The sequence below is a fragment of the Halopseudomonas sp. genome (genome assembly GCF_036961105.1).
GTDB lineage: Bacteria > Pseudomonadota > Gammaproteobacteria > Pseudomonadales > Pseudomonadaceae > Halopseudomonas.
In genome coordinates this window covers 1-52450 of sequence record NZ_JBALWW010000025.1, presented here as the reverse complement: position 1 = coordinate 52450, position 52450 = coordinate 1, and the positions used below count along the sequence as shown (strand labels likewise).

Genomic DNA, 52450 nt, shown 5'->3' with positions numbered 1-52450 from the left:
GCGCCTGTCCACTCGGTAACTGTCCCATCATGCTGTTTGATCCCTCGCCGGCCAATGAAGATATTTTGCCGCAGGCCAGTAAAGGGAGCTACTTTTTCAACAGAATCGGCCGATAGCCGTCAGTTGCGACGGCCAAGTGTTGGCCAGAACTAGGTGCCCCGTGGCGTCTAGGAAGCTGGAAGCTATTCAGTCAGCTTTTCCCTAGTAAGGTTGAGACGGGCTTCTCGCATTCTAAGCCGCGCTCGCGGAGGGCTTGCAGATACGGCTTGCGGGCAACCCCTCCGTCTCGCGTAAAAGTAGACATCGCTCTGATGAGCGTCTCGTCGCTCCATTTCCTGTAGGTTTCAAGCAAAACCTTTTCCGTATCCATGCCAATCCTTAGCTGGTTTCTCCGTATCAGGTTATACCAATCCGGGCCGCCCATCACTGCCGGATATGCATTTACGTTCCGACACGTGAGGCAGTTAACAGCGCCCAACTTAGGGTTTGGCCGGTAGCCGCCGTTGGTAAGAGGCTACTTTCGGCCAAAGGCGGACATTTACTGCCTAAAAAATTTAGCCGACCATCGTTTGCCTGCAACGAATCGGTCACGTAGTGACAGTCTGACGTAAGCGGGAGAGCGTCGATAAATCCGGCTGTAATTTAGGACACCGCCCCGATTGTTTGCTCTCCTTACCAGCCATCCCACAAAGCCCTTGGCAATTCGTCGCAAAAAAAAGCATTATGCTAACAACTGTTCACACCCAGTCCTCGCTTTGGTGGCATGGATGCCTTTCTTTTCTCATACAAGCATCCCCGCCCCCCAGCACGGTGATTTGTTGTGTGGCACCGGCCGCTGGGCGATCCAGTTATACTGGATTTAGATTGCGCTCGGCTTAAGGTCGAGCAGGAAAGATGGAAAATATGCATAATTGACGGATCTGGCGAGTAAAAACTCGTATTCTGAGCGGAGTGTTTAGCCGCGTATTAATCATGCTTTCGATATAATCACTGCTAGGCCTCAGCACACATATGGACGTATCGCAGGCTATTCGCAACACTGAGAACTCCCTTCGCGATCTTATTCACGAGGTCATGCGACTGCGGTATTCGAACGAATGGGAGTCGGAACTTGGCGTATCCGGTGACCGGCTTCAGCGCTGGGAGCAAAGGAGAGAAGTCGAGGCCAAAAGGCAGGATGGGGCTGCGGTGGAGCCACGACTCCTCTATTACGCTGACTTCCACGATCTTTGGAATATCCTCAGGAAGAACTGGGAACTGTTTACCCCTATTCTGGGAGAACGCAAACGGATCGAGGTGTGGATGGCTGAATTGGAGCGCCTTCGCGACCCTAACGCGCACAATCGAGACCTGTTGCCTTTTCAACGACAATTAGCCGAGGGTATTGCTGGCGACATTAGAGCCCGCATTGTTAGATATCGGAGCAAAATGGAAACTCCTGAGGATTATTTCCCCCGAATAGAGAGCATTCGCGACTCAGCCGGCAACGCATGGCCTGCATCACTCCGTCCCTCTACTAGGCCGCTCCTAAGAGTAGGCGATGAACTTCAACTGGTCATCACCGCTTCGGATCCGCTAGGGGGGCCACTTGAGTACGGATACAACTGGCATCCATCCGGTAATTGTGAATGGAGCGCGACGAACGCATTAGTGATTCCCATCCAAGAGAACCACATAGGCAAACTCAAGGAGCTCCACCTAAGAATACGAAGCCCGCGCCAGCATCACGCGTATCACGGCTATGACGATTTCAAGATTTTTCACTTTGACGTCTTGCCGAAGTAGAGCGCGCGGAGCCGTCCTTTCCAGTCTGTCAGCTCAACCCCTCTTCTTCTCAAGTTGCGATTGTCGCAATTACCTGTTAAATCGAACGTTTGCCTTCATAGGGAGAGGACGTGAACCCAGCAACAATCATCACTGGCGCCTTGCTGTCTCAGGTTCTGCTTGGTGTCCTCATGTTTGTGGCAGCCACTATCATGCGTGCGCATCAATCCCGAACTGCTATTTTTCGAGGAGAGCCCATCCAGTCCGAATACAGCTGGCTAATACTGACTCTGTTGCTCGTGTCCGTAGCAACGCTGGTTCTCGCACACTCCATGTCGTCTCTATGGTTGGGTCTATTCCAGAACACCGCATTTGCAGGAGTACCAGACAGAACGGCGACATTGATAGTTTTTCTCATAAATATCGCAATCACCACTGTGCTGGTAGCAAACACCGGAGGTAGTGCCAATAGCCCTTTCCAGCCGACCTTTTTTCTTATACCCACGCTAGCCATTCTACTATTCGAGTCCTCGCTTCGCGTAGTTGCGTATGCAGCCATCGTCAGTGTGTGTTTCACCTGTTTGCTCGTCCAGGGTAATCGAATTCATGAATCACACAGGCGGGGAGCCGAAAAAGCATATGGGTTTGTTTCTGTCGCATCACTTGCCATCGCAGTTCTGGTCGGCCTTCTGACGCGTATCTGCCCAGAAAGTATGTGCTGATGGTTAACAATCGCAAACACAGCGACCGCTTTTCATTGCCGCTACGCCCCCATTACAAAGCCGCGCATGCTGCGGGCGTTAAGTGTAAATCTGGCCCCGCCAAGTAGGAGTTTTCAATGCCAAACTGGGAAGGTCTAAGCTCTGATGCACAAGATGTATATATAAACCTTGGGACAAGGAACGACAAAACGATCAAGAAAATTAAAACCGCGCGGCTGATAAACGCCATAAGGGAGTCCCAGTTCGTCGGGTACGACAAAGAAACTCCGTACAACTGGTTAATATTTGAGTACGAAAGAAGAAAAACGCAGAGGAATTGGTTGCTAGGTGTAAGCGCCGCGGTCATCACTGTCGCCGGAATACTCGTGACTGCGCTGGCAGCGTAACTCACGACTGATCGCTCGGACCGACAGGCCTCGGCCCTGGTCATACAACCCCTTGATCTTGTGAACCACAACCCACTCCTTCAATGATCTGTCCCGGCCTGTGCATAAGGCGGGGGTCGCTACATGGAGCGGTGGCCGATGCCACCATGGGTGAGTCAGAAATGTTGGCCAGAGAGAGGGGGAGGTAGCTTCTTTGAAGGCAAAGCAGGAACAAATCGCGCATCTACGTATCCACCGCTAGCAATCAGGCGATGTAATACCGAAATGACGGCTCGCTCGGTATCATAGATCGCTCCAGTCGTATCACCATCCTCGAGGCTGGACCGACTGCTGTCAAAGTCCAGGTTGCCTTGACATATCGAGTCGGCAATGAGGTGCGGCGTGAAGCACATGGCGGTAGCATCACACAAAAGCTGCCATCGGATGTGGATATTCATCGTTGATGAAGGGCAGGAAACACGGTCAGCCGAAATTCCGTATGGGATAGTGCGGGGAGTCGATATGCCTCATGTGGTGGCATTCACTCTATGCGTTTCTCCACCTGATAACCTTACCAAGACGCCGCGTCCATGCCCTGAGAACTTGCGGGTTAGTGCTCTTGGCATCGGTCCTGCGTTCTGAGGAATAAGTGAGCGCTTGGCTGTAAGACGGGCTCATATTTGGAGACTCTCGCAGCCCTGCAGGGGGAGCTTAACAAGCTGATTTTTTTCGCTGTGACAGATGACTTCCCAATTTCGAAGCTTACTATCGCCTAAATAATTGATTTATAAGTAATAATTCGAAGGCTGTGTTTTTACCATTCCGTGTAGGGTTGATTTATATTATAAATAGCGCTCTGTGACATCACGTAGAGGGATCACATGATCATCAATGCGCTGGAGGAGCTGGGACCTTGCTTAAGCACTCAGCTGGCGGGTCACCTGATTGAGAAGCATGGCCTCTCTCCTAGTGCCGCTCGCCAGCGCATAAGCCGTGCTCCAACGGATGTGCGACGACTTAGCAGCTTGCCTTTCGCGCGCGGAGCGGCATTCGTTTATCTCAAACACCAGTACGCGACAAATGATTACTGGGAGAGCCTCTACGCAGCGATATTCTCTATCGAGGGCTCCTACGCGCTTGCATTGGCCGCAGTTCTCTGCCGTGAGGTAGTTCCGGTCCATCACTTTCATATCGCGTGTGGCTCGCCTATTGCCCAAAAACGACACATCGCCTCGAGTGCTGTCCTTAAGCGTCTTACGGACGCTGGCGTCTTAGAGGTAAGCGTCCAGCCCGGGATGGGGCCGTGCGTGATGACCAGGCAGATGCGCATCAATCCAGATTTGAGTACGATTTCGGCAGGTGTCCGTGCGCGCTTGGTAGCAGAGTCCGTGCTCCTCAACAGCATGAAGGAGTGGCTACGGAATCTAGCTATCGCAAGCTACAACAGCGTCACGTTCCGAGGCTCTGCTGATGAACAGTTGCCCAGAGTCGGTACATTCTATTGGGATCTCAGCGCGCCCAGCTACAGCACTGCTCTGGCTGAACGGCGCCAAGGCGACGCCAAACCTGGTTTCGTCGCGTGTGATGTTCTTCTGGTCGACAGTGTCAGCGTGAGCGCCATTAAACCCTTCCTTCACAAAATGAAAACACTTCAAGCATTGAAGAACGTTGGACGCGTTATGTTCATCATGGTCGGGCAACGTTTCGACAAAGATGCATTTGCCGAGCTTAGAACGGCGGGTGTCATTCCCGCGACACCAGAGTCTCTTTTTGGGAAAGACATAGCTGAGTCGTTTCACGATTTGATCAAGGTTCTCACCGATGCTTTACAAGGGATGCTGCACTCCGCGAAGCTCGACGATGTCATTACAAAGCTTGGGAAGCTTGAAGGGGCTCTAGGTAATATGAGAGGTGCTTTCTTCGAGCTGCTCGTTGCAGAAGTCGTTCGGAAGACTTTCCCTGGGGAGGTACAGCTCAACAAAGTCTGCGCAGGTGAAGATGGAGCAGCTGAGGTAGATGTATGGGCTGTAAAAGATGGAATAGCTGCTCGGCTTATCGAGTGCAAGGGGATGGGGCCGGGCAAACTAGTAAGTGATGATGAGATCGGCCTGTGGCTTACTACCCGTATCAAGCGGGTCAGACACCACCTGCAGCACATTAGTCAGTGGGTAAAGCCAAAGCCACAGTTTGAGCTCTGGACGAGTGGAGTTTTGTCTCCCGAGGCTCAGCATCGGATCGAAAAAACACGCGTTGCGAACAGCGCCAAGTTTGACCTGATCGTAGTTGGTCCCGAGGACATTCGTCAGGCTGCCAAATCAGTCGGCGATATTTCCTTACTAAAGACCTTAGAGCACCATTTCATCCCTGAGCAATAAAAAGCTGCTCCCAGCTTCCGAAGGAACTATTTACCCGGCCAGTAGCATCGCCGTAACAGCGTGAGGAAACGTTGGTTAGTTCTTCCTCTGTACTATTTGATATTGGATCGTCAACCGCCGTTTTGAGCTAAAAAGACGTGGTTCGTACATAACGGTGAGCAGCTCTTCGTCGCCCGCTACGAGCAAGACCTTTCAGGCCAACTCAATGTCTCCTATTGGCCGGATAGCGACAGCTTGATCTAGGCCGCCGCTGTCAGATGTGTTCGCAGCATGTGCAAGAACATGAAAATCGCTACTGTCGACGAATAGGTGGGCGAGGTGAAATTTTTGTCGAACCATCTGACGCTCTACGTTAGGAGCTGCTGAACGAAGTGTCAGGAGAAGAACTGGCATTCTAGGACGATGGGGCCCCATTTGTCAGTACGATTGAGGATTAAGGAAGATTGATGAGTGCCACCCAAAAAGAGACGCGGAAGCGATTGAAAGAAGCCATCGAAAAGTTCGACCTTTCCGCGGCGTTAGAAGCCCTAAAGGAAATGGGAACAGATGAGGTGGCTGCCGTTCTAGACGAGAAGATGGCGCAACCAGGTGCATATCAGATACGGGGCAATCGCTCCAAAAGGAACAAGTTCTACGACGCGCTTCTGGGTTCATCCGTCATGTTGGGTGAGCACGATTCGATACGTTCGTATGCCAATGAATCAACGAAAAGATCAAAAAAATAGAGGAATGCTTCGACGAGATTCGGAGTTCTTTGCCAAAATGCGACATCTCCCAATTTCCTGAAGACATTCAATTCTGGAGTCATGTCGAGCGCGCGTCGCGTGAGTTGGCTCGGCTCGATAGAGCCGTAAGTAAGGAGTGGGGAAAGCTTGAAGCGAAGCTTAAGGCGGGTATTTCGACTGAGATTCCTGAAGCATTGATGGCTCAGCTTGAACATGGCGAAATGGTGAATATCGACGCGGCTTATGGAGGCATCGTAGAGGCGCTCAGTTTGACATTAAAGATGCTCTCCTTCGAGCAAAAGCTGCTTCACGATGACAAGCTGGTGGCCCCCCCAATACCCGCGATTAACGACGACCATCTGTACAAAGCTGGCTCAATCCAGCTGTATGCGGTGTCGTGGAACGCCCTAGAGAATGCCGCAAACCGGACTCTATTTTTCGGTGGTGAAGTCGGGAGCGCGCAGGAAGCGAAAGTATCTTTTGACCGCTTCCCGGCGGCATACCATACCAAGTTCCCAGATCCCATCTTCTTCTATCGCCAGCTGACCGAGGTCGAAGCTTACGATTTCATGGCCAACCGCAGGCTGCACACCTGGGCGATGCAGAATACGATGTTGATGACGAATGGAACCGCATTACATGGAACCGTCATGAAGGAAGGCGCGGCAGTGCCTGCGTTGACCGCAGGCTTTGTCTCTGAGGAGGAAGGCATTTCGCTTGCGAAGCTATCAGAGATCCTTGCCTATGATGTTTTCGAGGACCAAGAGCGCTTCCACGGACTGACCCTGCGAGAGTGGGTGCGAGGATACTGTGCGCTAGGGCTGATCGCCGCGGCGAAGCAAGACGACTCCTGCCTGGTTACGTTCGAAAAAATTGAGATTGAGCAAGGGTTCCTCAACTACAAGCTTCCGGAAGAGTGCATCCAGACCCTTATCCATCATCTGACCTTCGGACAGGATAGTCGCGACCTGTATGACTCGCCTTTGATTCAATCGGAAGATGGCAAGTACACCGTGCTTGCCAATGTGCTTAAAACCTGCGACGTGACCAACGTGCTGTTTTCAAGGTTGAGCTCTCTCAAGACCCAGTTCGACAAGAAGGGCAAGGGGTTTGAGAGCCGCGTCGTTTCGAGCTTCGTAAAATGGGGATACCCGTGCAAATTTACGAAGTTCACGATTGATGGTGCCGAGTATGAATACGACGCCCTGGTATTGGTTGATGACACCCTGCTGCTCATCGAGTGCAAGAACAACTTGTTGTCGAGTAACAATGCAGTCCAAGCGTTTCGCTATTCTGAGTTGATTGACGAGAACGTCGAACAAATCAAGCGTCTGGTGCGCGGCCTGAGAGAGCGCCCTGACGTAGTTGAATCGCTGTTCCACAGAAAGCTCGATGACTTGACCCTGGCGCCCGTGATGCTGAACTCCATGACCTACTCCAGGGATCCTGTGGATGGCGTCTACATTTCGGATTGGTCGGCGTTGGGCAAGTTCTTCACGGAGAGCACCATCTCTAGCTTCAGTTTGCAGAATGGCAAGAAGGTAAACAAGCAGACTATTCATACGCTTTGGACAGGTAAGCGGCCTACTGCAAAAGAGTTGCTTGATTATTTAGAGATGCCCATCCAGTTGAAGTTGATGGGCAAGCACCTGCGCTTCAGGTATTTCGATCGTCCGATGTCCGAGAGCTCAATCTTCTTTGCGCCAGAGCTGGATGTCGATGAAGAAAAGATGCTTAAGGCCCGAGGGGTGCCACTTGCTAAGTAGGCTGGGAGGAAGAAAACCAAGACTTGCCGCCAAAAGCGCTGAGAGTCGTGTCGCAGAGGTTGGCATCTGTACTATGAAAACGCCTGCGGACGGTGGATAGGCTGCGCGGGGGCTGGCACCGGCGCAGTACGGCGTGCGAGTGCCTTGCTACTCGGGCAGGCCGGCAGCAGGTTTCGGACCCTCTTAGACTGCGGCCAGTGTGGTAACGGGTTACGCTCTTCCCCCTGGCCCACTAGCCCACTACACCCGTCAAGGAGCCGGACTCGGCTCACATGGGTCCTACCCCGATTGCTAGTAACGCTTTCCCCTAATAGACATCAGATTAGTCAACCGACGAGTCAATTCCGTCAAAAATTGTCAAGCTAACAATCGAATACAGGGTGTCAACCTTCACCACAAATAAATTTCGCTAGTCGTTATTCCTTGTGGCTTTAAGCTATGTCAACCGTTTATACGGTTTGACATTAATTTTAACTATTGGCCCGATGATCCGCTGCAGGCGGAACCCACGCGGCGGGCCAAGCCGCGAAAGTAGTTACGGGTTTCGGCTCCTTGCCACTGCGCTTACAATGCGCCTTTTGCGCAGCGCGCACGCAGACCGCCAGGAGCAACCGATGGACAATACCAGTCAGATTCTCGAACGCAGTGCCGAGTTGTTTGCCGGCCAGCGGCTGCTGCTGGTCAATCCCACGGCTGACAGTCTTACCCGCAGCCTGCAGGCAGACTGGACCTTGTGGAGTTGGGATTTTGCCGTGGCCCACGGCCTGACCGGGCAGGTACCTGCCGAGCGACTGGTATTTTCCCACCTGTGTCCTGAGGTCGAGGCGCTGGATGCGGCCATCGTGCTGATGCCCAAGGCCATCGAGCGCGCAGAGTATGCACTGGCGCAGGTGGCGCCCCTGCTGGCGCTGGGCAAGCCGATCTATTTGGTTGGCGAAAAGAAGGGCGGAATCACCCGCGCCGAGCGGTTGCTTGGACGCTACGGCGCAGAGCCAGAGAAGCTGGATTCCGCGCGGCATTGCCAACTCTGGCGCGTGGTCACTGATCGCACCGCGCCGCCGTTCAGGCTGGAAGACTGGCAGCAGCGCTATGAGCTGCAGTTGAGTGATCAGCAAATTCAATTGCTCAGTCTGCCTGGGGTGTTCAGCCACGGTCGTCTGGATGAGGGCAGTGAACTGCTATTGGACGAAGGCAAAGCGCTACCCAGTGGCAAGGTGCTGGATTTCGGTTGCGGTTCTGGCGTGCTGTCTATCGCGCTGGCGCGACGCAACCCGGACAGTCAGTTCGAACTGGTGGATGTGGATGCGTTGGCGCTTTACTGCGCGCAACAGTCGCTGCAACTTAATGGCGTGCAGGCGCAGGTGTATGCCTCCGATGGCTTGAGTGAAGTGCACGGGCGTTATGCAGCGGTCATCAGCAACCCACCCTTCCATACTGGTATCCGTCAGGACACCAGCATTGCCGAGCGCTTCTTCAACCAGGTAACCCGCAATCTGGCACCGCGCGGCGAGCTGCGCATCGTGGCCAACGGCTTTCTGCGTTATCCACCGCTGATCGAAGAGCACATCGGGCCCTGTCAGGTGTTGCGTGAAAATAATCGTTTCAAGGTCTATTGCGCCGTCGCACCTGGCTGATTTTCAGTTGCCTGAACGCGACGATGCTGGTAAATTTGCCGCCGTCTTAGGGGAGTAGTCTCTCCGGAAGCCTGCCTTCCATTGGCGAACGTCAACATAATTGATCCGCAGATCATGGCGTTCGCAAACCTCAGCCGCTCCGCGCGGCACGGGTTTGACGAGACCTATGACATACGAACACCAGCCGAGGGCGGGGGTGTCTGTATGTCATTGGTATGTCTGACCCGCCCTCCGTTGGAAAATCCGTGGAAGCTTTCTTTGTTTCAACCGGGATTGTTACGCTGGCTGAGATCGGCGACAAAACCCAACTGCTGGCCTTGCTGCTGGCTGCGCGTTTTCGCCGACCCTGGCCGATTATCTGGGGCATTCTCGTTGCCACCATAGTCAATCACGCCCTCGCCGGCGCGGTGGGGCAAGTGGTGGCCGATATGCTCAGCGATCGGTGGCAGCACGGCATACTGGCTGTGTCCTTTCTGGCAGTGGCAGCCTGGACCCTGGTGCCCGACAAGCTGGATGAGGATGACGCGCCTCCCGTCAGCCGTTACGGCGCATTCCTGGCCACGCTGGTGGCGTTCTTTCTGGCAGAGATGGGAGACAAGACGCAGATTGCGACCGTGGTTCTGGCGGCGCAGTTCGATGCTTATGTGTGGGTAGTATTGGGCACAACCCTGGGCATGCTGCTGGCCAACGTGCCTGTGGTCCTGCTAGGTAACGCTGCAGCCGACAAGCTACCGCTGGTCTGGATACGCCGGGTTACCGCCCTCGGGTTTCTGCTGCTGGGCTTGTACGCCGGGTGGTTGGTGTTCCAGCCGGCGTAGGAGCATTGGCTTCTGGTCAGTCCAGACCGCTGACCAGTCGGTTGCGGCCGCCTTGTTTGGCCAGGTAGAGGTTGCGATCCACGGCGTCCATGAAAGCCCGAGTTTCGTCTTTCTGACTGGGTACCAGGGTGCCCAGGCCCATGCTGATGGTCAGTATCTGGCTGACATCCGAGGCGTTGTGCGCGATCTGCTCCTTGAAGACCAGGTTGCGGCAACGTTCGGCGACCCGCTCTGCTGCCACTGCATCGGTTTCGGGCAATACCAGGACAAATTCTTCGCCGCCATAGCGCGCCAGGAAGTCTCGCGAACGTGCGGCGGCTGCGTTCAGCGCCTTGGCCACGCGTTTCAGGCAATCGTCACCCTTGAGGTGACCGTAATGATCGTTGTACTGCTTGAAGTAGTCGATATCAATCATGATGACCGATAGCGGTTGGCCGGTGCGCCTGGCATTGGTCCACTCCAACTGCAGGATGGAGTCGAACATGCGACGGTTGGCGACGCCCGTCAGGCCGTCCTTGAAAGACAGCTCCTCCAGTTCTTTCTGCAGGCTGAGCAGCTTTTCTTCCGTCTGCTTGCGTTCGCTGATGTCGAACATGAAGCCGATCAGGGCTTCCACTTCGCCGTCGTCATTGCGGACCACATGCACTACGTCGCGAATCCACACGTAGTTGCCGTCGCTGGTCAGGGCGCGGTAGTCGGCTTCGTGATCTATGCCGGATTGTGACTGCGAGACGCAGAAATTGACTACCCACTCGCGGTCTTCGGGATGCATGCGGTCAGACCAGTCGTTGACACTGATCCAGCTATCCTGAGTCCAGCCCAGCAGGGCTTCGATCTGCGGGCCGATATAAGCGAACTGCATGCTTGCCCAGTCGATTTTCCAGGGAATGGCTTTGGTGGATTCCAGTAGCGTCTTGTAGACCGCGCTGTCCTTTTCTATTTCTCGACGGATGTCTGTCATGGTCCTTCAACTCTGGGTATAGGGGGCAGAGCACAATGCACGCCGCGGTTTTTCATAGTGCAGTAGATCTGTTGCAGGAACGGGCTCACAGATCAGCCTGCATTTCCAAGTCGTGCCGACTGGCTGGTAAGTGCTTTCAGACCGTCAGCTATCACTTATGTCAGTGGGCAAGCCTCTCCACGCTGCCGCCCGCCCGAGCGTAAAGCGCCAGCAGCTCGGCGGGCTGGTCATAGACAATTCGCTCACCCGCACGCAACTCGCGGCGCATCAGACGCACCATTTGCTGCAGCACATCCTGCGCGAAGCTGACAGCAGGCTCGCCGGTTACTTCGCACAGGCGCCCGGCTATTACCGCCGGATCACTGACCACCGGGCAGATGCGATAACGGTAGCTACCGCCTATGGCTTCGGGCACCAGATCCATGAAGCGGTCGGCGCGCTGGCGGAAGAAGCTCAAAGGTAAGCGATAGGCGTTGTAACCCAGGATAGGCAGGTCGTCCGGGACTTGCTGTTCTTCATCCAGAATTTGCAGGCTGGTCGCCAGGGGTACCAACTGATCAAGCTGATAGCGCTGAGCCATGTGCGGATTACCCAGGCGCACCAGATTGGCGATCAGCTCGCCGAGGGAGGCGTGCCCTATGATGGCCGCGCGTTTGGGCAGGCCGCCCCAGGCGCCGTCCGCACCGTTGAGCAGGGCTTCGAGCACCGAGGCGTTTTCGAATCCGCCACCGGCGTGCATGTGCACCAGCAGTTTGAGCGGCGGTGGTAACACGCAGCGGATAGCCGCAACAAAGGCACCGACCTGAAAGGGCAGGTAGGTCCCGCGATCATCTTCGATACTGAGGCCTTCAATTGGCTGTTGGGCCAGCATGGCAAAAACACCGCAGGCGATATCCGGGTCTTCGGCCAGCGCATCGCAGCCGTCTACCACGTTGATCAGAATGCGCGGCGCGCCGCCGTGGTCGCCACGGATGTTCTGCTGCAGCCAGGCGATGCTGGCGGGCAGGCTGCGTACCAGCGTGGCGAGATCGTACTGACCGGCCATGCCATCCTTGCTCAGGTAGATTTCGTGCAGTGTGTTGGGTACCTGGTAGTCGCGCAGCTTGAGCATGGAAGGTGAAGGGGTGAAGTGGCCTTGTTCGTCCACCAGCCCAATGTCGGTAAAGGCGTAACAACCGGTGGTGTCGATCTGATGATCGCGCAGGTAGAGCATGAAGTCGTCATCAACCTCCAGCTCCTCCGGCATCGAATAGTCGAGCGTGCCGAGCAGAATCCGGTCAAAACCGAAGTCGCGTATCTTGGGCAGTATCGCCAGCTTGTCCGCGAGGGTCTGGCCTACGCGTGCGCCGACCGGATTCTCCCGTAACGACAGGTCGATGAAATAGGGCGCCACCGCGCGCAGCTGCTCGATCTTGTGTTGAGTGCTGGCGAGAATCTCATGAATACGCGTGCCGGTTGCCGTGTCGATGCTCATGCCTGCTCCTGTCCATGGAAGTGATGGCATTTTTATAGCACGTCCTGGCGCCAGCTTCGAGCCTGCATCAATCCGACACTCTTGCCTGCGCTCTGGTCTTATCCGGAAACGTGTCTCTGACCTTGCAGTATCCAGTGTTGCGCTTCAGCCAGTTGATCAAAGTCGAAGGCCCGGATCTCGGCGCCAACCAGATGTGAGCCCAGGCGCTGAGCGAGATTGCCAAGGCTGGAGTCGCTGGCGACGGCGACGCGCTTGACCTTGTGGTGGTGCTGTTGCACGAATGACAAATGGGAAATCAGTGCACTGAACGAGTCCCAGCCGGGAAAGGAGTGCACATGAATGAGGATGCCATTGAGACCGCCGTGCACTTCAATGAAGGGATCGGCGGCTGCGCCGACCCGACGAAAGTCCTCTTCGCTGAGCGGGCCGTGGGGTTCGAGCACAAGGATAGCGTTGTCGGAGTCTAGCCGGATATCAAGCATACTGTGGTCCTCCCGCTGCAATCAGCCTTGATGTTTTGACTGCAGCGCAGACCGGCAGTTCAGCGTATCTGGCCGCCTTCTGGCGTGCCACCGTAGGCTTCGGCGCTGAGTTGCTGTTTGATGGCTGAAGACAGGTTCATCACCCAGCGATTGTAATTGCGATGTATCTCCCCGTCCTTGTAGTCCAAATTCTCACTGCTTTTGTGATGAATGCTGAAATGCTTGGCGGAATAGGGGATCTCGACCGTGGCCTGGTGGTCGCGCAGCAAAATACTCGCCTCGATCAGGCCGGGCTCCACTAGACGAGGTTGCCAGCCGTAGCGGGTCGCGCCCAGCATGATGGCTTGCTCGACCTGCTGTTCGCTAGGTTGAAACTCACTGTTGTAAATGGCGGTGCTGGCGTCATCCACATTGTAGATCGGCTGGCTGGTGCAACCGGCGAGCAACGCCAGAGTCGCGGCAATGAGCAAAGTCTGTTTCATGGCAAATCCCTCTGGTGATTGTCCTGCATAGTGCATTAGAAGCCCTGCGCGGCCAGTTGTTCCGCGATCTGCTGCAGTATCTCCAGCCCTTGCACATCGGTTTCCAGCCAAGGCAACTGAGGTCGCGGCAGGTGCCCCAGTTCCTCTTCGATGCGCTGCAGGTAGCTGGCCTCCTGTTCGCGGCGGCGCTGCAGAAACTGGCCGTCGGCATCGCCGGGTATGACGCGGTTGACCAGCGCGGCGACCACCGGAATGTTTACCGATTGCAAGGCGCTGACAGCGCGCGCTGTTTCCAGTATAGGCAGGCGCTCGGGCGTGAGCACAAAGAGAAAGCCGCTTTGCTGATGATCCTGCAGCACACGCCTGGCCTGATGGAACAGGCGGCGCCGGTTCAGCAGGGTGTCTGCTATATCGCGGGTCTTGCGATCCAGATCACTCAGCTCGTTGGTTTGCGGGGTTTCGAAGGGGCTGTCGATGTCCCGCCCACGTTTGGGAGTCAGGTGCTGCAATACCTTGCCGAGCTCTTCGGACTTACGGTTGTGGCTGAGCAGGCCTTCAGTCCATGCCGCCATGGCCTCGGGCAAGGTCAGCAGACGCAGGGTATGGCCCGTGGGTGCGGTATCGAAAATGATCAGGTCATAGTCCGGTTGCGGCGTGCTGATCAGCCGAGCGATACGCTCCAGCAGAGCGGCTTCCTGAGTGCCGGGCGACTGCCGCGTGAGCTTCAGCTGGCGCTCCAGTTCCGGCAGCATTTCGGCGCTGGCGAAACGGCGCATCTGAGCGGTCACCCGCGCCAGATGGGCTTCGACCTCGGTATCGGGATCGATCTCCATGGCGTCCAGGTTGGGTAACAGGCGGCGTGGTTTGTCGTCGAGCTGCTTGGCGAACACGTCGCCCAGGCTGTGGGCAGGGTCGGTGGAGACGATCAGGCAACGTTTGCCGCGGCTGGCGGCGAGTACGGCGAGGGCAGCGGAGACAGTCGTCTTGCCAACCCCGCCCTTGCCACCCACCCAGATCAGGCGGCGGTCAAGCAGGTCAAAGCGTGTTGGGGTAGTGATAGCGGAGGCTCCAGATCAACAGCAACGAAAGTGGTCGAGCGGTGAGTGCTCCATGCCCATGCGTCTGTGCCAGTCATGGAAGCGCTGCAGCAGCAAAGGCTGCAGCTCCAGGGTGTAGTAGCTGGCGGGGTTGGGCACGCCCATCAGCTCCGAGAACACCAGCAGCATGAACAGATCATCCTCATCACGCCGCGCCCGGGCGATGGCGCCACGGTAGCGGGTGCTGTAGGTTTCCTCGAGAAAGAAGCGCGCCTTGCCGAGCCAGGCGCGCCATTCTCCGGATTTTTCAGGAGGCATTGCTGTCGTCGGCTGCCGCGATAGCGCGGTGGCGCTTGAGCGCGGCGGCACATTCCATGGCCACCAGGATCGCAGCAATCAATACCACGATGTCGAGGAACAGCAGGAAGTAATTTTCCTGCTGGTAGAAGGTGCGCAGCTGGGTCAGCAATGCCACCACGGTCATCACCAGCAGGAAGCACAGCGGCGCCAGGGTGTACCACATGGGCCGGCGCAGGTGCACCAGCATCACCGTGATCACCAGCAGCGTCAGGCCGGCCAGCAACTGGTTGGTGGTGCCGAACAGCGGCCAGATGATCATGCCGCCGGAGCCATCAGCGCCCGCGCCGAAAGCCAGCAACATGCAGGTACCTACCGCAAGCAGCGTGGCAACCAGTGGCTTCTGCATCCACGGCTGGTTATAGATTTCGCCGAACTCCTGGAAGATGTAGCGCTGCAGGCGCAGGCCGGTATCCATGGTGGTGCCGGCAAACAGGGCTGCCATTACGGTCAGCAGGGTAGCGGCAGTGACCTGTGGCAGGCCCAGGCCGTTGTGGATGATGTAAGCGCCGCCTTCAACAAAGGCGGTAACACCGCCCTGGCCAAAGGCCGAGTACATGGCTTTCCAGTCAGCGAGACTGGCGAAACCGGCGGTAGCCACCAGAATCGCTGCCAACGACAGGCAGCCTTCGCCAATGGCGCCAAAGTAGCCGACAAAACGGGCGTCAGTTTCCCTGTTCAACTGTTTGGAAGTGGTGCCAGAGGCGACCAGACCATGGAAGCCGGATATCGCGCCGCAGGCTATGGTGACAAATAGCAAGGGTATTATCGAGGGCGTTCCGGCTGGAACCGCATCGTTGAACATGGGCGCAACCATGGTCGGATTCAGCAACAGGATGGCGCCATACAGAATCAGCAGGCCGACGAAGAGTTGCAGGCCGTTGATGTAATCACGCGGTTGCAGCAGCATCCATACCGGCAGAATTGACGCGACGCCGGCATAGATGAACAGCAGCACGATCCAGATCGCGTTGCCGGACATCCCAGCGACTTCGGCAGGCATCTGGATGGGCATGGAAGGACCGGCCCAGATCAATGCATAGAGCGCAATCACCCCGATGACCGACACGCTGACCAGGTTGAGAATGCGGCGGTAAATCAGCTGGCCGACGATCAGGGCCACCCCGATGGCGCCCCAGACCGGCAGTACCGCAGTCGGGAAGCTCATCATCAGCTTGGCGATCACCACGGCAAAGACCGCGTTGACCATCAGCAGTACCAGGAAGATGACGATCATGAAGATGCTGCGTGCGCGCTTGCCGACCACATCGCCGGTCAGCGAGCCGACCGAGCGGGCCTTGTTGCGTACGCTGGCCCAGATGGCGCCCATGTCATGCACGCCAGCGAAGAAGATGGTGCCGCAAACGACCCACATGAATGCAGGTGCCCAACCCCAGATGACCGCGATGGCGGGCCCGACGATGGGCGCGGCGCCGGCGACCGAGGTGAAATGGTGGCCCCAGAGCACAAATTTGTTGGTAGGCACGAAATCGACGCCATCTTCGAACTCGTGTGCCGGTGTTCGATAGTCAGGGTCGAGGCGGTATATTTTCTCGGCAATGAACTTGGAGTAGATAAAGTACCCCAGAGACATCATGGCCAGACCGGCCAACAACAGAATAACAGCGCTCATGCAAGGCTCCCGGTTTTGTATTTTTGCGCGGATGCGTGAACCAGACCCCTGTGGGGTCTGGCCTAACTATAGTCGACGCGACCGCGAAGGGTAGCCGGGTTGCGCGGTAAATAGGTTGCCTATGTGACTAAAGTCTATGTTCTTTCTGCACTTGCCGAATCAGCCCGCCTGCCGGCAGTGGCCGTGGATCTTCAGTACGCGCTGCGTGGAGCCCGGGTTGGCGGCCAGTAGCCGCGCCGGACGGCTCGGCCGTTGCAGCAGATTGCCGCCGCAGTTGGGGCAGGTGAACTGCAGGTGTTGGTCTGCGCAATCGTGGCAGAAGGTGCATTCGAAACTGCAGATCAGTGCGTCTTCGGCAGCGGGCGGCAGGTCTTTGTTACAGCATTCGCAGTTGGGGCGTAATTCAAGCATCTTGGCTCCGCCAAACGAGGGATAGTGCGGCGAGTATAGCCAGCTTGCCGGCCCGCAGGTGAAAGCGAGGGGCTAGCAGTGTAGGCTGTATACATTGATAACGACTCAGAGTGAGACAGTCCATGAGTAGTCTGCATATAGATATCGTGTCCGACATCGCCTGCCCATGGTGCGCCATCGGCTATGCCCGGCTGGAACAGGCGTTGGCCAGTCTGGACGGGGAACTTCAGGCAGATATCGAGTGGCACGCCTTTGAACTGAACCCTGATCCGGACAGCAAGCCGCAACCGATATTGCAGGCGTTAAGCCGTAAATACGGTCGTAGCGAAGCCGAGATGGAAGCGGCGCAGGCCAACATGATCGAGGTCGCGACGGGGTTGGGGCTGAATTTCAGCAAGATGCAGCAGCGCTACACCGCCAATACCTTCGACGCGCACCGCCTGGTGAAATGGGCGGCGGAGCAGGGCGAGGCGACGGCTATGAAGCAGGCGCTGTTTGATGCCTATTTCGGCCACGCGGAGAACGTGGGCGAGCGTGACGTGCTCTTGCGCTGTGTGCAGAAGGTTGGTCTGGATGCAGACGCCGCTCAGCAGGTACTGGTGTCCGATGCCTATGTTGCAGAGGTACGCAGCGACGAGGCCCGTTATCAGCAGGCCGGTGTCTCTTCGGTGCCGGCGTTCATTATCAATAATCAATACCTGATTTCCGGGGCCCAGGAGCCGGCCTATCTGGTGGAAGCGCTGCGCGAGATCGCCCAGCAGGGCGCGGAAGACGCGCCGGCTTAATCTGCTGTCTTGCGTACCAGCGCCTCTGCGCCCGGCCAGCCCGGGAATTGCGGCAGGTTATCGGTTATCTGGTGCCAGCTGGCCTTGGAGTCGGTAAACAGATGGCCTTGCGGCTGCTCGGTGATCTCACCTTCAAGCCCGCCGAGCGCGATGCCCAGCACCTGCGGGTGATCCTTGTAGGTGCTGATCAGCGGCGAGCCGCAGGTACGGCAGAAGTACTTGGTGACGTTGTCGGATGAATCATAGCTGGAGAGATTGTCTGCACCGCTGAGCCAAGTGAACTGACTGCGCAGGATCGAGGTGCGGGTGCGGAAGGCCGCGCCATGCCAGCGCCGGCATTTGCTGCAATGGCAGTTGAAGATCGGGCCAAGCTTGCCGGCAATACGATATTGCACTGCTTCGCACAGGCATTTTCCGTTGAGTTCAGCCATTCGCCGTTCGCCTCCCTGTTGTTTTTTTGTTGTTGTCGCCTTAAGTCCGTCAATAACTCCGGGCCATGCTGAACAGGCGTGAAGCTAGCCAGCTTAATTGTTTTATGCGTGCTTTGGAAAACAATAGCCAGCAGGCGACTCGGGTTGAGCTGAGAAAACAGAGGTTCATCCACACCGCTGCAATGGAACCCAACGGCGCCCGCGGCTTGCCCAAGACGAGACAAGCGAACGCAATCATTAGAATCAGCGAGGCAACGAGGAACACTCAAAGGCGCCAGATATAACCCCCTTGTGACCAACTGCCCGGGCAGCTAAGGCGGTGTTTTGCTGTTGGCAGCGGCATTGCCTCGAATGACGGGAAGCCAATACAACCCGAAGGCGCAGTGGAAGACCAGAAAGACGGTTTTCCAGGCCAAGGAAATGTTTTCCATCGCATTATCCCGATCCGCTCTGACCTCCCGGGGCATTGGTGCCATTAGCACAGTCAGGCCACCGAATATCAGTCATGCTCTGAATAGCGCGGACTCGTCTTTGCAAAGCTGAATGGGGTTCATCGAAAGCGTCCTTGTGGGCAGTGATCCTGGAAAATGGGTGGCCGGCAGTCTGGTTCGCTGCCGGTCCGCCCGCTAGAACCTCAGAGATTGCTGCTGATCAGACTGCACTGCTGGACGCCTGAGCGACCTTGCTGCTCGCTCACCAGTTGCAGTTTGGAGCCGCCGGAGGCCATGCCCATTTTCACTTCCTGCCAGACGAAGTAGTTCTTGTTCTTCTCGGTGTTCAGCAGCAGCGAGGAAGCGCCGTTCTGTGAGCTGAGTGTGTGCTGGCCCGGTGGCAGCTGGAACATGAAGAACGATTTTGGTCCGGTGGTGCCGGCGCGTTGACCGTCGACCGCGACGGGCATGGAAATGGCAGCGCCAAAGGTTTCGTTGCGGTAAACGTAAACCTGTGCGTAATCGGGGTGGGTATTGAACTGCTTGGCTTCGGCGTCCATGGCGCTGGGCGCCTTGTTGACACTGGCACAACCGGTGGCCATAACGGCGCCAACGAGTAGGGTAGAGAACAGCATTTTCCTGGCTAACATCGACTACTTCCTTTTTGTGGGTGATTCTCTTCAGTGCTTCCGGGGCGCTGGTTGCTGGTGCGCAGGGCGCCAGCGGGAGTTAGCCGGAGGGTAAGCACAAACAGGCAGAGTATCGGGGCATCCATGCCGCAGGAGGGCCGCGAGGCGGTGCCTGCGATGGCAGAATAATGCCGCCGGCGGTGATTTTCGGCTAGCCCCGCAAGACAGTATTTTTTCTACAATATTGCAATCCGGTTGCAACCTGACGCTGGCATGCTGCAGGGATGAGGGCGCGCTTGCGCTTGGGATAGGTTTACGAGGGACCTGGTATGGATGCACCGCAGACAAGCACAAGCTCGGTTGGCTCAGCGCCGCAAGCCTCTTTGCGCCAGGCACTGCTGTTCTGGCTGAAGCTGGGTTTTATCAGTTTTGGCGGGCCGGCAGGGCAGATTGCACTCATGCATGAGGAGCTGGTGGAGAAGCGTCGCTGGATATCCGAACGGCGTTTTTTACATGCGCTCAACTATTGCATGATGCTGCCCGGCCCGGAAGCGCAGCAGTTGGCAACCTATCTTGGCTGGTTGTTGCATCGTACTTGGGGCGGGGTGGCGGCGGGTGTGCTGTTTATTCTGCCCTCGCTGCTGTTGCTGGTGCTGCTGGGCTGGTTGTACCTGTCCTATGGTGATCTCCCCTGGGTGGCGGGGGTGTTTTACGGCATCAAGCCGGCGATTACCGCTGTGGTCTTCCAGGCAGCCTGGCGCATCGGCGGCCGGGTGTTGAAAAATCCCTGGTTGTGGGCTATTGCCCTGGCCGCCTTCGTGGCAATTTTCGCCGTGCGTCTGCCGTTTCCGCTGATTGTGCTGACGGCTGCTTTGATAGGTTATTTAGGCGGTCGCTGGCGGCCTGCCTGTTTTCAGTTGGGTGGTGAGACAGCCAGTGTACGAGCGGATCATCAGCCTGCCCTGATAGACGACCATACGCCGCCACCGGTGCATGCGCGTTTCCGCTGGAGATCACTTGCCCGGCTGCTCGTTGTTGGCGCGCTGATGTGGATATTGCCCATGGCGATTTTGACATTCTGCTACGGCTGGCAGGGCGAGCTGACGCAGATGAGCTGGTTCTTTACCAAGGCCGCGTTGCTGACCTTCGGCGGAGCCTACGCGGTTTTGCCCTATGTGTACCAAGGCGCGGTAATCCAGTTCGGCTGGTTGACGCCCACCCAGATGATTGACGGGCTGGCGCTGGGTGAAAGCACGCCGGGTCCGCTGATCATGGTGGTGGTGTTTGTCGCTTTTGTGGGTGGCTACGGGTTGCAGGTGTTTGGTCCGCAGCAAGCGTTTCTGGCAGGTGCGGTAGCGGCCCTGCTGGTGGCCTGGTTTACCTTTCTACCCTCGTTCCTGTTCATTCTGGGGGGCGGCCCGCTGGTGGAGTCGACCCACGGCAAACTGTCTTTCACGGCGCCGCTGACGGCGATCACGGCGGCGGTAGTGGGCGTCATAATCAATCTGGCGCTGTTCTTTGCTTACCACGTGCTTTGGCCGCAGGGTTTCTCCGGCGGTGTCGAGCCGGGCGCAGTAGTCATTGCGCTGGTGGCCCTGCTGATACTCTTTGTGCTCAAGCGTTCGGCGTTGCAGACGCTGGCGGTCTGCGCGCTGCTGGGGCTGGGGATCAGCCTCTGGTAACAGCGCGCAGGGTAGCCGGTCGCCGCGTTAGTGGCTGGGTGCGGGTGTGGCGCTGGATACCCGACGCAGCAAGGCATTCAGCAGCACGCCGTACAGCGGCAGGAACAGAATCAGACTGATGCCCAGCTTGATGGCGTAATCCACGGTGGCAATCTCCACCCAATGGGTCGCCATGAATTCGTTGCTGCTGCGCCAGAAAGCGACCGAGAAGAAGGCGAAGGTATCGGCCAGGTTGCCGAGCACGGTCGACAGGCTCGGGGCAATCCACCAGCGCTTCGATTGGCGCAGACGATCAAACACCTGAATGTCCAGCAACTGGCCGATCACGTAGGCAACGAAGCTGGCCAGGGAAATGCGCAGCACAAAGTCATTGAACGACAACAGGGATTCTAGCCCGCGGTAACTGCCTTCCTGAAACACCACGGACACGGCGTAGGATACGACCAGCGCCGGCAGCATCACGCGGGCAATAACCTTGCGCGCGGCGCTTTTACCGAGCAGGCGAACGGTCAGATCGGTGGCCAGAAAGATAAAGGGAAAGCTGAAGGCGCCCCAGGTGGTGTGATAACCGAACAGGGTGATTGGCAGTTGCACCAGATAGTTACTGGCAATGATGATGGCGATATGAAAAGCAATCAGCAACGCGAGGGCCTGCTGCCGACGCGCGGGGGAGAGGGTAGTCATCTTGTGTCCTTTTTACGGATTCGGAAGCCGTGCCTCCGCCGTTGTTTGTTTATGGGGTTAGGGAACCCATGCCGGCCAGAATAGCCTCAAGCGGCGCACATTTTAATGATTTATCGGCATACAGCCAGATATTTTGTGTTCAAGGGATGAACGGAGCCTTCGGCGGTAGGTGGCCGCGAGTAGTACGTGCGTAGCAATCCGGACGCCTTGCGGCGCCCGCAAGAAGCTTATTTGTTGGCCTGATACAGCGGCTCAACGCGCGGCGCGGCACTGCGCAGCGCTTCAATACGACCGGATGAAGACGGGTGGGTGCTCATGAAGGCCGGGGGTTCACCCTGCGATGCGGATGCCATCTTCTGCCACAGCGAAACGGCTGCGTCGGGGTTGTAACCGGCACGAGCAGCCAGTTCCAGACCGATCAGGTCAGCCTCGCTCTCGTTGGACCGGCTGTTGGGCAGCGTCAAACCATATTGCACTGCCATTTCTGCCGCCTGCTGACTGCCCGAACCCAGGCCCAGCAAGGCGCCGGCCAATTGTGTACCCATCTGCGTGGCGTAAGCACGAGAAATGGCTTCGCGGCCGTGCTCGCGCAGGGCATGGGCAATCTCGTGGCCCATGATCTGGGCAATTTCATCGTCGGTCAGATTGAGTTTGTCGATGATGCCGGAATAAAACAGGATCTTGCCGCCAGGTGCACAGCTGGCGTTGAGCTGGTCATCCTTGATCAGATTGACTTCCCAGTCCCATTGCGCGGCATCCGGGCGGAAATAGGTGGCTTGTGCGGTCAGATCATCGGCGATCTTACGCAAGCGACGGACGGTTGCCGTATCGGTATTGAGCACGCCAGCCTGTTTGGCGGCGGTCAGGGTTTCTTCATAGGACTCGGCGGCCATCTGATTGACTTCTTCGCTCGACAGACCACTCATCATGTATTGGGTGCGGTCTACCCCCACGTTGCCACCCTGGGTGGTTTGTACCCCTTGGCACCCGGCCAGCGCGATAACCGGTACACACAGCAAAAAACGCAATCGCATGGTTCTTTTATCCTTGCATGAACTGGGCGTGACGGTTTCGCCGCCACGCCGTTTTGGTGCCTGTTAGTTGGCGGAGTCCTGCATACCTTCGCCAACCTGTTGCACATCCTCGCCGAAACCTTCAACGGTGTTGCAGCCTGAAAGAACCGCGATTCCAAACAGAGTTGCTACCAGCATCATCAGTGTTTTTTTCATTGCCTTGTATCTCCATATATGAATAAACGCACAACAGAGCAGCATCAACCAATCTAGCAGAACCTCAGGTCCTGCCCAGTTGGGTTTTGCCGCGGCCCTGGATGGCTGTGCCGGATAGGCTGCGCCATAATGTGCGAAACGACAGTTCAACGCGATGAAAGACGGCCGCTATGGTATTGCCAGTACCGCCCCTCAGGCAATTCGACAGCGTGAAGGCGCCAATCTCTTCACAGCGCTGAAGTTTTTTTATCTGTCGCCGATATAAGCACAAGAACCTATCTATGCCGCGCAGCCGAGGTAATCAATGAAATTCAAGTCGATTCAGCTATCCATCGCAGTTCTGGCTGGAGCTTGTCTGTTCCTCGCCGTGGGGGTGATGACGCTGTTTTCGGTCTACTCGTCCGAGCGCAGCCAGGATTACGTGCAGACACGTAGCGAAGAACTGCTGGAGGGTGTGGTCAAGGAGCGATTGATATCCATAGCCAATGGCGAGCGTGCACGTATCCGTCGGCAACTGGAGTTTCCCTTGGCGGTGGCAGCGCAATTGGCCAACCTGAACCAGATGATCGGCGAGATTCAGCCCGATGGCATGCCGGCTTTGATGATGGGGCGTGAGGAGATGACTCGGGTCATCGAAATGACCTTGAGTGAAAACCCCGATTTGCTCGCCGCCTACGTGGGATGGGAACCCAATTCGCTGGATGATCTGGACAACTTCTTCGAAGGCGTGGAAGGGGATGGCTACGACGGTACCGGTCGTTACATGCCCTGGTGGTATCGCGATGCCGACGGTTCGTTGAAGCTGGATGCGCTGGCCGACATGGAAGACGAGACCCTGCTGGACACTGGCGTACGTGCTGGGGAGTACTACCTGTGCCCCAAGCAAACGCTTAAGCCTTGCGTGACCGACCCGGCGCCCTATGAAGTGGGCGACCAGACCATACTGCTCTCGTCGTTTACCGTACCCATTATCAGCGAAGGCAACTTCGTGGGCATTGCCGGGGCGGATCTGTCGATGGACTTTCTGCAAGAGATGCTGCGCGCGAGCGACGAAGAGTTATACGGCGGTCGCGGTCAGCAGGCCCTTGTCAGCGGTCAGGGCCGGCTGGTTGCCTACACCGGAGATGACGCCCAGCCGGGTGACCGGGCTGACAGCGTGCTGGATGCAAACGACCTGGCAAATCTGGCCAGCCTGCAGGATGAGCCGATTTACGACATAGATGAGGCAGGTGGCCACATTGAATTGGCCATGCCCATTACTCTGGGTAACAGCAACACACGTTGGTCGCTATTGATCACGCTGCCACTCGATGCGGTGATGGCTGACTTGATCGCTCTGGACAACGAGGTCGATGAGCAGCGTACCCAGTCTGCGCTGATGTTGGCTGTGGTAGGTTTTCTGGTCGCTCTAGTGGGGCTGGTGGTGATGTGCTTTGTGGCCTATGGTCTGGCCAAGCCGGCACGCCAGCTGGTGGCCATGCTGGACGATATTGCCAAGGGTGATGGTGATCTCACCAAACGTCTGGAGGTTGATCGCGCCGATGAGCTGGGCGCCATTGCGCGCGGTTTCAATGCCTTCCTGGACAAGCTGCAAGGCATGATTCGTGAGGTGGTTGGCTCGGTGCAGCAGGTGACTGACGCCTCCGAGCATACTGCAGATATCGCCATTCGCACCAACGACGGTGTGCAGCGCCAGCTCAGCGAGATTGACCTGGTGGCCACCGCCGTAACCGAAATGACTGCGACCGCGCAGGATGTTGCCCGTAACGCCTCGCAGGCCGCGAGTGCCGCGCACAATGCTGATGGCTCCGCCAGCCACGGACGAGAGGTGGTGAGGGCGACCTCTGCCACCATTCAAAGTCTGTCGGAGGATATACAGCGTGCGGTGAATAGCGTGCAGTCCCTTGCCCGTGACAGCGAGAATATCACCGGCATTCTGGATACCATCCGGGGCATAGCCGAGCAGACCAACCTATTGGCTTTGAACGCTGCCATTGAAGCCGCGAGGGCTGGCGAGCAGGGACGCGGTTTTGCTGTGGTCGCCGACGAAGTGCGTAATCTGGCGCAGAAAACCCAGGCCTCGACGGCGGAAATCCAAGCCATGATTGAGCAATTGCAAAACGGCACTCGAGAAACCGTCAAGGTGATGGAGCAGAGCCGGGCGCGCACCGACCAAAGCGTGTTGCAGGCGGAAGAGGCGGACGCCGCCCTCACGTCCATCACCCAGGCAGTATCGGTGATCAACGACATGAACAATCAGATCGCCAGCGCGGCAGAGCAACAAAGCGCCGTGGCGGAAGATATCAACCGTAACGTGACCACCATCGATACCGTGGCCAAGTCGGTTGCTGCGGGGGCAGATGAGGCGTCCAAGGCCAGTGCGTCGCTGACCAAGCTGGCGGAGCATCAGCGCCGGTTGATCAATCAGTTCAAGGTCTGAATCGGCCCGCTGGGGTTGCAGCAATGCGGCCCCTTGGTAGCGGGGCTGCTCACGGCAGTGGCGACCGGGTGAATCATTTCCACCTGCGCCTCTGCATTCAGCAGTAGCGGCTGTAGCGCCGCCACCGGCGTGGCCTCGGCCAGCCAGATGGCCTGTTCGCCACTATTGAAGGTCACCGGCATGCGCTCGGCCAGTTTGGCGGGCAAGCCTTTGGCTGGCACTGTGATCAGCGCGCAGCTGTCCCAGTATTGGCCATCATCAAGCTGATAGCGTTCCCAGATTCCCGCCAGTGCCAGGCCGCCTTCGCGGCGCCGCAGATACCAGGGGTGTTTGCGCGTGCCATTGCTTTTCCACAGATAGTATCCATTGACTGGAATCAGACAGCGTCGCTGAGCGAGCGCCTGCTTGAACATGGGCTTTTCGTGCAGCAGTTCGGCGCGGGCATTGAAACTGGCACGGCTGAGGTCTTTCAGCCAGCCAGGTGTCAGGTTCCACAGCACGGTTGCAGCGTCCAGACGGCCTTGCTGTTTACGCAATATCAGCACGCGTGCGCCGGGTGCCAGGTTCCAGTCGGGTTGCCAATCCGGCGGCGTGCTCGGATGCGGTGCAGTAAATTGCGCGAGGCGTCCACTCATCTGCTGGGAACGTCTATTTGCTGGTTCTGCTCGTCGAGTGGGCTGGCGCTCAGGTAATCGTTGATCAACCGGCTGCCGCGTATGGCGTCTTCGTCGCTGAGCCACAGGGCAATGAGGTCATGGGCGGGCAGGTCGCCGACCGCGCCTTGCAGATACTGACCGCTGATGTGGCAATCGATGTGGTGGTCGGCCAGCATCCGCTGCAGCAGCGTGGCTTCGCTCAGGTCCAGTGGACGGTAAACGCACTGCATGTTCAGTCCTGTTCGCGGCGCAGGTCGACATGGTAGTCGTCGTGCTGGTGATCTATCCACAGGCTCACGTGGATTGGCTGGCAGCATACCTGACAATCTTCGATATAGGTCTGGGCACCACTGGCTACGTCCAGCAGCAGGACTATCGGCTCCCCGCAGTGCGGGCAGACAAGGTTGGCTTCTTCAAGGGCCTGCACGGGTTGCTCCACTGTTGTAGGCGTGTCGCGCAGTGTAGCGCTGTCGTCAACTTGGCGAAACTGCCACGCACAACGCATAATGCGCGGCCAACGCTTTTAAATTGAGGGTTACATGGGCGAGTTTGATGCTATTCGGCCGTACGACGATGCCGAGGTTCCGGTGGTAATGGAGCGTCTGCTGAGTGATCAGGACCTGATGCAAATGCTGGCCGTTTACCGCTTTCCGCGGCTATCACGGTGGTGCCCGGGGTTGTTGAAGCGCGCGATCCAGTTCGGCTTGCGGCGTGAGGCACGGGGTATCCGCTGCGTTGATACCCTGCAGCACAGAATCGAGCCCTATCTCGACCGATTGATCGAGAGCAGTACCCTGCAGGTCACCTACAGCGGCCTTGAGCATCTGCGCGAAGGGCAGGCTTATCTGTTCCTGGCCAATCATCGCGATATTGCGATGGACCCCGCCTTTGTCAATTACGCGCTCTACCATGCCGGCCATCCGACGCCGCGGGTGGCAATCGGTGACAATCTGCTGCAGCGTCCCTTCGTCGCGGACCTGATGCGCCTGAACAAGTGCTTTATCGTGCATCGCTCATTGACGGGTCGGCGCGACAAGCTGCGTGCCTATCAGACCATGTCGGCCTATATCAGTCATTCGCTGCAGCAAGGCCAGTCGATCTGGATTGCCCAGGCCGAAGGCCGTGCCAAGGATGGGCTGGACGAGACAGACCCGGCCATCATCAAGATGTTCTGCATGAGCCGTAAGGGCGAAGACTTCGCCAGCGTGATTCGCTCGTTGCAGCTGGTTCCGGTGTCCATTGCCTACGAATGGGACCCGTGCGATGCCATGAAGGCGCGGGAACTGGAGCAGAAGGCGCGACTGGGCGAATACCGCAAACAGCCCGGCGAAGATGACAGGTCCATCGCCAAGGGGCTGACCGGCTACAAGGGGCGCGTGCACGTGGCCTTCGGGCAGGCGTTGGAGGGCGATTTTGCTGATGCCAAGGCGGTAGCCAGGGCGGTGGACCGGCAGATTCTTACCCAGTACAGGCTCTTCCCCAGCAACTATCTGGCGCTGGAGCAGCAGGGCGAGCTTCCAGCCGATCTGGCCGATTGGCGTGGGTCCTTTGCGGCGCAGGAAGTCGCCGTTGAAGAGCAACGCTTCGCCGAACGTCTGGCGGAGATACCCGCCCGGCAGCAGCCTTACTGGTTGTTGCAGTACGCAAATCCGGTACACAGCCGCTTGCGCGTACTAGCCAAGCAATAGGTTGTTACAGCTGAGTGCTGATGGAACTTAGCAGCAGTGCCAGAGCCAGAGAAAGGCCGCCGACCCGGTAGAAAAGGCGGTTGGCGCGCAGGGTGGCAGAATCTTCGCCGGACCGCGTTGCGGGTATCTGGGGCGCAGTGGCCAGTCGGCGAGCGCTGAGCAGGCCGCGCAGCTGGGTGGCAAGCCAGAGCCAACTGCCATTGACGGCAAAAAACAGCGCCAAACTGTTGATCACCAGCGCAGGGTGCGCGAGATAGTACATCCATGCTGCCTGCAAGGGAGCCATGGTAGGTCCTCCGAACAACGGAATCGGTAACCTGTGGGCACGGCGACTGGTAACTACGCTGCTGGACGCGGCGCTTCTAGTCTGACCTGTACCTGTCTATTCTTGTGGTTATGGAGGGCTACGGCGATACGCAAAGGGAATGATGTGGTGGCGGGCCTGAGCCATTCCACCGGTTCATAAGCAGACGCGATTTTAGGCGAATTGGCGATTGAATTCGACCAGCGCGTAGCGCTTCCCGATCAATGGTTCGCGCCGGAGCTGGTTAGCAGTACCCTATTTGCGGCAAGCTGCGCGAGCCTGGCAGCATCTGGAAAGGCGTTAATGCAGCGGGCCCATTACACCCCAACGTGAGGTTATCGATATGAACAAACAGCTGATGGCAACTCTGCTGATGAGCGCTGCGCTGGTGCTGACCGGTTGCGCTTCATCGTTGACCGGCGACACCTACAGCCGAGACGATGCACGGGCGCCGCAGATAGTGCGCATGGGCACTGTCGAAGCGGTCAGACTGGTGAAGATCGAGGGCACCAAAACAGTGGTCGGGCCTGCGGCCGGCGCAGCCATCGGCGGCGTGGCCGGCAACAGTGTGGGCGGCGGTAGCGGGCGTGCCATTGCCACCATCGTGGGGGCGCTTGCGGGCGGCATGGCCGGCGCCGCAGCAGAAGAGGGCGTAACGCGTACGCAGGGGGTAGAAGTAACCGTGACCGAGGATTCGGGGCAAACCCGCGCCTATGTACAGGAAGTGCAGGAAGGTGTGGATTTCGCGGTAGGCGATCGCGTGCGCGTAATGACAGTGAACGGCGAGTCACGAGTAGTAAAGTAGCAAGCTGCTGTGCGCGATGAGCCTGTCTTCGCGACAGGCTACGCATTTTGTAACGCAATGGACGTGAGTGGTCCGCCGCTGACAATCTTGCACCCTCTATAATGGCGGCGTTTGTTGGCCCGTCGCTGCCACACCAGCGCTAGCGTGGTAGGCTGGGTAACCATGCTCGGCATCAGGCCTGGCAGCAGGCCAACCAGCGCTAGGAGCGCAGCAATACCGGCAATAGCCTTTGCGGCCATAGATGGAGTAAGTCCTGCATGACCTTGGCGCTTATCGTCATTCTTCCACTGATCGGCAGTTTGCTGCCGCTGCTGTTCAACAAACAGGGTCGCTCACTGTGCGCCAGCATGACCATGCTGGCGCCGGTCATTGGCATGGTACTGCTGTGGCAACAGGCACCAGCGGTATTTGCAGGTGAGACCCTGGTACAGACCTGGCACTGGCTTGACCAGTTAGGCCTGCACATCAGCTTTCGGCTTGATGGTCTGAGCTTTCTCTTCGCTCTGATGATCCTCGGCATCGGTTTGCTGGTGATTCTTTACGCTCGCTACTATCTGGCCAAGAAGGACCCGATGGGACGCTTCTTTGCCTATCTGTTGCTGTTCATGTCGGCAATGCTGGGTGTGGTACTGGCAGAAAATCTGCTGTTGATGATGTTCTTCTGGGAGATGACCAGCCTGTCATCCTTCCTGCTGATCGGCTATTGGTCGCACTCTACGGACGCCCGGAAAGGCGCGCGCATGGCCCTGGCGGTGACCGGGGCAGGTGGTCTGGCGCTATTGGCCGGTGTACTGCTGATTGGCCAGGTAGTCGGCAGCTATCAGTTGAGCGATGTGTTAGCTGCTGGTGATCTGCTGCGCGAGCATGCGCTTTACCCGGTGATTCTGGTGCTGGTGCTATTGGGTGTCTTTACCAAGTCGGCGCAGTTTCCCTTCCATTTCTGGTTGCCGCACGCGATGGCGGCACCTACCCCGGTGTCGGCCTATCTGCATTCAGCCACCATGGTCAAGGCCGGTGTATTTCTGCTGGCACGGCTCTATCCGGCGCTGGCCGACACCGATTTGTGGTTCTATCTGGTCAGCAGCGTGGGTATGGCCACGCTGCTGGTGGGCGCCTGCACGGCCTTGTTTCAGCACGATCTCAAGGGCCTGTTGGCGTATTCGACCATCAGCCATCTGGGCCTGATTACCCTGTTGTTTGGTCTGGATACGCGGCTGGCGGCAGTGGCGGCGGTCTTTCATATCATCAATCACGCTACTTTCAAGGCTTCATTGTTCATGGCCGCCGGTATCATTGATCACGAGACCGGCACCCGCGATATGCGACGGATCAACGGTTTGCTGCGTTTCATGCCGCACACCGCCACGCTGGCGATGGTGGCAGCGTCTGCGATGGCCGGGGTACCGCTACTCAATGGCTTTTTGAGCAAGGAGATGTTTTTCAGCGAAACGCTGGAGCAGCACATGCTCGGCAGTTTCAGTTGGCTGATACCGCTCGGTGCGACCTTGGGCGGCGTGTTCTCGGTCGCCTACTCGCTGCGCTTCGTGCACGATGTGTTCTTCAACGGCAAGCCGGTCAATCTGCCCAAGTTTCCGCCACACGAGCCGCCACGTTACATGAAGGTGCCGGTCGAAATACTGGTCGCCATGTGCCTGATGGTCGGGTTGGCACCTGGGCTAACGGTGGCCGGCCTATTGGCCGTGGCTGCACAGGCCACTTTGGGCGGGCCGCTGCCGGAGTACAGCCTGGCCATCTGGCACGGCTTCAACTTGCCATTGCTCATGAGCTTTGTGGCCCTGGTGGTCGGGGTATTGGTGTATGCCGCGCGACGCCCGCTGTTCGCCTGGTATGAGCGACAGCGCGAGCTGGATGCCAAGCTGATCTTCGAGCGTTTGGTCCAGGCGCTGGTGCGTGGCGCCGGGCAGTTCACCCTCTTGCTGGAGAATGCCTCGCTGCAGCGTTACCTTGCCTGCGTGCTGGCGGCGGCTGTGTTGGTCAGCGGTTACTGGTTGTTCAAGCTGCCCAGTCTGCAGGGCGAGATCGCCATGTCGCCGGTTGACGGTGTCAGTCTCGCGGTGGCGCTGGTAATGGCGTTAGCGGCTGTTGCTACGGTTGTGTGGCATCGCCAGCGCCTGGTTTCTCTGACCATGCTGAGTGTGGTGGGACTGGGCGTGGTGCTCGCTTTTGCGCGCTTTGCTGCACCGGATCTGGCGTTGACACAGATTTCCGTCGAGGTGGTTACCATAGTGCTGTTGATGCTGGCGCTGTTCTTTCTGCCGGCGCGCACCCCGCGTGAGTCCTCGGTGTTGCGGCGCGGGCGTGATCTGCTGCTGGCGTTGATGAGCGGTTTGTTGGTTTCCGCCCTGGCGTTTGCGGTGATGACGCGTCCCTTCGACAGTATTGCCGGCTTCTTTCTCGAGAACAGCTTGAGCGGTGGTGGCGGCAGCAACGTGGTCAACGTGATTCTGGTGGACTTCCGGGGTTTCGATACCATGGGCGAGATCACCGTACTGGCGATTGCGGCCATCGGCATCTACGCGCTGATCGACGGCCTGCGGTTGCGCCTGCCTGGCGGTGACAGCCTTGGAAAGCCCTGGGCGCAGCGTGGTGAACTCCTGATGCTGGTAAACCTATCGCGGATATTGCTGCCGCTCGCCCTGATGATCTCGGTGTTCATCTTCCTGCGCGGGCACAACCTGCCGGGTGGCGGCTTTATCGCAGGCCTGATAACGGCGGTCGCGCTGATTCTGCAATACGTCGCCAGTGGTGAGGAGTGGACCTCGCAGCGCTGGCCAGTGAACTACCATTACCTGGCTGCCGCCGGGGTGTTGATTGCCGCCGCGACTGGAGCCGGCAGCTGGTTCTTCGGCTACCCCTTCCTCACCAGCGCCTTTGATCATTTCCATATTCCGCTGGTGGGCGATATCGAATTGGCCACGGCCATGCTGTTTGATCTGGGGGTTTATCTGACGGTGGTGGGTGCTACATTGTTGATTCTCGCCAATCTGGGCAAATTGTCTCAACTGCCGTCCAGAGGGGGGGATTTCTGATGGAGCTGGTATATGCACTACTGATTGGCCTGTTGACCAGCTGTGGGGTGTATCTCATGCTGCGCGCGCGCACCTTCCCGGTGGTGATAGGGCTGACGCTGTTGAGCTACGCGGTCAACCTATTCCTCTTTGCCATGGGGCGCATTGGTGATGCGGTGCCGGCGGTGTTGGGCGAGCAGCTCAATTATGCCGACCCGCTGCCACAGGCGCTGGTGCTGACCGCCATTGTGATCGGCTTCGCCATGACCGCCTTTGCGCTGGTATTGTCCCTGCGCGCGCAGGGTGAGCTGGACAGCGACCACGTCGACGGCAAGGGAGATCGTTGATGAGTCATTTGCCGATCCTGCCCATTTTTCTGCCGATGGTAGTGGGCGCTGTGCTGCTGTTGCTACGCGGCAGCCTGGACTTCAAACGGGGTATCAGTCTGCTGGCCACCTTCGCGCAGCTGCCGCTGGCCGCCATACTGTTACTGCGTGCCAGCGAAGAGACGCTGATCTACACGCTGGGCGATTGGCTGCCGCCCTTTGGCATTGTGCTGGTGGTGGACCGTTTAAGCGCATTGATGCTGTTGATCACCGCCGTGCTTGCCTTTGGTGCCATGCTTTACGCGTTGCGCGGCGATGACGCAGCCGGGCGTAACTTCCACCCGTTGTTCCAGTTTCAGTTAATGGGCATCACCGGCGCCTTTCTTACCGGTGACCTGTTCAACCTCTTCGTCTTTTTCGAGATTCTGCTGATCGCCTCCTATGCGCTGCTGTTGCACGGCGCCGGTTCGGCGCGGGTGCGCGCCGGACTGCACTATGTACTGCTTAATCTGACCGGATCGGCGTTGTTCCTGATTGCGGTGGGCACGCTGTACGGGGTGCTGGGTACGCTCAATATGGCGGACATGGCGGTACGAGTCAGCCAGCTGTCGGCAGCGGACCAGCCTCTGGTCGGCGCTGCAGGCATGTTGCTGCTGGTAGTGTTCGGACTGAAAACGGCTGTCTTTCCGCTTTATTTCTGGCTGCCGCGTGCCTATTCCGCTGCCAGCGCGCCGGTAGCTGCGCTCTTTGCAATCATGACCAAGGTGGGGCTGTATTCGATCCTGCGTGTCTATACCCTGATATTCGGCGAGCAGGCACAGGATCTGGCGCACATGGTCAATGACTGGCTCTGGCCGCTGGCATTGCTAACGCTGGTGTTAGGCGCGGTCGGTGCCTTGGCCGCCGCTACCCTTACCGGCCTGATTGCCTATCTGGTGGTGCTGTCGGTAGGCACCATGTTGGCCGGGCTGGCGCTGGGCACACCTGAAGCGCTGCGCGCGACCCTGTTCTATCTGATGCACTCGACCTGGATTACCGGCGCCTTCTTCCTGCTTGCGGGAGTGCTGCAGCGTGTGCGCGGCCCGCGCTTTGCCGCCAGACTGGTAGCCGGCCCGGCGGTGCCTCACCCGATGCTGCTGGGCGGCATTTTCTTTCTCAGCGCGATGTCGATTGTCGGTATGCCGCCGCTGTCGGGCTTTATCGGCAAACTGTTGCTGCTCAGTGCGGCCGGCAGCGGCAGCATGGCCGGGTGGTTGTATCCAGTGGTCCTCGGCAGTGGTCTGTTGAGTCTTATCGCCTTGAGCCGTGCCGGTACCACCTTGTTCTGGCGGCAGGCTGAGGTAACCGCCGCCGGCGAGCCATTGGACGGCGTAAGGCTGGCCGCAGTGGTGATCTTGCTGCTGGCCAGCCCGTTGCTGGTGCTGTTTGCCGAGCCGGTGCTGGCGTATCTCGACGCCACCGCAGATCAATTGCTGCAGCCGCAAAGCTACATTGATGCGGTGCTGGGCGCTGCAGGGGAGATCAATCCGTGAGCCTGTCCAAGCGCGTGCTACCCCACCCGTGGTTGAGTTTGTCGATGCTGGTTGGCTGGCAGTTGCTGGTCAACGGCATTTCCGCCGGCAGTCTGATCATGGGTGTGCTGCTGGCCTGGCTGATTCCCTTGTTGACCAATGTGTTCTGGCCCAACCCACCGAGCAGTTGCCGGGTTGATCGGTTGCTGCTGTTTGTCTGGCGGGTGCTGGTGGATATCCTGCTGGCCAATCTGCAGGTAGCGCGCCTGATTCTCGGGCCACGCCGCGAGCTGCGCCCGGCCTTTGTCGAATACCCGCTGAGCCTGCAACATGAATTCTCCATCAGCGTGCTGGCCAGCACGGTCTCGCTGACGCCGGGCACAGTCTCGGCTGACATCAGTGCTGACCGTAAAACCTTGTTGATTCATGGTCTGGATGTGGCTGACGAGCAACAGCTGATTGAACACATTCGGCGCCGTTATGAAATGCCGCTCAAGGAGGTGTTCGAATGCTCGAGACCGTGATTCTGATTTGTCTTGGCATGATGAGCGTGGCACTCATTCTGACTTTCGTGCGCCTGATCAAGGGACCTGATCTGCCGGATCGTATCCTGGCAATGGATACGCTCTATATCAACGGCATTGCGGTGATCATGCTGTTTGGGCTGTATCTGGATTCCAACCTGTTTTTTGAGGCTGCGTTGCTGATTGCGGTAATGGGCTTTGTCAGCACTGTGGCAATTGCCAAGCATTTGATGCGCGGCAATATCATCGAATAAGAGAGAGGCTGATGAACGAGACGAGCTGGATTGAATGGCTGGTGGCCGCCCTGCTGCTGACGGGCAGCCTGTTTGCGCTGATCGGCTCCATAGGACTGGTCAAACTGCCGGACTTCTTCATGCGCCTGCACGGTCCAACCAAGGCCACCACCCTGGGTGTGGGCGCTTTGGTGCTGGGCTCCATGCTCTACTTCAGCCAGCAGGCGGGTGAGCCCAGCCTGCACGAGCTATTGATTACCTTCTTTCTGTTTCTCACCGCGCCGGTCAGCGCGCAGATGCTGGCCAAAGCGGCAATGCATGAAAAACTGCGGCGTGAGCCGCGCACCCGCGGCGAACCCTGGGAGCAATAGTCGTCGCTGCTGTGGTGCTGTGAGTGATTTTAAAGCGCGGGCAATACCTGTACCTGACAAAGCCCGTATCGAATCCTGGCCCCAACCTGTCTCCCGGCAGTGCAGCGGTAGGTCAGGAAGTACGCGGCTGAAAATGGGCGGAGTGATAGAGAGTTGGCGCGCACCCCGAGCGCGTTAGCGCTCAGGGTAGGCCGCACTACTTTTAGGGAGTGGACCGGCTCAGGGGGCCAACGCCAGGCTGGAAACTGGCTGGCGGGGGGTGATTTCGATTTCTACCCGGCGGTTCAGATCACGACCTTCGGGAGTGCTGTTGTCAGCCCGCGGGCCAGCTTCGCCCAGACTCTTGAGCTGCATGTTGTGGCGGCGCACGCCGCCCAACTGCAGAACGCTGGCTACTGCCTGTGCTCGTTCCAGGCTCAGCTGCTGATTGACCTCTTCCTCGCCCACGTCATCGCTGAAGCCGATCACGGCGATGTTGCTGTCTGTCGCCGTGCGCAGGACCTTGGCAACCCGTGCCAGGGGTACCAGGCCCGAGGGCAGCAGCAGAGTACGTTTGGGGTGGAAGTTGTCCTTGACCGGAATCACCAGACGAATCTGCTCGCCGGTGTTATGGATCTCGTAACGCTCGGCCATGGCGATGGCGGTGAGCTCGGCCATGTGTTCCTGAGCCCAGGGCGTGGCCTCGGGTTGGGGTGGAGGTGGAGCGGGTTTGTTGGACGAACAGGCGCTAATGGTCAGTGCGACAGTGCTAAGTAGTGCGGCAGAAATCATCTTCATTATTGTGCTTCCAACAGAGTGTTTCCAGGCAAACGAGGTTCGGGAACCAAACCCGCCAAGACGGATCGCATGCGGGCGAATGCGGCAAAGAGTACCATCGTCGTTCACATTTGTGATCTGCCGTATGTCATGATTTTGGCGGGATAACCCGATTTTACCCAATGGAGTTCACATATTGAGATGTTTTACACTAAATAGCACGCGCATCGCCTTGATTGCAATAGTGTTGCTGGTCTCGGGCTGCAGCCTGTTGCGCGAAAGCTGGAGTGGCCCGCAGCAACGCATGAGCGGCTTGCTGGAACAGGGAAATGCAGGCTTCAGTCTGCGCCAGTGTGGTGCGGATGGGGCGCAGCCGGTTCTCGACAGCGCTGAGCTCAAGGCCATCTTTGCGCAGGCAGCCCAGCCTGGGCAGACCGCCATATTCGTGGATTTGTTGGGCCGGACCGACAGCGCCGGGCGTATCCAGCCAAGCAAGGTCCTGCGCATGCAGTCGCAGGGGCGCGGCTGCGCAGACACCAGCGCCAACAGCGCGCAGTGGGTTGCTCTGCAATACCATCCGGCCTGGCGCGCTGCTCTGGCTGTAAACGGTCTGACTCGTAGCGACGCCGCCCAGGGGTACTCGCCGGTCTCGGTGGTAACGGAGCAGTTGCCCGATGGCTCGCTGAACGCGCGCAGCCTGAGCGGTGACCTGGAGTTGTGGCTGTATCCGCAAGATTGCCAAGATGTGGCAACCGGCGATTACTTCCATATGCGCTCTGTATTGCTGGTTGACGGCGTGCGCTACAGTGGTTGCGGCTATCAGGGGCGCCAGACGGCGCCCTGATAGCCAAGGCTTTCAGCCACCCAGATAGGCCTTGCGCACGTCTGGGTTGGCCAGCAGTGCCTCGCCACTGTCCTGCATGACGATGTGACCGTGCTCCATCACGTAACCACGGTCGGCCAGTTTGAGCGCCTGGTTGGCGTTCTGCTCGACCAGAAAGATGGTGACGCCTTGCTGGCGCAACTGCTCGATGATGTCGAAAATCTGCTGGATGATGATGGGCGCCAGGCCCAGTGAAGGCTCGTCCAGCAACAGCAGACGAGGTTTGCTCATCAGTGCGCGACCTATCGCCAGCATCTGTTGCTCACCGCCGGACATGGTGCCTGCGCGCTGCTGATAACGTTCCTTCAGGCGCGGGAACAGGGTAAGGGTGGTGTCCAGTTGCTCCTGCAGCTCTTCCTTTTTGGTAAAAAAGCCGCCCATGCTGAGATTCTCTTCCACGGTCAGCCGCGAAAACACGCGGCGACCTTCAGGCACTATGGCGATGTCCTTGCGCATGATTTCCGCGGTGGTCAGGCCAGTCAGCTCGTCACCTTCATAGCGAATGCTGCCGGTGGTGGCGCGGGGATCGCCGCAAAGAGTCATCAGCAGGGTAGTCTTGCCGGCGCCATTGGCGCCGATCAGGGTAACGATTTCGCCGCGTTGAACCTCCAGGTTCACCTCGTGCAGCGCCTGAATCTTCCCGTAGTGGGTCGATACGTTCTTCATGTACAGCATGACTGGCAATTCCTCAGGTTTCACCCAGGTAGGCTTTGATGACGTCCGGATTCTGCTTGATCTGCTCCGGCGTGCCGGCGGCCAGCGGGCGGCCCTGATTGATCACCACAATCTGATCGGAAATGCTCATCACCAGCTTCATGTCGTGCTCGATCAGCAACACGGTCAGTTGATGATTGTCGCGCAGCTCCGCGATCAATGCCTTGAGGTCATCGGTTTCCCGCGGGTTGAGGCCTGCGGCCGGCTCGTCCAGCATCAACAGCTTGGGCTGGGTCACCATGCAGCGAGCGATTTCCAGGCGGCGTTGCTGACCATACGCCAGGGTATTGGCCGGGCGGTTGGCAAATTGGCGCAGGTCTACCCGATCAAGCCAGTAGGCCGCGCGCTCCATGGCTTCGCGTTCGCTGCGACGGTAGCCCGGGGTCTTGAACAGACCAGACAGCATGCTGGTGTTCATGTGCTGGTGCTGGGCCACCAGCAGGTTTTCCACCACGGTCATCTCCTTGAACAGGCGTACGTGCTGGAAAGTGCGGATCATGCCCCGGCGTGCAACCTTGAAGCCGGGCAAGCCCTGGATTTCACGACCATCAAAAACGATCTTGCCGCCGCTTGGCTTGTAGAAGCCGGTCAGGCAGTTGAAGACCGTGGTCTTGCCAGCGCCATTGGGGCCGATCATGGAAACGATCTGGCCTGGGTGCACACTGAGCTGTACGCCATCCACCGCCAGCAGGCCGCCGAAGCGCATGGTCAGCCCGGACACTTCAAGTAACGGGCGGCTCATGTGCGCAACTCCAGATGCGGACGGTTCATCGGCAGCAACCCTTGCGGGCGCCAGATCATCATCAGGACCATCATCAAACCAAACAGCAGCATGCGGTACTCGTTGAACTCTCGGGCCATCTCCGGCAACACGGTCATGATGATGGCGGCCAGAATGACGCCAATCTGCGACCCCATGCCACCCAGCACCACAATGGCAAGGATGATGGCGGACTCGATAAAGGTGAAGGATTCAGGGCTGATAAAGCCCTGACGCGCGGCAAAGAAACAGCCGGCAAACCCCGCAAAGCTGGCGCCGATGGTAAAGGCGCCGAGTTTGACTACAGTCGGGTTGATACCCAGCGCGCGGCAGGCGATTTCGTCTTCACGCAGGGCTTCCCAGGCGCGGCCAATCGGCATGCGCAGCAGGCGGTTGATCACAAACAGGGTAATCAGCACCAGCAGCAGCGCCAGCAGATACAGAAAGATGACGCGGTGCTCCGAGCTGTAATCGATGCCGACAAATTCGTGGAAGCTCTGCATGCCCTCGCTGGCTCGGCGACTGAACTCCAGGCCAAAGAGGGTGGGTTTGGGGATGCCGCCAATGCCATTGGGCCCATTGGTCAGCCAGGTCATGTTATTGAGCAGAATGCGGATGATCTCGCCGAAGCCCAGGGTAACGATGGCCAGGTAATCGCCACGCAAACGCAGCACGGGGAAACCGAGCAGGAAGCCGAACAGTGCAGCCAGCGCGCCAGCCGCTACCAGGCCCGTCCAGAAGCCGATGTCGAAGTACATTGCCAGCAGCGCATAACCATAGGCGCCCACAGCATAAAAGCCGACGTAACCCAGGTCGAGCAGGCCAGCGAGGCCTACCACGATATTCAATCCCAGCCCCAGCATCACGTAGATCAACACCAGGGTTGCCAGATCGGTACCGCCGCGATTGGAGATGAAGGGCCAGAGAATCGCCAGGGCAATCAGGAAGCACCAGAACAGTCGGCGCAGGATCGGCTTCTTGCTCACCTCGATCAGTTGGGTCGGGGTTTTCGGCAAGCCGGGCATGGCCTTCCACAACGCCGCCAGGTGATCGCGGAACAGGTTGTAGAAGAACATGAAGGCAGCGGCGGCGGCGATTTTCCAGTACACATCGGGGCCGGCGCCGACCAGCGAGAGACCGGTGCCATCCTGATTAAGGCGCACCCCCATCAGCAGGCCGGACAGCACCACAACGACAACGGCAGAAATAACGGCCGGTTTGAGATTGGCGCGCATCATACTTTCTCCACCTCCGGGCGGCCAAGAATGCCACTGGGGCGGAACAGCAGAATCAGGATCAGCAGACCAAAGGCCACCACATCCTTGTATTCGGTACTGAAATAGCCAGCGGTGATGGCTTCGGTTACGCCCAGCAAGAGCCCGCCGAGCACTGCGCCCGGGATGCTGCCGATCCCTCCCAGCACGGCTGCGGTAAAGGCCTTGAGCCCGGCCATGAAACCGATATAGGGATTGATCACGCCGTAATACATGCCCAGCAGTACGCCGGCAATCGCCGCCAGCGCTGCGCCGATCACGAAGGTCAGGGCGATGATGCCGTTGGTATTGATACCCAGCAGATTGGTCATCTTCAGGTCTTCTGCGCAGGCGCGACAAGCGCGGCCCATGCGTGAGCGAGAGATGAACAGGGTGAGCAGCACCATGGTGATCAGAGTGACTGCAAAGATGATCATCTGCATGTACGACAGGCTGGCGTGAAAGCCTTCCTGCGGGCCGATATCCACACCGCCGGTAATCAGGCTCGGCATGGCAATGTCCCGCGAGCCCTGTGCGATACGTACCAGGTTCTGCAGAAAGATGGACATGCCGATGGCGGAAATCAGCGGGATCAGGCGATTGCCACCACGCAATGGGCGGTAGGCCACGCGTTCGATACTGTAACCGTAGGCGCTGGTCACCATCATGCTGATGACGAAAGCGGCAAAGATCAGCAGCGGTACCGACTCGATACCGAACATCGCCAGCGCGGCAATGACGATAAAGGCGATGTAGCTGCCGATCATGTAAATCTCGCCATGGGCGAAGTTGATCATGCCGATGATGCCGTAAACCATGGTGTAGCCGATGGCAATCAGGGCATAGGTACTGCCGACGGTCAGGCCGTTCAACAGCTGTTGAATAAAGTAATAAAGGGACTCTGGCATAGCCATGACACCGAAATACAAGAGGAGCAATGCAGGTCCGCAAAGACGGGCATCAACAAAAAACCGGGCCTGCCAACTGACGTTGGACAGGCCCGGAGTCAGTTCACTTACTCGGTCAGTGCGGTTTTGCTGGCGTCAGCGTGCCACTCATAAACGACAAAGTTGAAGTTTTTCAGATCGCCCTTTTCATCGAAGGCAAGGGTGCCGGTGGGCGTGTCGAAGCTGTTGCTGCGCAGGGCTTCGGCTACGGCTTCGGTGTCGGTGCTTTCAGCCAGTTTGATACCATCGGCGATGACCTGTACGGCGGCGTAGGCAGGGAACACGAAGGGACCGGAGGGATCTTCGTTCTTGGCCTTGAAGGCTTCAACCAGGTCGGCGTTCTTCGGATCTTCGTCGAAGGCCTTGGGCAGGGTAACCAGCAGACCTTCGGAGGCTTCACCGGCAATCGCGGAAATATCGGTATTGCCTACGCCTTCAGGGCCCATGAAGCGCACATCCAGGCCTTGCTCTGATGCCTGGCGCAGAATCAGACCCAGTTCGGGGTGATAACCGCCATAGTAAACGAAGTCGACCTCGGCTTGACGCAGCTTGGCGATCAGCGCGGAGAAGTCCTTGTCGCCGGCAGTCACACCTTCAAACAGCGGCACTTCGATGCCGGCTTCGGTCAGCACGTCGCGTACGGCGGTGGCGATACCTTCGCCGTACTGCTGCTTGTCATGAATGACGGCGACTTTCTTTGGCTTGACCTGCTCGGCAATGTACTTGCCGGCGGTCGGGCCCTGCAGGCTGTCCAGGCCGATGGTACGGAACACCAGCTGATATCCGCGCTCGGTGATTTCCGGACTGGTGGAAGCTGCGGTAACCATCAGGATACCTTCGTCTTCATAGATGTCGGAAGCCGGCTGAGTGGAGCTGGAGCAGAGGTGACCCACCACGAAGCTGATACCGTCGTTGACGATACGGTTGGCCACGGCCACGGCCTGCTTGGGATCGCAGGCGTCATCGAATACCACACCTTCGAGTTGGCTGCCGTTCACGCCACCATCCTTGTTGATCTGCTCAATGGCCATCTTGGCACCAATGAACTGCATATCGCCATACTGGGCCACTGGGCCGGTAACTGGGCCGGCCAGCGCAATCTTGATGGTGTCTGCAGCCAGTGAATAGCCGCTGAAACCGACCAGTGCGGCGGCGGCAATAATCTGGGAAAGTGCTTTCTTGTGTGCCATTTTCATGTCATCTGCTCACTTGTGTTGTTTTGCCGAAGTAGTCTTGGCTTGTTCCGGTTTATTATGAAATACACAGCCTGATCGGAACTGTACCGGCGCAGTTTAGCAACCGGCAACGATGCAGGGAATCGACCTTGGTCGATTTGTCAGCCAATGTCCGTTAACTGCAACATTGTGTCTGTATGGCGACATGCCGATAGACAGAATAGGCTGTTTTTGGCGACATTGCCGACGATTTCTTGCATGTCGGCCGCAGCTGGCTACCATGCCAACCTTTGATATTTGAAAGGACCTGCCCCCATGACCCTGTCTGACGAAGCCTACGCAGCCATTGTCGGCGCCACCGGCAATATTGAATGGAAGACCCTGGAGCCGCACTTTGCCCGCGGCGATCTGCTGGTAGTCGCCCCCGAGCTGGACCTGGTAGAGGTGGCTGCTGCCATGATGGAAGACGACAGCGAGCAGATCAAAATCTGGATGGATGGCCAGCACTTGCGGGTGGCGACTGATGCGCAGGCGGGTGACTGGGCGGAACGGGATCCGGATTCGCTGTGGGCGGTGGTGATCAGGCCTTGGGTTTTGGTGCAGGAGCGGGGCGACAGATAGTCCCCGACCTTGCAGCCCACCGCTTTTGGCGCATTCTACTCTTTCATGTGCTTTAATCGGGCGCGCGTTTCGCCTTGCTGGCGAGTCCCCTTTCTTTGCTTGCCCAAAGAAACGGAACCCAAAGAAAGGGCACCCCCGGCCAAGCTGGCCTGCGGCTTCTCTGCGTTACTCGGATTTGAGCGCGCCTGCGGAACTCGCTTCGCTCAAACAGTCCTCGGCTTAATCGCTCAAATCCTGCGTTACTCGACAGCTTGGAAGGGGGAAGAAAGGCTGGAGATCTGCGTGATTTTCCGGTTTGGTTGTCCTGTTCAAACTACAAAAACCCGCCGCTGCACGGCTAAACAGCCCCATCTGAGTGGGCGAGTAGCGCAGAGCTGCCGGGAGAAAGGCGCTTGCGGTGTCTGAGCGAAGCGAGTTTGCAAGTGTCCCCGGCCGCTTGAGCAACGCAGCGAACCCGAAGGGCCGCGCAGCTGGGTGCCCTGGGGGATTGCTAAGGGGGCATGGGCAAGCATGCCCCCTTGGCTCGCCTAGAGGCGAAAGCGGTAACCAGCCAAAAAAGTGGCCCGCAAAATGCGCAGGAATCAGATCTGAAAAATAGATGGTCAAAGTCACTCCGGCATGGCGGACAAGCCTGTGGCGTTGTCCGCCCTACTGCGACACCAGCATTGCAGCGCGCCACCTCACCCCAGCCGCGCCCGCAACCACCCACTCAACGCATCCACCAGCAACACCATCGCCAGCATGGCCAGAATCACACTCATCGCCTTTGACTGCTGAAACAGACTCAGCGTGACGTGGAGCATCTGGCCCAGGCCGCCGGCGCCCACAAACCCCAGCACCGCCGCCATGCGAATATTGTTCTCCCAACGGTACAGACTGTAGGCAAGCCATTGGGGTATGACGCCGGGCAGGGTGCCGTAGAGAAAGGCGCTGGTGGCGCTGGCGCCGGCCTGACGCAGGGCTTCGGCTGGCTCGGGAGGAGTGTTTTCCAGCGCCTCGGCGAATAGCCGGCCGAGTACGCCGGTTGTATGCAGGGCGATAGCCAGGGTTCCGGCGAAGGGACCCAGGCCTGCCGCCAAGACCATCAGCGCCGCCCATACCAGTTCGGGTACCGAACGCAGGGCATTGAGCAGCAGGCGACAGGCAGCCTTGGCCAGCCCTCCCAGGCGTCCGGCGGCCAGCAAACTCAATAGCGCGCCCAAAAAGGCGGCTAGCAAGGTGCCGACAGCTGAGATAGCCAGGGTTTCGAGCGCGCCCTGCCAAAGCTTGGTTAGCCAGTCAGGTGAGGTATTGGGTGGGAAGAAGGATGCTGCGTAGTCAAGCATCTGTGCGCGGCTGTCAGCTAGAACCAGGCTGGGGAAGTCCAGTTGCAGATAGACAAAGGACGCAATCACCGCAGCGGCGATTGCGAGGAACCAGAGCGCGGCATTAATTCCCGATTTCACGCCAGCCTCCGGCGCAGTAGCAGGCTGATCTGATCGGCCATAAGCACCAGCAATAGAAAGGTCAGTAGTATGCTGACCACTTCGCCGCCGGCAAACATGCGGATTGACAGATCAATCATCTGGCCCAGGCCTCCGGCACCCACAAAGCCCATGATCACGGAGGCGCGTACCGCGCATTCCCAGCGATACAAGGTGTAGGACGTCAGCTCCTGCGCAGCGTTGGGAAGCACTGCATACAGGAACGCGGCCAACCGCGAGCTGCCGCTTTGCAGCAAGGCGCGGGTTGGCTGCGGATCAACCGATTCGTAGATTTCAGCGTAGACCTTGCCCAGCATGCCGCTGTAGGTGATAGCGATCGCCAGCACTCCGGCGGTCGGCCCCAGCCCCACTGCGCGCACGAACAGCAAGGCCCAGACGATCTCGGGAATGCTGCGCAGCACCACCAGCAGCACCCGCACCGGGTAGCGCAGCAGGCGGCCGACCCAACTGGGTGTGCCGCCCAGCAGGCTTGAGATGGACAACGCGCGGCTGGCAATCAGGCTCAGCGGGATGGCCAGGGCCAGGGCCAGAGCAAGCCCGGCCGTCGCCATGGCCAGGGTCTCCAATGTGGCGCGGCCCAGCAGCAAGAGAAACTCCGCGCTGGTTTCCGGTGGCCAGAAACCGGCGAGAAAACGCCCCATCACTTCTCTGTTCTGAGCGTCAAACAACTGTTGCGGGCGAAACTCGGTGAGGTGCAGACCGGGCCACAACAGTATCAGCAAGGCTAGAGTGAACAGTGCCCGAGGCGCGGCCGCAGGGTCATGCCAGCGCCGAGCAGCGTTGGTCACAGACATGGGTTACGCGGGCGCTGCGCCGTGGTGGCGCCATGCTGCTGAGCCAGTTCACCCAGGCCGGTGTTGACGTAGAGCGCATCCAGATCCTGCTGGCTGACTGAGTCGGCGGGCTTGTCAAAGAGAATCTCGCCTGCTCTCAGACCAATAACACGAGGAAAGTGGCGCAATGCCAATTCAACCGCATGCAAGCTGGCGACCAAGGGTATGCCACGCTCGCGGGCGACATGGCCAAGAATGCTCAGGGTGTGCTCGGCAAGCACCGGGTCCATGGCGGAGACAGGTTCGTCGGCGAGCATCAGATCGGATTGTTGATACAGCACGCGAGCGATGCCGACACGCTGTTGCTGCCCGCCTGATAGCTGGTCGCAACGGGCAAACAGCTTGTCAGCCAGGTCGAGGCGCGCCAACTCCGCGCGGGCGCCTTGGATATCCGTGGGATAGCATAGCGAGAGGCAGGCCCGCGCGAGCGACCACTGACCCAGCCGGCCGGCAAGTACCGCCGTGACCACCCTTTGACGTGGTGGCAGTGGCGGGCTCTGGTGAATCAAGCCGATGCGACTGCGAAGCTGTCGCAACTTGGCTCGGCCCAGTTGTGCCGGGTCGTGCTGCAGTAATTGCAGCTCGCCGCGAGACGCAAGCAGGCTGGTCGCCAGCAATTTCAGCAGCGTGGTCTTGCCGGCGCCTGAGGAGCCGATTATCGCAACCTGCTCATCTGCTGCAATGTCGAGCCTGATGTCCTTCAGCGCCAGCGTGCCGTTGGGGTGGGTATAACCCACCCCATGCAAGCTGATGCTCACTCAAGCAGGCCGGCAGCGCGAGCGGCTTCCTCGATACCCTGGTAATTTTCGGCCTTGGTGGGCACGAAGCGCGAAGCACGTTGCAGATCAAGGATCGCCTTGTGTTCCGGGTTGGCAGGGTCGAGCGCGAGGAAGGCGGCTTTGATCTTCTCGACGAGTGCAGGGTCGAGGTCGCCACGCACTGTCCAGTTGTAGTCATAGTAGGTCGGGGTCACGGCGTAGACGCGCACCTTGTCAGTATTGACCTTGTTCTCTTCGATCAGCTTTTCCCAAACCGATGAATTCAATACTCCGGCGTCTACCTTGCCCGACTCGACCCAGGCGACGGTGGCATCGTGGGCGCCAGAAAAGCCTACACGGCTGAAGAAGCTGTCTGCATCAATACCGTCCTGCTGCAGGAAGTACCGCGGCATCAAGTGGCCAGAGGTGGAGGAGACCGAGCCGAATGCAAAGCTTTTGCCTTTGAGGTCGGCATGGGTCTTCACGTCGGGGTCGGCAGTGATGAAGGTGCTGGTGAAGACCTCATCCTGTTCGCGCTGAACCAGCGGAATGGCGTCGCCAGTACGCAGCTTGGCCTGTACAAAGGTAAAGCCGCCCAGCCAGGCCATGTCGAGACGTTTGGCGCCCAGAGCTTCCACCACACCGGCGTAGTCGGATACCGGTTGGAAAGTGACCGGCATGCCAAGCTCTGCTTCAAGGTATTTCCCCAAGGGCTCGAACTTGCGCATCAGCTCGGTGGGAGCTTCATCGGGGATCGCCGAAACGCGTAAGGTGGTGGTTTCTGCCAGTGCAGCAGTGGAAAACAGCGTGGCGGCAGACAGGCACAAGGCCGCCAGCGCCGCGAAAGGGCGTTTGATCATCGACATGTTTTTGCTCCGGTTCAATAGCGGAAGACTCCCGAACAGCTGTCGTGGCTGAACGGGGCGTGGCGGCAAGTCTAAAGAAAAAACCTGCCCAGGCGAAGCCCTGCCGCGTGCGGCGCGAAACTCAGCCGGCCACATTGGGGTTAAACTCATGTTTTTGCTTTGTGAAGAGAGTGCAATGGCCTGGAAGCTGGCAGCCAATATATCCTTGTTGTTTACCGAAGTTGCCCTGTTGGAGCGTGTTGGTGCTGCGGCCAGGGCCGGTTTTGACGGCGTGGAAATCCAGTTTCCCTATGCTGTACCGGCTCGTGAGCTGCGCGATGAGCTGCAGCACCAGGAAATGCCGCTGGTACTGTTCAATCTGCCGGCTGGAGATCTGCTGCAAGGTGGTCCTGGGCTGGCCGGGGTTCCCGGGGGTGAAGCGGAGTTTGCCGCAGCGCTGCAATTGGCGCTGGAGTATGCTCAGATTCTGCAGCCTACACGGGTCAACGTACTGCCTGGAAGGCTGGTGGCGAGTTGGCAGCGGGAGCAGGCTCTGCAGACGCTAGAGAGTAACCTTGCGCTGGCGGCCGATGCCTTTGCCGAGCTGGGCATTGGCGTGGTCTGCGAAGCGATCAACCGGCTGGATATGCCGGATTTTTTGCTGGCGGGATCGGCGGAATTGGCGGCGACGCTGGCGCGAATAGAGCATCCTAACCTGTCGGCGCAGCTGGACTTTTATCATATGGCGCAGATGGGCGAAGCGCTGCCCGAGAGCATACAGCGGCTTGCGGGCCGGATTGGCCACGTGCAGTTTGCCGATCAACCTGGTCGTGGCATGCCGGGGTCGGGACAAATGGATTATTCCGCAGCCTTGGCGGCGTTGGCTGCAACGGGTTACAACGGCTGGCTGGCAGCTGAATATCGCACAAGCAGCGCCAATGATTTTGCCTGGATGCAGCGCTGGCGCGCCTCTGGCTGGATTGCTGAGAGGCGGGCTGTATAGTCTGCTTTGCTAAGTAAGCCGGGCGTCGCGCTTTGCCCGGAAGGTACAGTTACATCCGGACCAAAGGCGTTAGCCGCATCGCCTAGGCCGGGATGGAACCCGGCCGTTCCAGGAAACCTGGCTTTGTGTTTGTTCTGGGAAACCGGTTACACGCCTGGACCGCAGCGTACCTCTTTTGCGGTGGCCACTTTCTCCTGCGTCTGCTGATCATAGAGCCAGGCTGCGGGTCGCCAGCCACGCCGTTCGGCTTTCAACAGATACTGGTTACCGGCGATAAAACCATCGTAGGTGATCTCCAGTATGCAGGTTCGGTAGTTACCCTCCAGCAGGCCCCCCGTCGCGGAACCACCCGGCACCTCGAAGTGATAGCGCACCTGCAGACTATGCGTTCCAGGCGTCAGATCGCCGAAGCGGATGCTGGGGGTAAGCTCGCCGTCCACACGATAGGCCCTGACTTCGTTGCCCACATCGGCGTCCAGGTTGATCCGCACCAGCCCGCTGCTCAGCGGCTTTTCGGGTACCGGAGCGCAAGCACTGCAGGCGAGCAACAGCAGCGCCATGTTGATGTTCTGCAAAAGAGTGCGATAACTCATGGGTTGACTGTTTCTCCAGCAAAAAGACTGTTGTCCATCTTCAAAGCCCGCTCAATGTCGATTCCAAGAATGATCACACCGATCACCTCACCGCTGCTTGGCTGGCGCACGCTGTTGCTGACATGCACCTGGTAACGCTGGGTTGATTGATCATAGCTCAGCGGGCCCATATAGGGTCGATCCTGGTTGGCAAAGAAAGGCTCGGCAAATTTGGCTTCGTCGCCCTGCCAGTAATCAGTTGGCACTTCGCTGGTGGCCACATTCAGGCCATGCTGATCGGTCACGATGATCTCGCTGATCAGGCCGTTGTAGCGATTCTGTTGCTCCGCCAGCCAGAGCGATAGCGGCGCGCTGCGCACGCTGTCTATCAGCGGCTTTTCGCTTTGTTGCTGCTCGCGCAACCACTGGTTGTCCAGAGCATGGATGCGGCTCAGCGGCAGCTTGGCGTGGGCGCTGTTTTGCTGCATCACCGCTTGCACCAGTTGAGGATCGCGGCGCCAGTTCTCGAACAGCGTATCGTACAGGCGTTGCAGACGCGCACGTTCTTCAGACTGCAGTACCCCGATCTCGGGAATGCATTGAAACACCTGAATGTTGAACTGGGGTAGAAAGGCTGGTTCGCGGGCGAGCAGGGCATTGGAGAAATACACCCCTAACGTGGTGTACTGCTGGAAACGCGCATGTCGCGGGCGCAGATCGAGCGGTTGCTGAGTGAGTTCGATGCGCAGTGTCTGCTGGTCGGCCAGGAATGCATCGATGCGGCCACGCTTGAGCAGATGCAGCAGCTGGGACGTGGTGGTGACCAACAAATCCACTTCATAGCCGTGTTGCAACAGCCAGTCGACCTGATTGCTGCCGCGTACGCCGCCCAGGCGCAGGCCGCTGGCGGTGCCATCGGTGACAGGGCGCTCGGCATTGTTGCTGTACCAGTACCACTTTTCCAGTGCCAACGGGGCGGAGAGAGTGGCGAAATCGCTGGCGCGATTGGTGCGGGTAGCAGAAAAAAAGCCATCTGCCTTGCCTTGGCTGACCTCATGAACGGCCCGCTGCCAGGGCAGCACACGCACTTCGTAATCGCGATCCATGGCGTTGAAAATGCACGCCAGTGCCTTGACCGAACTCCCGGTAAGTCGATCGCCTTCCTGCACCTGGTAGGGGGGGAAGATATCGGTGTTGAGGCGTAAGGGGGATGCACCCTGCGTCATCAGGGGCAGAGCACAGAGCAGGGCTAACCACAGGCGTCCGAGCATGGCAGTTTTCCGGCAGGGTTATTGTGCGGCTGGTGCACAACCATGGCTTAACTATAGGACAAAACCAGTATGTCGGCGCGGACCGCCATTGTTCCGGCTGTTGGGCCAGTTGAGCCGCAGAGCGGTCGTTATAAATTGCACTGCTTGGGTTCAATCAACCCGACCGATAGCGCTGGTCGAATGCAGACGAACCCGTCATGCTATTCACCCTGTTTATAATCAATCGGCGCCCGCATAAGCGAGGCGCGGGTGCAAAGGAGCTCAGCATGCAGAATCTACAAGGCAAAGTGGCGGCCATTACCGGTGGCGGCAGTGGTTTGGGTCGCGAATTGGCTCTGTGCTGCGCGGCACGGGGCATGAAGCTGGTGCTGGGTGACGTGGATGAGGCCGGCATGCAGGAAACCCTGCGGATTGTAGAAGCTGCTCATCCGGGAACCCCTGCGGCCACCATGCGTCTCGATGTTTCCAAACTGGAGCAGGTTCAGGCCTTCGCCGATCTGTGCAAAAAGGAATTTGGCGCAGCGCATTTGATTTTCAATAACGCTGGCGTGAGTGTTGGCGGCCCAGCCTGGGAAAATACTGTGGCCGATTGGGAATGGGTGATGGGCGTCAATCTGTACGGGGTGGTCTGGGGTGTGAAGGTGTTCACCCCCATGCTGATCGAGCAAGGCGAAGGTCATATCATCAATACCGCGTCCGCCGCTGGCTGGCTGAATGGTCCGAGCATGGCAATCTATAACGTGACCAAGCATTCTGTGGTGGCGCTCTCGGAAACCCTGGCGCTGGACCTGCGCGATGTGGGCGCCAACGTTGGCGTTACCTGCCTGTGCCCGGCCTTCTTCCCTACCGGTATCTCCGACTCGCAGCGTAATCGCCCGTCTGACAAGGCCGACACCATTCAGCCTAGCGAGATGATGCTCAAGCGTGCCGAGCTGACCAAGGCGGCGGTACAAAAGGGCAAGATTCAGGCTGCCGATATCGCCGAGCAGACACTCAAGGCGGTAGAGGAGAACCAGTTCTACGTGTTCCCGCACCGCAAGATCAAACAACTGATTGCCCTACGCGCCCAAGCTGCCGACGCGGAAATCACCGTCTTCGACTCGTTGAACCCCTGAGCCCTGCTGGTGCCGCCGTACTTTGCGGTCGGCAGCACCTTTTCAGCCAGCCAGCGCCATAGGCTGGCGTGGGTTGCTCTCGATGATTGAGGTATCGCGCAGGACGAAATTCTCTACCGCCGCTCTGGTGTCCTGCCAGGCGGTCTTGTGCTCCAGATCCAGAAAATGTCCGGTATGGGCAATGCGTTGGAATTCTGCGCGTGGTGCCAAGGTGCCAAAGTGCAAAGCGTCTTCCGGACTGGTGTACTTGTCCCAATTGCCGTTGATGAACAGCAACGGAATATCGATGTTGCTGACACAGCCCATGTATTGACTGCTGTCGAGTTCCAGTACCTGACGGATGTGCATCAGCATCTGCGCGTACTCCTGCTCGTCGAGGCTGCTGACATGGCGGAAGTTGCAACGCTTGAACAGCGGCGGCAAAAACTCACCAATCGTCTCGTTGATCAAATGGCCAATCTGCTGTCGGTCGCAGGCCGCCAGAAAGGCTTTGCCGCGGGCGAGGTAATCCTGCATGGCCGGATTGATGATCGGCGAGAAAGAGGTGATCACCGCGCGCTTGATCCGATCCGGCCGCTGCGCCAGCGCCAGCATGGTTGCCACTCCGCCCCAGGAGAACGACAGCACCTGATCGGCCCGAAAATGCTCGATCAAATCCAGCAGAATCAACGCCTCGTCTTCCTTGCCGATCAATACCTGATTGCAATTGTGGGGGCGTGACTGACCACTGTAGGGCTGGTCGAACAGCACCACATTGAACAGCGGCTGCAGGTATCGCAGGGTTTGGCCAAAGGAGGCGCTGGTGGCCAGCGAGCCGTTGACCAGAATGATGGTCGATTCGGCAGCGGGGTTGGGGTAAAACCAGGTGTGCACCTGCAAATCGCGGTGCACGCGAATAACGGCTTTCTCAGCGTACATGGGCACCTCGGTGTCAGTCTGTTGGCGCGCAGCAGGCTGCGCGATCTGGAAATGACACCAGCTAACCGGAGTGAGGTTACAGAGGTGTTGCATGGAGTAACCGTTGGGGCAATCTTCATGCAGATGTAATGAAGGGCGGCGCGCCAGCGTTGATCGTTCTATGCTCCGCGTGGGAACGCAGCGCAGGATGCGCTGCGTCGCTCCTGCTAACAGAGCCCTCCAGGCTGTGCATGGTCCCACTTGGTAGCGTGGGAACGATCATAAAAAACCACGCCCATCCGCTGGATATGCTCGCGCAGGCTGTCGTTATCAATATGCTCGAAAAGCGATAGATCGACCGACCAGGGCAATAGCAAATCATCAATCTGATTTTCGATTGCCAGTAGGTCTTCCAGTGTCAGGGCGCTGCCTTTAAGGGTCAGGTCAATATCCGAGCCGGCCCGAAAGGTGCCCTTGGCGCGTGAGCCCAGAGCACATACTCCCGCAGGCTGCATTTGTTAATAGAAGATCATGCTAACCAATAGCGTATTTTGGTAGTAGCATATGGCCGGTACGGTTTGGATATGGTCGGCTTTGTAGGCAAAAGAAATGCCTATAAAGGCATAACGATACAAATGGAGAAAGACCAATGGCGAGCGAACTTAGCGAAGGGAAAATCATGCAGGCCTTGGATTGGGCCTACGATAAGGCTGTCAATGGTGTGGTAGGGATGGACTCTGCAGGCGAAATGGCCGCCAATTACATGTCCGGCTCGGGCTCACTCATAGATCAAGCTAACTCTCTTATCCGTTGGCAAAATACCAAAGCGGGTACATCCGGTTTTTTAACGGGTCTGGGTGGGATCATAACTATGCCGGTAGCGATTCCAGCAAACGTTGCTAGCGTCATGTACGTTCAGATCAGAATGATCGCTGCTATTGCCCACATGGGTGGTAATGATTTGAATGACGACCGCGTCAAGACGCTAGTGTATGCATGCCTTACCGGTAACGCGGCCAAGGATATTCTTAAGGATATCGGCATAGTAGTGGGCCGGAAATTGACCGAAAGCACCATCAAAAATATTAGTGGCAAAACGATTACGGCGATCAATCAAAAAGTGGGCTTCAGATTGCTGACAAAATTTGGCGAAAAAGGCGTGATCAACTTAGGTAAAACGATTCCGTTGATCGGCGGGGTAGTAGGCGCTACTTTTGACTCTATGACTACCAATGCAATTGGAAACATTGCTAGAGATACCTTCATTGTTCAGTCGGTGGCCACAGAATCCGTAACCTGAACGATCTGGAGCCAACAAAGCGAGCGGTTCACGGTCTTGGGCCGCTGGCTTTGCCGGAGGTAGACGCTTCGCGACAGTCGGAGCGTTAGCATTTCGATCGTTCCCACGCAGGAGCATGGGAACGATCATGTATATAGAGAAAACACGCTGGGCCGGGATGCGCTGCGTCGCTCCTGCTAACAAAGCCCTCCAGGCTGTGCATAGTCCCACTTGGTAGCGTGGGAACGATCATATGGAACCCGGCCCTCCCAGAAAAACGTGTTTTGCTTTTGACTTTGCCGCTACCTGGGAAGGTCGAGTTTCATCTCGACCATGGGCGTCGGCTGCACCACCGCAGGACGAGATGAAACCCGGCCATCCCAGAAGAAGCGCGCTTTGTTTTTGACTTTGCCGTTACCTGGGAGGGTCGTATATGGTCTCCCCCCTCATTGCAAGGCCTCCAGTTTTTGATAACAAGAGCAGGTTGTCTGTCGTATATCCGGCCTCAATCTGCAGCACA

The 52450-nt window shown here is 58.1% G+C and carries 54 protein-coding genes and 1 riboswitch; of the genes, 23 read left to right on the top strand and 31 right to left on the bottom strand.

Going from position 1 to position 52450, the window contains the following annotated elements:
- The first annotated feature begins 1011 nt into the window (after positions 1–1011).
- The 7 genes from V7756_RS17280 to V7756_RS17250 all read left to right on the top strand — a co-directional run bounded on the left by V7756_RS17280 (position 1012) and on the right by V7756_RS17250 (position 10169).
- Entirely contained in the window at positions 1012–1785 is a 774-nt protein-coding gene (locus V7756_RS17280; protein ID WP_335611437.1) for a Swt1 family HEPN domain-containing protein, read from the top strand.
- 817 nt (positions 1786–2602) lie between these two features.
- On the top strand, positions 2603–2872 hold the full coding sequence (locus V7756_RS17275; RefSeq protein WP_335611436.1) for a hypothetical protein: 270 nt from the start codon (positions 2603–2605) through the stop codon (positions 2870–2872).
- Between the two features lie 860 nt (positions 2873–3732).
- Entirely contained in the window at positions 3733–5226 is a 1494-nt protein-coding gene (locus V7756_RS17270; RefSeq protein WP_335611435.1) for a hypothetical protein, read from the top strand.
- A 446-nt stretch (positions 5227–5672) separates the two neighbouring features.
- Positions 5673–5951, top strand: coding sequence for a hypothetical protein (locus tag V7756_RS17265; protein WP_335611434.1), 279 nt, complete (start codon positions 5673–5675; stop codon positions 5949–5951).
- 29 nt (positions 5952–5980) lie between these two features.
- Complete coding sequence (locus V7756_RS17260) at positions 5981–7717, top strand: hypothetical protein (protein WP_335611433.1); 1737 nt, start codon at positions 5981–5983, stop codon at positions 7715–7717.
- A gap of 614 nt (positions 7718–8331) precedes the next feature.
- Positions 8332–9351 (top strand): class I SAM-dependent methyltransferase, encoded by a 1020-nt coding sequence (locus V7756_RS17255; RefSeq protein WP_335611432.1) that lies wholly within the window; start codon positions 8332–8334, stop codon positions 9349–9351.
- Positions 9352–9388: 37 nt separating this feature from the next.
- Positions 9389–9507: riboswitch (yybP-ykoY riboswitch) on the top strand.
- Positions 9508–9596: 89 nt separating this feature from the next.
- Complete coding sequence (locus V7756_RS17250; protein ID WP_335611431.1) at positions 9597–10169, top strand: TMEM165/GDT1 family protein; 573 nt, start codon at positions 9597–9599, stop codon at positions 10167–10169.
- A 16-nt stretch (positions 10170–10185) separates the two neighbouring features.
- Here V7756_RS17250 and V7756_RS17245 read toward each other — a convergent pair whose 3' ends face one another.
- The 8 genes from V7756_RS17245 to V7756_RS17210 all read right to left on the bottom strand — a co-directional run bounded on the left by V7756_RS17245 (position 10186) and on the right by V7756_RS17210 (position 17006).
- Positions 10186–11130, bottom strand: coding sequence for a GGDEF domain-containing protein (locus tag V7756_RS17245; protein ID WP_335611430.1), 945 nt, complete (start codon positions 11128–11130; stop codon positions 10186–10188).
- A gap of 160 nt (positions 11131–11290) precedes the next feature.
- On the bottom strand, positions 11291–12604 hold the full coding sequence (locus V7756_RS17240) for a hypothetical protein (RefSeq protein WP_335611429.1): 1314 nt from the start codon (positions 12602–12604) through the stop codon (positions 11291–11293).
- A 98-nt stretch (positions 12605–12702) separates the two neighbouring features.
- Positions 12703–13086 (bottom strand): STAS/SEC14 domain-containing protein, encoded by a 384-nt coding sequence (locus tag V7756_RS17235; RefSeq protein ID WP_335611428.1) that lies wholly within the window; start codon positions 13084–13086, stop codon positions 12703–12705.
- Positions 13087–13145: 59 nt separating this feature from the next.
- Positions 13146–13568, bottom strand: a complete 423-nt coding sequence (locus V7756_RS17230; protein WP_335611427.1) for a hypothetical protein — start codon at positions 13566–13568, stop codon at positions 13146–13148.
- A 35-nt stretch (positions 13569–13603) separates the two neighbouring features.
- A complete protein-coding gene (locus V7756_RS17225; protein ID WP_335611426.1) occupies positions 13604–14578 on the bottom strand; it encodes an ArsA family ATPase in 975 nt (324 codons plus the stop codon).
- 63 nt (positions 14579–14641) lie between these two features.
- Entirely contained in the window at positions 14642–14923 is a 282-nt protein-coding gene (locus V7756_RS17220; protein ID WP_335611425.1) for a cory-CC-star protein, read from the bottom strand.
- Positions 14913–16595: a carbon starvation CstA family protein gene (locus tag V7756_RS17215; protein WP_335611424.1), complete on the bottom strand. Its 1683-nt coding sequence runs from the start codon at positions 16593–16595 to the stop codon at positions 14913–14915. Before V7756_RS17215 ends, V7756_RS17220 begins: the two co-directional genes overlap by 11 nt.
- A 159-nt stretch (positions 16596–16754) precedes the next feature.
- On the bottom strand, positions 16755–17006 hold the full coding sequence (locus tag V7756_RS17210; protein WP_335611423.1) for a DUF1272 domain-containing protein: 252 nt from the start codon (positions 17004–17006) through the stop codon (positions 16755–16757).
- A 122-nt stretch (positions 17007–17128) separates the two neighbouring features.
- Between V7756_RS17210 and V7756_RS17205 the strand changes: the two genes are divergently transcribed.
- Positions 17129–17791, top strand: a complete 663-nt coding sequence (locus tag V7756_RS17205; RefSeq protein ID WP_335611422.1) for a DsbA family oxidoreductase — start codon at positions 17129–17131, stop codon at positions 17789–17791.
- Here the strand turns inward: V7756_RS17205 and V7756_RS17200 are convergent.
- Positions 17788–18222, bottom strand: a complete 435-nt coding sequence (locus V7756_RS17200; protein WP_335611421.1) for a GFA family protein — start codon at positions 18220–18222, stop codon at positions 17788–17790. The genes V7756_RS17205 and V7756_RS17200 overlap by 4 nt on opposite strands.
- 634 nt (positions 18223–18856) lie before the next feature.
- Positions 18857–19303, bottom strand: coding sequence for a DUF2846 domain-containing protein (locus V7756_RS17195; protein ID WP_335611420.1), 447 nt, complete (start codon positions 19301–19303; stop codon positions 18857–18859).
- 308 nt (positions 19304–19611) lie between these two features.
- Here V7756_RS17195 and chrA point away from each other — a divergent pair, with 308 nt between their 5' ends.
- Positions 19612–20964, top strand: a complete 1353-nt coding sequence (gene chrA, locus V7756_RS17190; protein ID WP_335611419.1) for a chromate efflux transporter — start codon at positions 19612–19614, stop codon at positions 20962–20964.
- Between the two features lie 27 nt (positions 20965–20991).
- Here chrA and V7756_RS17185 read toward each other — a convergent pair whose 3' ends face one another.
- From V7756_RS17185 to V7756_RS17175, 3 genes are all read right to left on the bottom strand, one after another.
- On the bottom strand, positions 20992–21648 hold the full coding sequence (locus tag V7756_RS17185) for a 7-cyano-7-deazaguanine/7-aminomethyl-7-deazaguanine transporter (RefSeq protein WP_335611418.1): 657 nt from the start codon (positions 21646–21648) through the stop codon (positions 20992–20994).
- A 227-nt stretch (positions 21649–21875) separates the two neighbouring features.
- Entirely contained in the window at positions 21876–22682 is an 807-nt protein-coding gene (locus V7756_RS17180) for a M48 family metallopeptidase (protein ID WP_335611417.1), read from the bottom strand.
- Positions 22683–22745: 63 nt separating this feature from the next.
- Entirely contained in the window at positions 22746–22877 is a 132-nt protein-coding gene (locus V7756_RS17175) for an entericidin A/B family lipoprotein (protein WP_335611416.1), read from the bottom strand.
- 304 nt (positions 22878–23181) lie between these two features.
- Here V7756_RS17175 and V7756_RS17170 point away from each other — a divergent pair, with 304 nt between their 5' ends.
- Entirely contained in the window at positions 23182–25317 is a 2136-nt protein-coding gene (locus V7756_RS17170) for a methyl-accepting chemotaxis protein (protein WP_335611415.1), read from the top strand.
- Here V7756_RS17170 and V7756_RS17165 read toward each other — a convergent pair.
- The 3 genes from V7756_RS17165 to V7756_RS17155 are packed head-to-tail and all read right to left on the bottom strand — an operon-like array spanning position 25302 to position 26400.
- Complete coding sequence (locus V7756_RS17165) at positions 25302–25952, bottom strand: SOS response-associated peptidase (protein ID WP_335611414.1); 651 nt, start codon at positions 25950–25952, stop codon at positions 25302–25304. The genes V7756_RS17170 and V7756_RS17165 overlap by 16 nt on opposite strands.
- Positions 25949–26203, bottom strand: a complete 255-nt coding sequence (locus tag V7756_RS17160) for a putative signal transducing protein (protein WP_335611413.1) — start codon at positions 26201–26203, stop codon at positions 25949–25951. The genes V7756_RS17165 and V7756_RS17160 overlap by 4 nt, the downstream gene beginning before the upstream one ends.
- Positions 26204–26205: 2 nt before the next feature.
- On the bottom strand, positions 26206–26400 hold the full coding sequence (locus tag V7756_RS17155; RefSeq protein WP_335611412.1) for a CPXCG motif-containing cysteine-rich protein: 195 nt from the start codon (positions 26398–26400) through the stop codon (positions 26206–26208).
- 112 nt (positions 26401–26512) lie between these two features.
- Between V7756_RS17155 and V7756_RS17150 the strand changes: the two genes are divergently transcribed.
- On the top strand, positions 26513–27661 hold the full coding sequence (locus tag V7756_RS17150; RefSeq protein ID WP_335611411.1) for a 1-acyl-sn-glycerol-3-phosphate acyltransferase: 1149 nt from the start codon (positions 26513–26515) through the stop codon (positions 27659–27661).
- A 4-nt stretch (positions 27662–27665) separates the two neighbouring features.
- On the opposite strand, the gene V7756_RS17145 is transcribed toward V7756_RS17150, so the two are convergent.
- On the bottom strand, positions 27666–27947 hold the full coding sequence (locus V7756_RS17145) for a hypothetical protein (RefSeq protein WP_335611410.1): 282 nt from the start codon (positions 27945–27947) through the stop codon (positions 27666–27668).
- 361 nt (positions 27948–28308) lie between these two features.
- On the opposite strand from V7756_RS17145, the gene V7756_RS17140 reads away from it, so the two are divergent.
- The 7 genes from V7756_RS17140 to V7756_RS17110 all read left to right on the top strand — a co-directional run bounded on the left by V7756_RS17140 (position 28309) and on the right by V7756_RS17110 (position 34764).
- A complete protein-coding gene (locus tag V7756_RS17140) occupies positions 28309–28770 on the top strand; it encodes a glycine zipper 2TM domain-containing protein (RefSeq protein ID WP_335611409.1) in 462 nt (153 codons plus the stop codon).
- A 257-nt stretch (positions 28771–29027) separates the two neighbouring features.
- Positions 29028–31820 (top strand): monovalent cation/H+ antiporter subunit A, encoded by a 2793-nt coding sequence (locus V7756_RS17135; RefSeq protein ID WP_335611408.1) that lies wholly within the window; start codon positions 29028–29030, stop codon positions 31818–31820.
- Positions 31820–32146, top strand: coding sequence for a Na+/H+ antiporter subunit C (locus V7756_RS17130; protein ID WP_335611407.1), 327 nt, complete (start codon positions 31820–31822; stop codon positions 32144–32146). Before V7756_RS17135 ends, V7756_RS17130 begins: the two co-directional genes overlap by 1 nt.
- Positions 32146–33657: a monovalent cation/H+ antiporter subunit D gene (locus tag V7756_RS17125; RefSeq protein WP_335611406.1), complete on the top strand. Its 1512-nt coding sequence runs from the start codon at positions 32146–32148 to the stop codon at positions 33655–33657. Before V7756_RS17130 ends, V7756_RS17125 begins: the two co-directional genes overlap by 1 nt.
- Positions 33654–34160 (top strand): Na+/H+ antiporter subunit E, encoded by a 507-nt coding sequence (locus tag V7756_RS17120; RefSeq protein WP_335611405.1) that lies wholly within the window; start codon positions 33654–33656, stop codon positions 34158–34160. The genes V7756_RS17125 and V7756_RS17120 overlap by 4 nt, the downstream gene beginning before the upstream one ends.
- Positions 34145–34414 carry a K+/H+ antiporter subunit F gene (locus V7756_RS17115; RefSeq protein ID WP_335611404.1) on the top strand — a complete coding sequence of 90 codons (270 nt, stop codon included), beginning with the start codon at positions 34145–34147 and terminating at the stop codon, positions 34412–34414. Before V7756_RS17120 ends, V7756_RS17115 begins: the two co-directional genes overlap by 16 nt.
- 11 nt (positions 34415–34425) lie before the next feature.
- The gene (locus tag V7756_RS17110) at positions 34426–34764 is read left to right on the top strand and encodes a Na+/H+ antiporter subunit G (protein ID WP_335611403.1); all 339 of its coding nucleotides are present in this window, start codon (positions 34426–34428) and stop codon (positions 34762–34764) included.
- Positions 34765–34983: 219 nt separating this feature from the next.
- On the opposite strand, the gene V7756_RS17105 is transcribed toward V7756_RS17110, so the two are convergent.
- Positions 34984–35541, bottom strand: a complete 558-nt coding sequence (locus V7756_RS17105) for an OmpA family protein (RefSeq protein ID WP_335611402.1) — start codon at positions 35539–35541, stop codon at positions 34984–34986.
- Positions 35542–35716: 175 nt separating this feature from the next.
- Between V7756_RS17105 and V7756_RS17100 the strand changes: the two genes are divergently transcribed.
- Positions 35717–36364: a hypothetical protein gene (locus tag V7756_RS17100; protein WP_335611401.1), complete on the top strand. Its 648-nt coding sequence runs from the start codon at positions 35717–35719 to the stop codon at positions 36362–36364.
- Between the two features lie 12 nt (positions 36365–36376).
- On the opposite strand, the gene V7756_RS17095 is transcribed toward V7756_RS17100, so the two are convergent.
- The 5 genes from V7756_RS17095 to V7756_RS17075 all read right to left on the bottom strand — a co-directional run bounded on the left by V7756_RS17095 (position 36377) and on the right by V7756_RS17075 (position 41273).
- Complete coding sequence (locus V7756_RS17095; protein WP_335611400.1) at positions 36377–37078, bottom strand: ABC transporter ATP-binding protein; 702 nt, start codon at positions 37076–37078, stop codon at positions 36377–36379.
- Positions 37079–37091: 13 nt separating this feature from the next.
- Positions 37092–37859, bottom strand: a complete 768-nt coding sequence (gene livG, locus V7756_RS17090; protein WP_335611399.1) for a high-affinity branched-chain amino acid ABC transporter ATP-binding protein LivG — start codon at positions 37857–37859, stop codon at positions 37092–37094.
- Complete coding sequence (gene livM, locus V7756_RS17085; RefSeq protein ID WP_335611442.1) at positions 37856–39112, bottom strand: high-affinity branched-chain amino acid ABC transporter permease LivM; 1257 nt, start codon at positions 39110–39112, stop codon at positions 37856–37858. The genes livG and livM overlap by 4 nt, the downstream gene beginning before the upstream one ends.
- Positions 39112–40038, bottom strand: coding sequence for a high-affinity branched-chain amino acid ABC transporter permease LivH (livH, locus tag V7756_RS17080; protein ID WP_335611398.1), 927 nt, complete (start codon positions 40036–40038; stop codon positions 39112–39114). The genes livM and livH overlap by 1 nt, the downstream gene beginning before the upstream one ends.
- Before the next feature lie 107 nt (positions 40039–40145).
- Positions 40146–41273: a branched-chain amino acid ABC transporter substrate-binding protein gene (locus V7756_RS17075; protein WP_442909021.1), complete on the bottom strand. Its 1128-nt coding sequence runs from the start codon at positions 41271–41273 to the stop codon at positions 40146–40148.
- 300 nt (positions 41274–41573) lie between these two features.
- Here V7756_RS17075 and V7756_RS17070 point away from each other — a divergent pair, with 300 nt between their 5' ends.
- Complete coding sequence (locus V7756_RS17070; protein ID WP_335611440.1) at positions 41574–41873, top strand: DUF2288 domain-containing protein; 300 nt, start codon at positions 41574–41576, stop codon at positions 41871–41873.
- Positions 41874–42553: 680 nt separating this feature from the next.
- On the opposite strand, the gene phnE is transcribed toward V7756_RS17070, so the two are convergent.
- Genes phnE through V7756_RS17050 form a run of 4 tightly spaced genes read right to left on the bottom strand, consistent with a single transcriptional unit; the run spans position 42554 to position 45808 of the window.
- Positions 42554–43318, bottom strand: a complete 765-nt coding sequence (gene phnE / locus V7756_RS17065) for a phosphonate ABC transporter, permease protein PhnE (RefSeq protein WP_335611397.1) — start codon at positions 43316–43318, stop codon at positions 42554–42556.
- A complete protein-coding gene (locus V7756_RS17060) occupies positions 43315–44151 on the bottom strand; it encodes a PhnE/PtxC family ABC transporter permease (protein ID WP_335611396.1) in 837 nt (278 codons plus the stop codon). Before V7756_RS17060 ends, phnE begins: the two co-directional genes overlap by 4 nt.
- A complete protein-coding gene (locus tag V7756_RS17055) occupies positions 44142–44948 on the bottom strand; it encodes a phosphonate ABC transporter ATP-binding protein (RefSeq protein ID WP_335611395.1) in 807 nt (268 codons plus the stop codon). The genes V7756_RS17060 and V7756_RS17055 overlap by 10 nt, the downstream gene beginning before the upstream one ends.
- On the bottom strand, positions 44945–45808 hold the full coding sequence (locus V7756_RS17050) for a putative selenate ABC transporter substrate-binding protein (RefSeq protein WP_335611439.1): 864 nt from the start codon (positions 45806–45808) through the stop codon (positions 44945–44947). Before V7756_RS17050 ends, V7756_RS17055 begins: the two co-directional genes overlap by 4 nt.
- A 181-nt stretch (positions 45809–45989) precedes the next feature.
- On the opposite strand from V7756_RS17050, the gene V7756_RS17045 reads away from it, so the two are divergent.
- Entirely contained in the window at positions 45990–46796 is an 807-nt protein-coding gene (locus V7756_RS17045; protein WP_335611394.1) for a hydroxypyruvate isomerase family protein, read from the top strand.
- Between the two features lie 146 nt (positions 46797–46942).
- Here the strand turns inward: V7756_RS17045 and V7756_RS17040 are convergent, their stop codons facing one another.
- Together V7756_RS17040 and V7756_RS17035 are read right to left on the bottom strand one after the other, a co-directional pair.
- On the bottom strand, positions 46943–47389 hold the full coding sequence (locus V7756_RS17040) for a PA0061/PA0062 family lipoprotein (protein WP_335611393.1): 447 nt from the start codon (positions 47387–47389) through the stop codon (positions 46943–46945).
- Positions 47386–48639 (bottom strand): transporter substrate-binding domain-containing protein, encoded by a 1254-nt coding sequence (locus tag V7756_RS17035; RefSeq protein WP_335611392.1) that lies wholly within the window; start codon positions 48637–48639, stop codon positions 47386–47388. Before V7756_RS17035 ends, V7756_RS17040 begins: the two co-directional genes overlap by 4 nt.
- 266 nt (positions 48640–48905) lie before the next feature.
- Between V7756_RS17035 and V7756_RS17030 the strand changes: the two genes are divergently transcribed.
- Positions 48906–49754 (top strand): SDR family NAD(P)-dependent oxidoreductase, encoded by an 849-nt coding sequence (locus tag V7756_RS17030; protein WP_335611391.1) that lies wholly within the window; start codon positions 48906–48908, stop codon positions 49752–49754.
- Positions 49755–49796: 42 nt separating this feature from the next.
- On the opposite strand, the gene V7756_RS17025 is transcribed toward V7756_RS17030, so the two are convergent.
- Positions 49797–50672, bottom strand: coding sequence for an alpha/beta fold hydrolase (locus V7756_RS17025; RefSeq protein ID WP_335611438.1), 876 nt, complete (start codon positions 50670–50672; stop codon positions 49797–49799).
- A 206-nt stretch (positions 50673–50878) separates the two neighbouring features.
- Entirely contained in the window at positions 50879–51166 is a 288-nt protein-coding gene (locus V7756_RS17020; protein ID WP_335611390.1) for a nucleotidyltransferase domain-containing protein, read from the bottom strand.
- Between the two features lie 134 nt (positions 51167–51300).
- On the opposite strand from V7756_RS17020, the gene V7756_RS17015 reads away from it, so the two are divergent.
- On the top strand, positions 51301–51951 hold the full coding sequence (locus tag V7756_RS17015) for an EcsC family protein (protein ID WP_335611389.1): 651 nt from the start codon (positions 51301–51303) through the stop codon (positions 51949–51951).
- The last annotated feature ends 499 nt before the right edge of the window (positions 51952–52450 follow it).

Bases quoted from the DNA above. Each gene is read 5' to 3' on its own strand.
- V7756_RS17030 (WP_335611391.1), top strand. From the start codon at position 48,906: ATGCAGAATCTACAAGGCAAAGTGGCGGCCATTACCGGTGGCGGCAGT.
- V7756_RS17265 (WP_335611434.1), top strand. From the start codon at position 5,673: ATGAGTGCCACCCAAAAAGAGACGCGGAAGCGATTGAAAGAAGCCATC.
- V7756_RS17040 (WP_335611393.1), bottom strand. From the start codon at position 47,389: ATGAGTTATCGCACTCTTTTGCAGAACATCAACATGGCGCTGCTGTTG.
- V7756_RS17255 (WP_335611432.1), top strand. From the start codon at position 8,332: ATGGACAATACCAGTCAGATTCTCGAACGCAGTGCCGAGTTGTTTGCC.
- V7756_RS17130 (WP_335611407.1), top strand. From the start codon at position 31,820: ATGGAGCTGGTATATGCACTACTGATTGGCCTGTTGACCAGCTGTGGG.
- livM (WP_335611442.1), bottom strand. From the start codon at position 39,112: ATGCGCGCCAATCTCAAACCGGCCGTTATTTCTGCCGTTGTCGTTGTG.
- V7756_RS17210 (WP_335611423.1), bottom strand. From the start codon at position 17,006: ATGCTTGAATTACGCCCCAACTGCGAATGCTGTAACAAAGACCTGCCG.
- V7756_RS17185 (WP_335611418.1), bottom strand. From the start codon at position 21,648: ATGACTACCCTCTCCCCCGCGCGTCGGCAGCAGGCCCTCGCGTTGCTG.
- V7756_RS17200 (WP_335611421.1), bottom strand. From the start codon at position 18,222: ATGGCTGAACTCAACGGAAAATGCCTGTGCGAAGCAGTGCAATATCGT.
- V7756_RS17105 (WP_335611402.1), bottom strand. From the start codon at position 35,541: ATGAAGATGATTTCTGCCGCACTACTTAGCACTGTCGCACTGACCATT.
- V7756_RS17170 (WP_335611415.1), top strand. From the start codon at position 23,182: ATGAAATTCAAGTCGATTCAGCTATCCATCGCAGTTCTGGCTGGAGCT.
- V7756_RS17270 (WP_335611435.1), top strand. From the start codon at position 3,733: ATGATCATCAATGCGCTGGAGGAGCTGGGACCTTGCTTAAGCACTCAG.
- V7756_RS17180 (WP_335611417.1), bottom strand. From the start codon at position 22,682: ATGCGATTGCGTTTTTTGCTGTGTGTACCGGTTATCGCGCTGGCCGGG.
- V7756_RS17220 (WP_335611425.1), bottom strand. From the start codon at position 14,923: ATGCCTCCTGAAAAATCCGGAGAATGGCGCGCCTGGCTCGGCAAGGCG.
- V7756_RS17135 (WP_335611408.1), top strand. From the start codon at position 29,028: ATGACCTTGGCGCTTATCGTCATTCTTCCACTGATCGGCAGTTTGCTG.
- V7756_RS17025 (WP_335611438.1), bottom strand. From the start codon at position 50,672: ATGTACGCTGAGAAAGCCGTTATTCGCGTGCACCGCGATTTGCAGGTG.
- V7756_RS17075 (WP_442909021.1), bottom strand. From the start codon at position 41,273: ATGAAAATGGCACACAAGAAAGCACTTTCCCAGATTATTGCCGCCGCC.
- V7756_RS17160 (WP_335611413.1), bottom strand. From the start codon at position 26,203: ATGCAGTGCGTTTACCGTCCACTGGACCTGAGCGAAGCCACGCTGCTG.
- V7756_RS17240 (WP_335611429.1), bottom strand. From the start codon at position 12,604: ATGAGCATCGACACGGCAACCGGCACGCGTATTCATGAGATTCTCGCC.
- V7756_RS17045 (WP_335611394.1), top strand. From the start codon at position 45,990: ATGGCCTGGAAGCTGGCAGCCAATATATCCTTGTTGTTTACCGAAGTT.
- V7756_RS17020 (WP_335611390.1), bottom strand. From the start codon at position 51,166: ATGCAGCCTGCGGGAGTATGTGCTCTGGGCTCACGCGCCAAGGGCACC.
- livH (WP_335611398.1), bottom strand. From the start codon at position 40,038: ATGCCAGAGTCCCTTTATTACTTTATTCAACAGCTGTTGAACGGCCTG.
- V7756_RS17195 (WP_335611420.1), bottom strand. From the start codon at position 19,303: ATGTTAGCCAGGAAAATGCTGTTCTCTACCCTACTCGTTGGCGCCGTT.
- V7756_RS17150 (WP_335611411.1), top strand. From the start codon at position 26,513: ATGGGCGAGTTTGATGCTATTCGGCCGTACGACGATGCCGAGGTTCCG.
- V7756_RS17230 (WP_335611427.1), bottom strand. From the start codon at position 13,568: ATGAAACAGACTTTGCTCATTGCCGCGACTCTGGCGTTGCTCGCCGGT.
- V7756_RS17015 (WP_335611389.1), top strand. From the start codon at position 51,301: ATGGCGAGCGAACTTAGCGAAGGGAAAATCATGCAGGCCTTGGATTGG.
- V7756_RS17050 (WP_335611439.1), bottom strand. From the start codon at position 45,808: ATGATCAAACGCCCTTTCGCGGCGCTGGCGGCCTTGTGCCTGTCTGCC.
- V7756_RS17280 (WP_335611437.1), top strand. From the start codon at position 1,012: ATGGACGTATCGCAGGCTATTCGCAACACTGAGAACTCCCTTCGCGAT.
- V7756_RS17115 (WP_335611404.1), top strand. From the start codon at position 34,145: ATGCTCGAGACCGTGATTCTGATTTGTCTTGGCATGATGAGCGTGGCA.
- V7756_RS17095 (WP_335611400.1), bottom strand. From the start codon at position 37,078: ATGCTGTACATGAAGAACGTATCGACCCACTACGGGAAGATTCAGGCG.
- V7756_RS17215 (WP_335611424.1), bottom strand. From the start codon at position 16,595: ATGAGCGCTGTTATTCTGTTGTTGGCCGGTCTGGCCATGATGTCTCTG.
- V7756_RS17175 (WP_335611416.1), bottom strand. From the start codon at position 22,877: ATGAAAAAAACACTGATGATGCTGGTAGCAACTCTGTTTGGAATCGCG.
- V7756_RS17035 (WP_335611392.1), bottom strand. From the start codon at position 48,639: ATGCTCGGACGCCTGTGGTTAGCCCTGCTCTGTGCTCTGCCCCTGATG.
- V7756_RS17125 (WP_335611406.1), top strand. From the start codon at position 32,146: ATGAGTCATTTGCCGATCCTGCCCATTTTTCTGCCGATGGTAGTGGGC.
- V7756_RS17060 (WP_335611396.1), bottom strand. From the start codon at position 44,151: ATGTCTGTGACCAACGCTGCTCGGCGCTGGCATGACCCTGCGGCCGCG.
- V7756_RS17145 (WP_335611410.1), bottom strand. From the start codon at position 27,947: ATGGCTCCCTTGCAGGCAGCATGGATGTACTATCTCGCGCACCCTGCG.
- V7756_RS17140 (WP_335611409.1), top strand. From the start codon at position 28,309: ATGAACAAACAGCTGATGGCAACTCTGCTGATGAGCGCTGCGCTGGTG.
- V7756_RS17235 (WP_335611428.1), bottom strand. From the start codon at position 13,086: ATGCTTGATATCCGGCTAGACTCCGACAACGCTATCCTTGTGCTCGAA.
- V7756_RS17165 (WP_335611414.1), bottom strand. From the start codon at position 25,952: ATGAGTGGACGCCTCGCGCAATTTACTGCACCGCATCCGAGCACGCCG.
- V7756_RS17205 (WP_335611422.1), top strand. From the start codon at position 17,129: ATGAGTAGTCTGCATATAGATATCGTGTCCGACATCGCCTGCCCATGG.
- V7756_RS17275 (WP_335611436.1), top strand. From the start codon at position 2,603: ATGCCAAACTGGGAAGGTCTAAGCTCTGATGCACAAGATGTATATATA.
- chrA (WP_335611419.1), top strand. From the start codon at position 19,612: ATGGATGCACCGCAGACAAGCACAAGCTCGGTTGGCTCAGCGCCGCAA.
- V7756_RS17110 (WP_335611403.1), top strand. From the start codon at position 34,426: ATGAACGAGACGAGCTGGATTGAATGGCTGGTGGCCGCCCTGCTGCTG.
- V7756_RS17245 (WP_335611430.1), bottom strand. From the start codon at position 11,130: ATGACAGACATCCGTCGAGAAATAGAAAAGGACAGCGCGGTCTACAAG.
- livG (WP_335611399.1), bottom strand. From the start codon at position 37,859: ATGAGCCGCCCGTTACTTGAAGTGTCCGGGCTGACCATGCGCTTCGGC.